Here is a 56,223-nt window from a genome sequence, read left to right on the forward strand (position 1 = left end):
ACCATCGAGGCACCCCTGACGGTCGACCACGTTTCCCAAGGGCACAAGTCGAGATTCATGCGCAGCACGTCTAAACGGCAGCGGAATCTGCACCGTGCCGCAGCGTGGGCGTCGGAGTGGCGAATTGAGGGCCGAGGGTACCGTCAACAATCTGGGTCGCGTTGCGCACACCGGCTAGCTTGCCGAAGCCGAGAACATACGGCAGAAGCCGCCGCTGCATGGCCGCCAACTCGCTACGGCACTCGGCGTCGAGCGGCCACTCTCGTTCGCCCTGGTCGGGATGAGTACTCTCCCAATCGCGCAGGATCGGATGCCACCGAGACAGGAATGGACGGAGTTCGACGTTCAGCATGGCGATGGCCAGGTGCTCTACGGTCGGATCGCTTCCGGTCTGCCGGGAGGGCTCGCTCTCCTTGAGCACATCACGGGTGATGGCGAACAGGCCGTAGAGCGAGGTCAGTGCTTCCCTGAGTAGTCCGGTTCCCATGTCCAGCGGTTGTGTCGAGATGCGCGTGACCGCTTCTATGAACAGCTTCCATGCAACCTGCTGACTGTCCCTCGTCACGGCAAAGTGCAGGTCACTAAACTGAGGAACGCTGATGGTCACGTCCGTGAGCCGTACGTTACGGCTGTATCCGTGGACGACAATGGCGGCCACCCCGCCAGCCGTCGCGCCGCAGAGAATGAAGAGGTTACGGCCGGTGAGCCGACTGCCCTGGTAGATCGCCATGCCGACAGCGGCCCCGACGACCAGCCCGAGCAAGACCTTCGCCCATCGGCTGCGCGTCCACCTGAGAAGCATGCGGTTCTCCTCCTACACAGTCCTAGCCGGACTGCACGAAGGGCCCGCTGGCGCGGGCCCTAAGGCGGGCGCGGGAGCCCCGAGGGGCATCCTGCGAGGTCCAGGCTAGCACCGGCCCCTGCGGCAATTTGGAACCGTGGCTGCAAAGATCTTCCGCCACGGGCAGTAGGCCTGCTTCCTGAAGCCTGCTGACGCCCAGCACCCGGCAGGTCACCGCGAAGGGGATCCCATCCGCGGCCAGGTCACCGACCAGCGGGTACATATTCTTGGGGTGATCTCCTGGCGAAGAACGCCGCCGCCCTGCGCAGGACTTCGTTCTTCTACTCCAAGGGGCTTGTTGCGCTTGCGCAACTCCCGCAACTCCCGCAACTCCCGCAACTCCGCAGCTCGGCAGGCTCACGGCTGAGTGCCAGGACAACGGGGTCCTCGGCGTCGGCGATCTTCAAACCAGCGGCGCAGACCCGACTCCGAGATCCCGAAGTCCCTTCGCAATCTGCACCATAGGCGCTTCGCCCTTACGGGCAACCGCGACGCCACGGCGGAACTCCGGCGGGAACGCGTTCGGCATGGAACATCCTTCGAGCCAGGACCACATCCTCAGTGGCCAGGAGTCGACCGAGCAAAGGCCAGTCCCACGGCGGGCTTAAGGGCGTATCTCAGTTGGTGAGTCTGCGCCAGCAGACCAGGATGGCGGCGATGACGGCGAAGGCGTCGAAGTGGTCGGCGTACCGGTCGTAGCGGCGCACGATCTGACGGTTGCGCATCAGCCAGGACAGGCAGGATGCGAGGGTGTCGGCCGGCTGGTCATCGTGGGCGACGCCTGTAGCGGCAAGCCGCCGTTGGCCGCTGCTGCCCCCGATGCTCAAACTTGCCGAAGCCGAGCGCAACTGCCCGTGCCGGTCTTGCTATCCACGGCAGCCCGCAGTCCCAGCCTCCGTTACCGCGTCACGTTCACAGGGGGCGAATTGCGGCTTGGTCCTCCGTCGGGTGCCGGGTGCGCGTGGCCAAACGCGGGTGACCACATGCCGACATGGGGCTTGTCGCCCTCGATGCGACCCGATTTCGTAGGGTCGTGATCCTGTACACCGAGAGTTTGGGTGTGGTGTGACGACAATGCTCGGGCCGCCGCCGGCGACGCACCCCGTCCCGCCGCCGTTCGCCTATCACGCCTTTATCTCCTACAGCCACGCGCAGGACCGTCTCATCGCGGACGCCCTTCAGCGTGAGGTGCGCCGGTTCGGTGTTCCCTGGTACGGCCACCGGACCGCGCCGCTGGTCGGGCCGCCCGGCTCTCGAGGCCCGTTGCGGATCTTCCGGGACGTGACGGACCTGTCGGCAACGCCGGCCCTATGGCCCGGAGTCCTGGCCGCGCTCAGCGCGTCACAGTGGTTGATCCTGATGGCGTCCCCCGCGGCGGCACAGTCCGGTTGGGTGCGGCAGGAGGTCACCTGGTGGTTGGCGAATCGTCCAGCCGACCGCATCCTGATCGCCCTGACCGATGGCCAGCTTGCCTGGCGCGACGGCGATTTCGACTGGGACGCCACCGACGCCATCCCCCAGGAGTTGGCCGGCACCTTCACCCACGAACCCCGCTGGATCGACCTGCGTCCCCTTCGGCCAGGTACGCCCGAGTCGGTGTCGCCGCCCGACGCCGCCCGTCCCGGGGACGTACCGCGCCGGGCCCCGCTACGGCTCGGTGACATCGTCGCCGACTTCGCCGCGCCGATCCGTGGTCTAGACAAGGACAGCCTGGTCGGCGAGCACGTCCGGCAGCGCCGCCGGGTGCGTCGTACGGTCCGTGCCGTGGTCGGCGCGCTCACCGTGCTGGCGCTCGCGGCTACGTCGGCCGCCGTGGTCGCCTTTCGCCAGCGGGCGATCGCCATCGAGCAGCGGGACACCGCCCTGGCCAACCAGCTGGTCGCCGAGGCGGACACGGTCCGGGACAGCCAGCCCGGGCTGGCCCGCCAGCTGATCGCCGCCGCCCGGGACATCAAGCTCACCCCGCTGGTCGCCGGAGCGCTCGTCGGCGGCGCCGAGATCGCCCAGGAGTTGCACGTCGACGCGGACTTGCTGGCCTACCGCTCCGACGGGCAGGCGCTGGCGGTGGTCCGCAGCGGCAACATCGAGAACAAGTCCGCCTTCAAGACCGTGCCGGCCCGGGACGGACACTTGGCCCTGTACGACACGCAGAACCTCGCCGTCCTGGCCGAGCAGAAGCTCGGCCAGCTACCGATCGGCGCGCTCGCCTTCGGGCCGGCCCCCGGGCACCTGTTCGGCCTCGGCTACGGACGCGACGTGCGGCTGTGGGACGTCAGCGACCCGCGGTCGCCCGCCGAACGGGGCACACTGGTCGGCCACTCGGCAACCGTGCTGTCCGTGGTGTTCAGCCCGGACGGCCGTACCGTGGCCACCGCCGACCGGGCGGGGGAGATCCGGCTGTGGGACGTGACCAATGCCGACCAGCCGATCCTGCTCAGCCGCATCCCGCTCGACCTTCGGATCGCCCGCTACACCATGGCGTTTCACCCAGGCGGCCGCACCCTCGCGGTCGCACCGATCCCGCTACGGCAGACGAACCCCCCGGTCCCAGAGGCGGTCGCCGTCGCGATTTCCGACGGCCCGACCCTGATGATGCTCTTCGACGTGACCGATCCCCGCCGCTGGGATCTGAAGCTCGGCACGGTCGGCAAGATACGGAGCTTCGTGTTCTCGCCGGACGGTGCTCAGCTGCTGACCATCGGTCCGGACGGCCCTCGAACCTGGGCGGTCGACGGTGCGGGGAAGGCCAGCGGCGCCCAGCCCCTGCCGGTGTCCGATCCGGACGCCACGCTGGCCGTTGCTGCCTCCGGTGCGGGCGGCCGGACCGCCGCCGTCGCTGAGGACGGCGCCGTGCTGCTGTGGGAGGCCGGCGGTCGCAGTCCGGCGCTCACCGCCCGGCTGGGGATACCGCGCTGGGATTCCCGGAACCCGCAGGGGCTGACGTTCAGCCCCGACGGCCGCCGGGTCGCCCTGCTCACCCCGGGCAGCAACGCCGGTGCCACCGGCGCCGGCGTGGGCTCCGGCACCCTGCGTATCTGGACCATCCCCGATGGCCGGCAGCGCGGTGCCGTCGGGGCGGTGCCCGGCCGGCCCACCCTCAGCCCGGACGGTAGCCTGCTCGCCGCCGCCGACGGCAAGACGATCCGGCTCTGGGACGTCACCGACCTGGCGCAGCCCCGTCAGGTCGGTACGGTCACCGGCCCGGACCGACCTGACGGCCTGCTGTTCAGCCCCGACGGGCGGATGCTGGCGGCGCACCAGGACAGTGCGGTGTGGGCGATGGACGTCAGCGACCCACGCACGCCACGAGTCTCCGGGCGCTGGACGGTGCCGGACAACCGGAACCTGTGCGGCCAGCTCTACCCTGAACTGCCGTGCGACATCGGCACCACCGCCCTGGCGTTCCCCGACGACCGGACGCTGGCGGTCGGGGACGTGGCGGGTCAGGTGTCGCTGTTCGACCTGACCCGGGGCGGGTCCGACCCGGTCGCGGTGCTGAAGACCTACGGTTTTGTGGCTGACCTGGCCATGCTGCCGGCCAGCGACCGGCCGCTGCTGGTCGTCGGCATGTTGGCCGGTGTCACCGAGATCTGGGATCTGTCCGACGTCAACAACGCCGAGAACCTCGGCCGGCTGCCCGGCGGCAGATACCAGGTGCAGGACCTGTCGGTGAGCCGGGACGGCGCGGTCCTCGCCATCGCCCGCCGGGACGGCACGGCGTGGCTGTGGCGGGTTCGCGAGCACGGTCGCGCGCTGCGCCGGATCGCCACCCTGACCGATACCGGCGACGTGAACGCCGTCGCGGTCAGCCCCGACGGCGGTCGGCTGGCCACCCTGGGCCGGGACCGCACCCTGCGCGTCTACCGCCTAAAGGCCGACTCAGCTGAGCTGGCCATGGTGCGGCACCTCGGCGTGACCGCCGACACCGACCTGGCCTTCGCCGACCACCACACCCTGGCCGTCGGCACCGAGTACGGGCAGACGACGTTCTGGGAACTCGACCCCGACACCGGCACCCGCGCGATCTGCGTGGGCATCGGCACACCCATCACCGAAGACCAGTGGAAACGCGACGTACCGGGACTGCCGTACCGGCCGCCGTGTCGATGACTCCGGGAGGCCTCCCATGCGTTCCATCCTCGGGCGTGCCGTCGTCGCTTTCGCAGCCGTCGCCCTCACCGCGATACCGGCCTGCCGCGGCGCCAACGACGATGACATCGCCATCGGCGTCAGCACCGCCGCCCCGTCGTCCCCGACACCGACACCGACCGCTGTCGCCTCGCCGTCAGACTTCACCCCTACCATCGCAGCCGACCAACTCAGGCGTGGGCTGCCCACAGCCGTAGCCCTCGGCGCACAGTGGCACGGCCCAACCGACCAGGGCACCGGCTTTCCGGACCTCGGCAAGTTCGTCCAGGGCTGCCCCCAGCCCGGCCGGCTGCGCACCGGCCATGAGGAAACCAAGCCGATCCGAGGTGCGCTCGGATCATACCTCAACGCAGACAAGAGCGTCGTCTTGAACACGGTGCAGGTCGGCCTGGGCGTCGACACCATCTCCCGCTCCATGGCTTACCTAGCGTTCCTGCGGACCGTGCCGGGCGGCTGCACCAGCGGACTGCTTCAGGGCAAGTATCCAATGCGGATGAGCCTGGCGCCGCCGCGCTCGCTCGGGGACGAGGAGGTCAACCTGCGCATCGCCGTGGACCTGCCCGACCGTGGAACACCGCTGGAACTTGAGAACGCGTTCGTCCGCGTGGGCGGCCTGGTCGTGGTCTTCTACGGCGTGCCAGCCCAGGTGGACGAGTACCTGTCCACGGCCCTCACCTCCGCACGGCAGGCGTTGACGGGCGGGGTGCCCGGCCTGTGACAGCCGCGGGCGGGGCAACGAATAGTGCTTTGTTTGGTCGGTGGCGTTTGTTGCTGTGTGACGGTTCTACCGGTTGATGGCAGGTGAGGCAAGGCGCCGGTCCAGGTCGGGTCTGTACACGAACGGTGCGTGTGGACATGGCATCCAACGGTCAGCACAATTACAGATCGGCAGCGATTCTGATCATGTAGTTAGGGTTCAACTCGGGCCTCCGACACGAACCCCCATCCGCCGGGTGTGGAACGTCTCCGCATTGCTGCCACGCCCGGCGGTGGGACGTCTTGCCTATCCTGGCTTATCCCTACGGGAGTCCTGTCATTACCCCAGCGCGACGCCGAACCGGCGCGACAGCGACCGCAGGCCCGTGAGCTGCTGGAATGCGGTTCGGATTCTGCCAAGTATGGTCCACCGGGGTTCGAGCCCAGAGTGGTCCACTGTAAATATTCGCAGATGCTCTCGCGTTGTTGCCCATTAAATTGGGAGCAAACTGGGAGCAGGCTCAGTCCTCTCGCGCCCCGCACCTCTGGGAAGCGCACGCTTCGGTGGCGGCCGCAACGAGCCGTCGATCCCAACCAGAGCCGTCGGCGAAAGCACGGCGGATCCGGGGCCGCACGCTGCTTGATCACCGGTCGGGCGTCTGGCGGTGTCGATCAACGTGGAACGGATCCTGCCAGTCCGCGGCCTGCCGGGGCGGGCCGGCGAGAGCCTCGTCTTCTACCTCGGCGCGCTGGTCGGTTGCGCGTACGTGCTCATCCCGCATCAACCGGTACGCGCCCTCGGCGTGGAACCGGCCGTCAGCGGCTTGCTGGTTTGGGGCATCCTGCTCATGATCGTTATCCCCGGCGTGGTCCGGCCCAGCCGTCAGCCCCTTAGCTGGCGGCTCACCCGAGTCCTCGTCGTACACCTGGTCAGCGTCCGATGGTGCTGGCCGGCGTCGCACTGCTGGGCTGGCTGCCGGGTGGGCTGTACTGGCTGGCCGCGTCGGTGCTCTGCGCGCTGGTCGCCGCCACCGCGAACGCCTGGGTGCTCCTTATGGAGGTGGTCCGGGACGCGCGCTACCGGCCCACTCACGGTAGCCCCGGCCTGCCGTCCGGGCCCAGGGTCCGGAGCCGGCGTGCCCCCCGGCCGGCACCACCCGGCCTGCCCCATTTCGCACGGCGCCGCGGCGGTCTCCAACGGCTCGCTTGACGCGCGCACCCGGGAGTTCCAACCACCCTCGTGATGCGCCAACGGTCGGCGCTGGCCGCGTACGGGTTGCTGGGCGCTGAAGCTCGATGGGCGTCGAGGCCGGCCTGGGCTCGTTGTGATCTTCGGTGCCACCCCCGCCGCCAGGCCGCCAGGCAGTCGCTTTGTCATTTCGGAAAATCTCGTTATGATCGGTCCATGGCAACGATCGACGTCCTGAAGGTGCTGGCCAGCGAGCCGCGGCTGCGCATCCTGCAGTGGCTCAAGGAGCCCAACCGGCACTTTTCGCCGCACGATGGCGTCGACATGATCGAGATTGGGGTGTGCGTGAGCCAGGTCGCCCAGAAGCTCGACATGACGCAGTCGACCGCCTCGCAGTACCTCACGATGCTGCTCCGGGCCGGGCTGCTGACCACGGAGCGGATCGGAAAGTACACCTACTACAAGCGGAATGAGGTGGCGATCGCCCGGTTCGCCGAGGCGATGGCGAAGGAGCTCTAGCTACACCGCACCCACCTGATCACGCCCGGAGCCAGGGCGCAATCCGGGCAAACATTTCGACGAAGTCCGAAACGTCCAACCATGAAAGGCCCAAACAGTGCCAAGCCGAACATCGAGCAGCAGTACCTGGCAGGTCTACCTACTCGCGATCACGACCTTCCTCGTCGGAACCTCGGAGTACGTGATCGCGGGCATCCTCGACCTGGTCGCCGCAGATCTGGATGTTGACGTATCCGGGGCGGGGCAACTGATCACCCTGTTCTCCCTCGTGTACGCCATCGGCACGCCACTCGTGGTAGCGCTGACGTCCAAGATCGACCGTCGCCTGTTCATCGTCGCGGCGCTCGGCGTCTTCGTGGCCAGCAACGTCGCCGCCTTCCTGGCACCCGGCTACTGGACCTTCGTCGGGACGCGAGTCGGCATGGCCTTGGCGGCCGGGGCGGTGGTGGTGGCCGCGCTGAATCTCGCGGTGAAGATCTCCCCAGAACGCCATCACGGACGTGCGATCGCCACGGTCGTCACGGGCTTCACCGCCTCCCTGATCCTCGGCGTTCCCGCCGGGCGTCTGGTCGCGGACAGCCTGGGCTGGCAAGCCGTCTTCCTCTTCATCGCCGCGGCAGCCCTGCTGGCCGGCGCCGTACTCTGGCGGGCCCTGCCTAGCGTCGCCGGCGACAAGCCGACGCCGCTGGCGCAGCAATTGACACTCTTCCGGAACCCGAAGGTTGTTCGAGGACTTCTGATCACGTTCTTCTGGCTTGGCGGTTACTCGGTCGCCTACACCTACCTCTCGCCGTATCTTATCGAAGCGTCGGGGCTGGCCATCGGGCTGATCAGCGCAGCGCTGCTCGCCTTCGGAATCGCCAGTCTCATCGGGTCGAAGGCGGGCGGGTACCTCACCGACCGGTGGGGAGTGCTGCCCACCCTGCTCGGCGGAATGGGTCTGCACGTCCTGGCCCTGCTGGCATTGTCCCTCGTCACCGGGTCGCCGTTGCTGATCATCGGGGTGCTCGTCGTGTGGTCGCTGTCCGCCTGGAGTACGGGTCCCACCCAGCAATACCACCTCGCCACGATCGAGCCGGGCTCCTCCGGAGTCCTGCTCGGCCTCAACCAGTCCATGATGCAGCTGGCCATGGCAGCTGGCGCGGGACTCGGCGGGCTCGCCGTCACCGGCCTGTCGATCCGCTCCGTCAGCTGGATCGCCGCCGCGGGAGTGCTCGTCGCGATCGCCATCACCGCGTCGACTGCCCGACAGCGGCCGTCAACAACGGCCGCTGCGACGCACGCTGGATCCGGGGTCGGATCGGACCATGCGCCACTGGAGCAATGGCACGTGCCAGCCTCGTCACCGGCAGGGGCTGACCACCAACCAGCCAGGGTCAGTCCGTAACTCACCGGGCTTGACGCTCGTACCGACCGGAAGGCCTCGCCCGGGTCAAATCGGGTCCATCACGGACCACACCCAGGGCGGGGTCTTCCGATCTGTCCTGCCGTACGTCTGCCGCCTCCTTGATCCCCCGGATCACCGAACGACTCGCGCCGTCGTTGACTGGATCGACGGCGGGCCGGGCGTGGCGCCGCTGCCCGCCCTGCTGGAACTGTCGGTGGTCACCCCGACGAATCCCGGTGTGGGGCGGGCCACCTGACGCGAGACGTCCTCTTCAGGCCTTGGTCCTGGAGAAACCTGTTGGTGGGGCAGTGGTGCTGGTCGCGATGATGGCTTCATTCGCCGCGCGACGGTATCGACCCACTTCGGAGCGGGCAAGCCGTCCGGCAAGCACCAGGCCCATGGTTGGGTGGCCGGCGGCCCTCTGACGACGGCTGCCCTCACGGCGGTCACGTCGGCCGACCCCGTCGGGCCGTCCGCCTACGTGCCGGTGAAACCGCCACGATCGGGCCCCGAGCTGCGGGAATGTGGTTCGGATTCTGCCAAGTATGGTCCACGTATAGCCCTTGAGCTGGGCAAAGGTGAGCCTGTTGTTGGCAGTGCGCGAACCGCCTCGGTCAGATGTGCGGTGAGCTGGGAAAACGCGTTTATGCGCATCTGCGGTGAAGGTTCGCGCGTGGCAGCCGAGAGACTCGGCCGTGCCGGCGGCTGGCACCGCGCTTCATCGCCTGCAGATCAGTGGCCCGCGTCGTTCGGATCCACACGTCGTCGCTCCATACCGAGAGCCCGACACTGCGGGTGGCGGGTGCTACCGGCAGAGCCAGAGTCCGTCCCTGTCGTGGCGGATCACGTCTCCGCCCGGCTGCCGGGACGGTGGTCAACGCATGTGTTCGGGGCGTACGCCGATGCCTGCCAGCCGGGCGGGGAGGGCTTGTAGCGCCGGGAACCGCTGCAGCAGGCGGATCGGTGCCGGGGCGTCGATCCGGCCGGTGGCGTGTAGCAGCGGGTCGACGATCCGCCGCTGCGCGGCGCGCTGGATGTTCTGTGTCACCACCGTCGCGAAGCGCCGGCGCTGCTGTACTGCGGCGAGATCCGCTTCGGTGACCGGCCGCCCGGCGGCGAGGTTCGGGCCGAGCATCCGGGCGGTGGCCGCGGCGTCCTGCACCGCCAGGTTGATGCCGACGCCGCCGATCGGGGACATGGCGTGTGCGGCGTCGCCGATGAGCAGCGCGCCGGGCGCGTGCCACCGCTCCAGCCGGTTGACCTTCACTGTCAGCAGCTTGACGTCGTCCCAGGTGGCGAGCTCACCGACCCGGTCGGCCAGGACCGGGTGCCGGCGCGTCACCTGGTCCCGCAGCGCGTCCAGCCCGGCCGCGCGGATCTCGTCGTAGCCGCCCTTGGCGATGACGTACGCGCACTGGTAGTAGTCGCCGCGGTCGATGGCGAGCATCAGCCCGCCGGCACCGACCCGCATCGCCAGGCCGTCGCCGTCGCCGGCGCGGCGCGAGATCCGGAACCACAGCACGTCCATGGGCGCGCCGTAGTCGACCGGCCGCAGGCCGAGCTCCCGGCGTACCACTGAATCGCGGCCGTCGCAGGCGACCGTGAGCGATGCCTCGATCTCCAGCTCGCCCTCAGGGCCCACGGCCCGCACGCCGGTGACGGCGCCGGACGCGTCGCGGAGCAGGCCTGTCACCGTGGTGGAGCGCAGCAGCGTGAAGGTCGGGAACTTCGCTGCCTCGGTCGCGAGCATTTCCAGGAAGTCCCACTGGGGGACGAAGTACAGGTAGTTGTGCGGTGCCGGTAGGCGCGTGAAGTCCGCAACGGTGTAGGTGCCGTCGTCGAAGGTGGCGCGCAACGCGCCTGCCTTGCGCCCGGGTAGCGCCGCCATCGGTTCGCCGAGCCCGATCTCGTCGAGCATGTTCAGTGTGGAGGGGTGCACGGTGTCGCCGCGGAAGTCCCGGAGGAAGTCGGCGTGCTTCTCCAGCACGGTGACCTCCACTCCCTGCCTGGCGAGCAGCAGCCCCAGGACGAGCCCTGCGGGCCCGCCGCCGACGACGCAGACGCTGGTCTTCATGGATCCTCCCCCTAGTAGCAACTCGTGTTGCGTTTTGAGTCTGTCATGATGGGATGGTGTAACGCAACAGTTGGTGCGTTAAAGGAGGTGTTCGATGTCTGCCGCCCAGCGACCGGGCGGGCGCAGCGCCCGCGTCCGGGCCGCGGTCCTCGCGGCCGCCCGCGGTCTCCTCGTCGACGGGTACGCCGAGCTGACCGTCGAACGGATCGCCCAGGCGGCCGGCGTCAACAAGACGTCGGTCTACCGCCGGTGGACCGACCTGGAAGGCGTCCTCGGCGACCTGCTCAGCGAGTACGCCAGTGAGGTCGTCCCGATCCCGGACACCGGCGACCTCGACACCGACCTCGAGGAACTGGCGTTGCTGATCCGGCGCGGCATGACCGGCGAACCTGGCGAGCTGATCACCGCACTGGCCGCGGCCGCGCCGCGCAACCCGCGCGCCGCGCACGTCGTCCGCGGCTTCTTCGCCGAACGGTTCGGCCTGGCCGAGGCCGTCGTCGACCACGCCGTCGCCCGCGGCGAACTGCCTCAGGGCACCGATGCCCGGGCCGCGATCGAGGTCCTGGGCGCGCCCTTCTTCCTGCGGCTGCTCGTCGTCGACGAACCCATTGACGAGGAGTTCGCCCGACGTACCGCCGCCGCGGCCGCCGTAGCCCTGCGCTCCGGCGTCTTCAATCCGGCGCGAGAGCCTCGTCCCGCCACGGGCACCAATGCAGTGCCTCCCGCCAGCCGTCCCGGCCGGCAGCCCGAAGTCCCAGTCGATGATGACCTCGATATGCACGCCGAACCGCGGCGCGCCCAGTGACGCCCCAAAGCGGGCACGGTCAGACGTTCGGAGCGGCCCGCAGGGCGCGCCACCTTCGCCAGTACTGCGCTCACGCCTGTCCGACGGCCTTCCAGGCCAGGAGAAGCGGTTGCGGGACGCCGGGGTCGAGATCACCACGCCGCTGCGTGAGGAACCATGGGGCGAACGCCTGTTCCAGATCACCGATCCTAACGGCCTGATCATCCAGCTTGTCGAGTGGACCACCCCCGCCGACTACGTCTGAGCGAAGCATCCGGTGGTGCACTCGCGGGAGGTGACCGCACCACCGGATGCCCATGACGCGCCGACCCTGCAGGGGCTGCGCATCGCGGGCCTTGTCGTCGACGGGTTGTCGAGCAGGCAAATCGCTCCGGCTCTTCCTCAGCCCGCCCACGGTCGAGCACTCCTGGCCTATCCTCGGGTATGTCGCATGGACTCCCGTCATCGGTGCCGGCCAGCGCGACGCCGAATCGGCGGGACGGTCACCGCAGGGCGGTGAGCTGCGGGAATGCGGTTCGGATTCTGCCAAGCCTGGTCCACCGGGGTTCGAGCCCAGAGTGGTCCACCGGGGTTCGAGCCCAGAGTGGCCCACGCAGGTAGAAGGCCATTCCCATTCATCGGGGGTGGCCTTTTTGCTGCCCGTACAGCAGTTAAGTGCAGCAACGGTCATCTGCCGAGGGAATCGCTGAGGCGCTTGAGGGCGTCTCGGGTCGCTTTCGACGAGACCTGTCGTAGCTTGAGCGCGGTCAGGCAGATGTCGGGCAGGGGCAGGGTGGCGTCGGACGCCTGGGTCTTGGTGTCGCGATGCAGGGGCTGCCCCCGCACGCGTTGCAGTTGGCGGCCGATGGTCAGCTCTCCGGCGTGGACGGCCGGAAGGCCGTGCTGGGCCGTTAAGCGGATCCATGGGACCGGCACAGCGGCCGGTGCGATCGAGAGCCGGCGGAACGTGGGCCCGTATCAGCGGCAGGGAGGCCGCTCGGCATCTCCAGAGTCGAGTCCAGCGATCCGGCAGGAAGACCGCGCTGGCGTGCCCGACGAGCGGCGGAGTAGCACCGGGTGCCGACACGTCGACCGCCGTGATCCCGCCGAGGGAGGCGGACCGGCCGGCTGCCAACTTGTCGGGTCTCGTGACCTGCGTGGCAGAACAGTCTCAAGACATGGGCGACGCTTCCGGCTAGCCGGGTGGTGACGGCGGCTCGGGCGGGCGTCCGTGGGCGCGGGCTGCGTCGGATATGGCGATCCCGGTCAGGACGATGGCAGCGGCGGCGGCGACCACGAGTGGTGGAAGGGGGAGCATCGCCGGTGTCAGGGCGGCCAGCGCAAGGACGCCGATCGGTCGGGACCGGGACACGCGGCCGAATACCGAGTGCTCGAAGCGGGCGCGCCCGGCCAGGTACAGCGCGGGTCCGCCGAGGATGACGGCGATCCAGGCCGGTGGGGTGTGCCCGAGTGGATGGGCGATGACAAGTTCGGCGCCGACGGCTGTAGCGACCACGCCGGCCACCATGGTCAGGTGGGCGTATGACGTCGATCGGGCGAGGCGGACCGGGTCGGCGGAGACGGCAATTGCTTCCGCCAGGACTTGCCCAGCGCGGTAGATGTAGATCCGCCACAGCAGCACGGTGGTCGCGATCGACACTGCGAACGCTGCGGTTTCATCAGGCGCGAAGCCGCTGCTGCTCAGGGCCAGTCCGGTAACCAGGATCAGCTCGCCGAGCGCGATGATGAAGAGCTGCCGGTGGCGCTCGGCAATGTGCTCGCCCGAGATCACAAGGTCTTGACCGGGCGTTCGGCCCGCCCCCGGGGTGGGGAAGCCGATTCTGCCTGCCGTGTGGTCAAGGACCACCGCGAGTGCCCACAACGCGCCGCGCGCCGTACCGTGCACGAGCGCCCCCGCGATCCACGGCAGCGCCGACAGGCCGTACCAGAACAGCCCGCGCACGCCGATGCGCTGCAGCTCGTGGCCACGCAGAAAGGCCACGAGGACGAGCCCGCGGCTGAGCTGGATGGCGACGTAGGCGCCCGCGAAGATCAGACCCCTGTCGCCGAAGGCCTCGGGCACCGCGGCCGCCATCACCAGGGTGCCGACCATGGTCGCGATGACCAGTGCCTGGATTACCAGCCGTTGCGGGTCCGTCCGGTCGGTTAGCCACGCGGTGCTGGACCAGACCCACCACATGGCCCCCAACAGCACCAGCGTCCGGAAGGCACCGCTCCACCCGAGATCCTCGGCCAGACCGCGCGAGAGCTGAGCGAGCGCGACGACAAGCACCAGGTCGGAGAAGAGTTCCAGGAACGTAGCCCGCTGTGGATCCTCGGCTCTCCGCAGCAGCCCGGCCGCTCTGCTCGTCGTCATCGGCTCGCCCGTTCTGCCAGCTCTGCTCCACGTTTGGGGGCATTCTGACATGCGGCAGCGGCGGTGACCGTGGACGTCCTGTCGTGGACTGGATTGAGCGACCCGCGTTACACGGACGGGGGACGGTCGAGGCCGGTGAGGTCCTTCCATCCGTCGCGCGGGTTCGGATTAGCTCGTCGACCTTGACCAGGCAAGACGCCCGGTCAGCGACAGAGCGGACACCGCTGGCGTGCGCCGACCAGCCGAGGATCCCGTGGAACTCTCTCTCGGGGTGGCGTCGGATCCGGCCGAGTCGTTCGTAGAACGGGCGAGGGCGGAGACGTCTGCCCGACCCGTGATGCTCAGCGGGCGAGGGTGACATCCCAATCGGTCCTACGTGCACCGGGAGGTAGCGGCATGGCCAAGCTGATCTACGTGACTAATGTGTCGCTTGACGGCTATATCGAGGACGAAAGCGGAGCCTTCGACTGGTTCCCGCCCGACGACGAGGTATTCACGTTCACCACCAACCTCCTGCGGTCGGTCGGTACTTTCCTTTACGGGCGGCGCCTGTACGAGAAGATGGCTGTCTGGGAAACCGACGCTGCTCTAGCCGCGCAGTCCGGCCTCATGGCTGACTTCGCGAGCGCCTGGCAAGCGGCGAACAAGGTCGTCTACTCCACGACTCTCACCGCGGTGTCAACGGCCGCCACCAGCTTGGAGCGCCGTTTCGACCCCGCCGTCGTACACCAGCTCAAGGCCACGGCCGGCAGCGATATCACCGTTGGAGGCGCCAACCTGGCGGCGCAAGCCATGCGGGCTGGACTGGTTGACGAGTGCCAGTTATTCGTCTGGCCCACGGCCGTCGGAGGCGGCAAGCCGGGGCTGCCTACTGGCGTACGCGCCGACTTCGCGCTCCTCGACGAGCGCCGATTCCAAAACGGCGTCGTTCACCTCCGTTACCGCCCTCTCGGCCACTAACCAGGGTTACCACCCTGATCTGAGCGCTGCGGCCTGTGTGACGAACGCCCGCCCACCCATCCGCCGCATGTGAGACCCATGAGCGTTCGCGGGCTGTTTCCCAAGCATCGGAGGTGCATCGCATGACCGAGTGAACCCTTCTCGGCAGAGCGGATGACTCGCACACCAGCGTTGCGGACCAGGGGCGTCACCCGTCCGTATCCGGCATGCTCAACCCAGGTGCGGAAGGTGGTCACCCGGCGGGCGCGAGCGGTGGTCTGGGTGAGCCATCCTGCCGCCGGCATGGTGGGGTCCATGCCGGAGACGAAGCAGGCTTGCCGGTGCAGCAGCACGTTCCGATCCCGTCCGGCCGCGGCGGCGAGCACGTGAAGGTGAGCGAAGAACGCGCGTTGCTCGTTGACGGGCAAGGTCAGCCCGGACGCGAGCGGATCCCGCCGGGGATGGGCGACGGGTAGCCCTCTGGCGAAGGTCGGTGTTCGCCCGAGGACGGCCCAGAGGACATCGGCTCCATCACCGCGAGCGGAGTGGAGTGGTGGGCGCGCTGTCCAAGGCCGGCGAGGCGGGCGGTCAGGAGACTGGTGGCCAGGGCCAGGGCCAGGGTCAGCCGCAGCAGGGCCCCGGCCAGCAGGGGCAGGCTCAGCCGAGCCAGGCTGAGACGGCCGCCCAGCCTGCCGAGGCGTTGCGCCAGGCCGGTCGCAACCTCTGGGATGTCTTTGCGACGGTGATAGCGCACCAGGGGCAGGGCCCGCAGCAGCAAAAGCAGTAGGAGCCCGGGCGGGGGCCCCGCCACAGGCCACTCGTCAAGCAGCCCGCGCGGCTACAGCAAGATCCCCTTCGCGAGCTCCCAGCCCCGTCACGCCTTGGTCTTCGGGTTCTGTCTGAGGTTGCGGGCCTGGTCGGTAACGACGGCTAGGAAGGCCGCGAGCGCGGGAGCTGGGGGGCCGTCTCGGAGGACGACGACCAGTCGACGTCCGAGTTTCTCCTCGGCGACGTCACGGATCGCAAGGGCTGGGTCTGCTGCGGGCAGGGTCAGCGCGGGCAGTAGCGCGATGGCTCCGGTGGTGCGTACGAGTTCGAGCTGGACGTCCGCGTCGCTGGACCGGTGCCGTACGTCGGGCTCGTAGCCGCCGATGGACCGGCAGCTTCCCACGACCATGTCGTGATGGCCGGTGCCGGCGTCGGAGGCCACCCAGACCTCGTCCCGCAGCATGGACAGTGCGACGGGTCCTCCACGTTTGGCCAGCGGATGTCCGGGCGACAGGACCAGTTTCAGTGGCTCCTCGTGCAGCAGCGTGAACCGCAGTCCTGCCGGCCGGGGGCGTGGGTGGCCGTCGTACTCGTCGCTGATCACCAGGTCGACCGCCCCGAGCCGTAGTCCCGGCAGCGCTTGTTCGAGTTCGAGCTCGGAGACCTCGGTGCGTACCTGCGGGTGCTCGACCATCATGCGTGCCACTGCGGGGACCAGGAGGCGACGGGCCGCTGACTGCAGGCCGCCGGCGCGCACGGTGCCGCGCACCTCGCCGGCCAGCGCCGCCAGATCGGCTGACGCCGCCTCGGCTGCTGTCAGCAGGACCCGGGCGTGCTGTGCGAGCAGACGCCCGGCGTCGGTGAGCCGCACACCACGGCCGGCCTTCTCGAGCAGGCGCGCGCCGACCTCCTTCTCCAGAACGCTCAACTGCTGGGACACCGAGGACGGGCTGTAGCCGAGAGCCGAGGCCACTGCGCCCAGGGTCCCTCGTTCCTCGAGCTCGCGGAGCAGACGGAGCCGACGAAGATCCAGCGTGACCATGCGGAGAGACTAACGATTCAGGTCCACAAATCATCACTGGACCTGCAGCATGGTGGCGTCGATGCTCTAGGACATGGGTCCCGCACTGTGCCTTCTGTCAGCCGCGTGCTTCGGCGCCATGGCGATCTTCGGGAAGCTCGCGTACGCCGCGGACGTCTCGCCTGGAGCGCTCCTCCTGGTGCGCTTCGGCCTTGCCGCCGCCCTACTGGCGATGCTGCTGCTCCTGCGACCGGGTCTGCGAAGCGATCCTGCGAGCCCCGACCCAAGGACGAGTCCCGCGCGCGTGACCCTGGGCCTGCTGGTGACGGCCCTCGGTCTGGGCGCCATCGGGTACGCCACCCAGGCGTCCCTGTACTTCGCGGCCTTGGAACTGATGGACGCCTCGCTGCTGTCCCTGGTCTTCTACACCTACCCGCTGCTGGTCACCCTCACGGCCGTCCTGCTGGGCCGGGACCGCCTGACACCCGACCGCTGCGCCGCACTGGTGGCCGCCTCCTGCGGGACGCTGCTCGTCCTTCTCGGGACCGGCGGTGTGGACTTCCACCCGCTCGGGGCGGCCCTCGCGTTCGGTGCCGCTGTCACCTACCCCATGTACATCCTCGTCGCCGACACCGTCGTGCACCGGCTGCCACCGGTGATGCTGTCCGCGCTGGTGATGGCCGGTGCCGCCCTCACCCTGGCCGCACGCGCCCTCGTGACGGGCGGGGTCGACCTCAACTTCGGGCCAGAGGGCTGGTTCTGGCTCACGTGCATCGCGGTCGTGTCCACCGTCCTGGCGATGCTGACCTTCTTCGCCGGCCTGCGGCGGACGGGCCCTTCGACCGCAGCCATCCTGTCGACGTTCGAACCGGTCGTCACCACCGCGCTGGCGGCGATCACGCTCGACGAGATCCTCACCCCCGTACAGGTAGCGGGTGGCCTGCTCGTCCTGTCGTCCGTGGCTGCCCTACAGGTGCACAGGGCACGCCCCGGGCACCGCGGCCCAGCGCCACGCCGGCTGCCGACCCGACCTCGACGCGAGGCAGCCGGTCTCGATCAGCAAGAAGCAGTGCCCGCAGGCATGCCCGGGCGCTCACCACGCCCCTGACCCGAGCCGGCACCGCCTCAGGTGCTCGATCAGCGGCAGATCACTGCACTTGATCATGAGGATGCCGATTGCGGTGAGTTCGGAGGCTTGGCCTTCTGCGGGTAGATCGTCTCGTGACGGGCCAGCATGGCGACGAACTCGCCGATCTTCCGCTCGCGGGTCTGCGCCCGTTTGACGGCGTTGAGGCGGTAAATGAGGGCGAACCGGTTGGTCTTGGTGAGTACGTCGAACATGGCCTGCGCGGCGGGGTCGGCGGCGATGGCGGCGAGCAGGTCGGCCGGTACCTCGGCTTCCGACGGCGGGGCGTAGGCGCTCGCCCACCGCCCGTCCGCCTTCGCGGCTTCCACCGCGGCGCGGCCCGGGGGCATCATCCGCCCCTGCGCCTCCAGCCGGGCCACGTGGGCGACATTGCGTTGTGACCAGGAACTGCGGGGCCGGCGAGGGGTGAACCGGATCCAGGAGGTCTCCTGATCCCGTTTACGGGCCTGCCCGTCGATCCAGCCGAAGCACAGTGCCTCGTCGACCGCCTGCTGCCAGGTCAGCGTGGTGGCTGTGCCGCCTTTCCTGGTCAGAGCGAGCCAGACGCCGGGCGACGTAGCATGGTTGGCCGACAACCACGCCCGCAGCGCCTCGGCGTCCCCGACGACCAACTCATCCAGTTCGGCGCTCCCCATGACCGCAGGCTAACCCGACTCGCCGGGCTGCCGGCGCGCCGGTCGCTCGGCGGACCGTCGGGGCGAACGATCGCGGGCCCGCCGTCGAGACCTGGGACGTCCTGCGGGACCGGGTCCGCCGCCACGCCGACACCAGATCGCGGAGATCGAGCGGCCGACGGCGGACCCGTGACCGGGGCTACCGCTCGTCGAGCAGGTCGCGCAGCTCACGCAACGCTTCGCGGAGCCGGTCGGCGAACGCGTACATCATGCCGGCGACCGGGCGCGGGGTGCTGAGGTACAGGTTGAACCGGTCCGGCAGCAGCACGTACGCGATCCCGATGCAGCGGCTGCTGGTGGCCCCGAACCCGAAGTAGCGGATGCTGGTCGACGGCGCCGAGCTGGTGCTCAGGTAGTCGTCGCGCATCGTGAGCCACCCCGGCGTCTCGTACAGCCGGGACGCCTCGGGCACGCCGAGCGCCGCCCCACGCCGCTTCTGGATCAGCTGCAGCTCCCACAGGTGCTGCTCCGGTGCCGCACCGGCTTGGCACTGCTTCGCCCGTTCGACATGCTTGTCGGCCGCGGCCCGGAACGCCACCCGCCGCTCGTCGGGTGACGCGGCGGGATCGTCCATCGTGGACGCGAACCGCAGCACCTCGGGCGTGACGACGCGCATCGCCTCGGTCCGCCCCCGCAGGTACTGGCGGGTGGCGATGGACTCGTACGTGGTGCCGATGAAGCCCTTGGCCCGCTTGTGCGCGAGCTGGTATGCCATCTGCACGAACGCGTCCGGCGACATCCGCAGCCGCTTGACCTCGTCCACCCCGAACTCGTCGAAGGACAGGGTCACGGTGGCGGTGTCCGCGCCGTATTGGGCGAACGACCGTGCCGCGGCGGCGATGTCGGCCCGCAGCGCGTCGTCGAGCACGAACGTGACCGGCTCGATCGTCGGCACCCCCTGCGCCGTCGCACCCGACTGCGCGGCGTGCTCCTCCGGCGAGGCGGCGAGCATGGTGTCGACGAAGCTGAGAATGGTGGTGCCGTCCAGCCCGCAGTGCTCGACGTTGATGCCGGCCGTGCCGTCGGCGAACACGATGAGGGACACCGCCTTGTCGAACCACCGGTTGCCGCTGTCGCCGTGCAGCAACTGGTCGCAGGCCGCCAGGTCGTCGTCCGGCGTCAGGTCCTCCAGGCACACGCAGAACAGCGCCGTCTCGATGGTGTCCAGCGCCGCGGCGTTGCCGGGATCCAGTGCCGCCAGCCGGTCCCTGGCCGCCGCCCACTCGGCCCGGGCCATGGTGGTGAGATGACCGGCCGCGGTGGCCGTCGCGGCCCGCGCGGCACCGGCCTTCTGCACCTCACGCAGGCCGGCCGCCAGGTCGTCGAGGGAGTACGGGCGCCCGCCCGGGCCGACCACGTGCATCCGGAACGCGTTGCCGCGCTGGAACACCACGATGTGCCGCGCCGTCGACGGGCCCGGCATCTCGTCGCTGTACGGCGCTCGGACGGTGTCCTGCACCGGCCCTGGGATGCGGGTGGTCGAGAACAGGAACTTGTTCTGCTCCATCGACAACGGCTGCCCGCGCGTCACGATCGGCGGGATGCGCTCGTCGTCGAGCTGGATCTTGTAGTTCACGGCGGCGGCGATGAGCCTCGCCGCGCGCTCCACCTGCGGCTCGGCGAACCCGCGCAACGGCGTGTCGCGGAACAGGAAGATGAAGTTGGCGTTCAACGCGATCCGGTCCCGGCGACCGAGATAGCGCGCCGGCCAGAACGTGTCCAGCCAGCTGTGCGTGGCCGGATCCGCGTTGTACCGCACCAGATCGGCGTGCAGCTTCGGCCCCGGACCGTCGGCCCGCCCGAACTCCCGCACGGCGGCCTCGGTGTCGGCGAACTCTTCCTGCGTCAGCAGCGGCGCACACCACTCGAGGAACCGGGCGCAGGTGTCCTCCAGCGCGGGCAACGGCACCCGCGGCAGCGTGTCCTCGTTGTGGAACGTGCTCGCTCGGTCTCCCTGGAATTCGCTGCTCATCGGGCGGCCTTCTGAGTCAGTGACTGGTCATCGTCAAAGGTCAAGGGGTCGGGGGTGCCGATGGGCCGGGAGACGTAGAGCTGAGCGTACAACCACCCGTCGTTCTCCAGGCCCTCCGGATCGACGCCGGCGGCGGACATCGTCTCCAGCACCTGCCGCTGTTCCCGGTCGGACGCGAAACGGCGCTGCCGGAACGTCCGGTTCACCCGCATCGTGTCGTAACCGAGGGCCGCGAGGCTGTCGGCGATCGGTTCGAACGGGAACATCCGCAGCGCGAAATGCGCCATCCACGGCAGCCGGTCCCGGCGGGAGCCGACCACGCGCACGAGCGTCCTGCCGGTGACGTAGCCGAGGCATCCGGTGGAGATCACGATGTCGGCGCCGGCGAGCAGGGCGCGCTGCCGCGCCGTGGGTTCGCGCGCCTCCAGGTCGGCCTGCACGGCGTCGTCGAGGAAGCCGGCGGCCGATGCGTACCCCAGCGCCGGCCGGGACACGTCCAGCCCCACGAACCGGGCCGGGAACCGGTGCGCCCGGACCAGCTCACGATCGCGCTCCAGCAGCGCTTGGCGGGTGCACTCGGCGCCGGCGTAGCGGTCGTACAGGTCGTCCATGGTGGCGTCGCAGCGCAGCAGGGCCGCGTTGACGCCGTAGGAGCAGCCGATGTCGACGACGGTCGGGACGGCCACCTGCCGCGATTGGCGGTACTGCCCGATGATCTGCTGGAAATAGGGCTTGGCGAGTTGGGGAATGTAATAGTCGAGCTCACGCAGGGTGGTGAAATAGGCGCGGGGATCGGGTTGCGTGTAGATGCCGTCGAGGGAAACTTTTCCGGTCCGGTCGAAACGCACGGGGGCGGCTCCTCGCGATTACTAGTCCAGCAACTGGTCGACTCGCACGGCATTGCGCTCGGCGTCGTGGTGCGCGGGCAGGACCCGGCCGAACAGCTGCCGCGTACGGGCGACGCTGCCCATCACGCCGGGGCGTTCGGAGTAGGCGAAGATCGCTGAGTGCCGGGCGGTGGCGCCGCGCACCGCGCTAACCCGGTGCAGCGCGTACCGGCCCTTGAACAGCTGGAGGTCACCGGGGCGCAGGGTCAGGGCCCGCACCGGCGAGCGGTCGGCCCCGGTGAGCACCGAACGGACGGCGTCGAAGTTCTCCGCGTCCGCTGAACGGATGTTCGGGCAGTACTCGAAGACGCCGCCCTCCTCCGGCTCCTGGGTCAACATGCTGACGGTGAACTCGTTGGTGTCGAAGTGCCACGGGTGCTCCATGCCGGGCCGCACGACGTTGAGCACCAGGCCGGACAGCGGGTCGGCGAGCTCGTACAGCTTCGGGAGTTCGAAGCAGGCGGCGACGAAGCGCACGAACGACGGGTCGGTGTAGAGCCGGTGGATGACACTGTCGGTGGGGATCCGGTCGCGCGGGACGAACGCGTTGCCGCGCTGCATGACGATGCGGCCCGGGTGCTCGGCCGGCAGGTCGTCGTCGAACGCGATGTTGTAGACGTTGGTCTCCTCAACGTCGTAGTACGCCAGCGGGGCGACCCCGGCGCCTTCCTGCCGCAGCGCCTCCCAGCTGCTCGGCAGAATGAACTCCGGCAGCACGCTGCACCCGAGTTCGCGCAGTTCGGTGCGCGTTTGGGAAACGACGCGTTCCCATGCGTCGCTTCCCGGGTCGGCCAGTGGATAGCGCGCGGTGTCCACGATTTTCATTTGGACGGACCCCTTCTTCAATGGTCGCGGCATGAAGAAATGTGGAATCCTAACAAGATTGACCGGCGTCTAGTCCATGTTGGTTACATTGTTCACATCGCCGCGGCCGGAGCGCGGTCCGCTGTCAAGTCCACCTACTGGCCAGGTCGCGTCGGAGTTGCCGCGTGTCAGCCAGCGATGGGCAGCCATCGGGGGAGCCAGTACAACTGCCGGCGGGTTCAGCTCCGCACGGAATCGGGGCGCACACCGCGACAGCCACCTCAGCCTCCCGTGCATCACGTGCGAGACGCAGCCTACGACGGGAGCCGAGATCGCCGGTCCTGCCCCGCCTGGCGGGGGCACCGGGAGAGGATGGGGCGGAGCGGAGCCCATCGGGAGGACGGTGCCGCACGGACCTCGCAGCGAGGGGAGCTGTCGTGCAAGCGATCACTGTGCGGGATCGAGAGGCCGGACCGGCCGGACTGACCCTGACCGAGTTGCCGTACCCGCACCTGGCGGAGAACGAGGTCATGGTGCGCGTGCACGCGGCAGGGTTCACTCCCGGGGAGTTGACCTGGCCGGGGACCTGGACCGACCGCGCCGGGCGGGACCGCACCCCCTCCGTTCCCGGGCACGAGGTGTCCGGCGTCGTGACCGAGCTGGGCTACGGCACCACCGGGCTCAGCGTCGGGCAGCGGGTGTTCGGTCTGACCGACTGGACGCGCAACGGCTCGCTGGCCGAGTACGTGGCCGTGGAGGCCCGCAACCTCGCCCCGCTGCCCGCGGACGTGGACCACACCGTGGCTACCGCCGCGGTGATCTCCGGACTGACCGCGTGGCAGGCACTCTTCGTCCACGCCCGCATCGAACCGGGGCAGACTGTCCTGATCCACGGTGCCGCGGGTGGTGTCGGCTCCCTCGCGGTCCAGCTCGCCCGCGAGGCGGGAGCACGAGTGATCGGCACCGGCCGCGCACGGGACCGGGACACCGCGCTGAAGCTGGGCGTCGACGCGTTCGTCGACCTCCAGAACGAGAATCTGGAGGACGTCGGACCGGTCGACGTGGTCTTCGACGTGATCGGCGGCGACATCCGCGACCGCTCCACCGCACTTGTGCGGCCCGGCGGCACGCTCGTCACCATCGCCGGCCCACCGGAGGTCCAGCCGCAGAACGGTCGCGCGATGTTCTTCGTCGTCGAAGCCGACCGCGCCCAACTCACCGAACTGGCCACGCGACTGCGCGACGGGCGACTCACCCCGAACGTCGGAGCCGTCCGGCCCCTGTCGGAGGCGGTGGCCGCATTCGGACCCGACGCTCCCCGAGCGCCCGGGAAGATCATCATCCGCGTCAGAAACGACGACTGACCACGGAGACGCCGTCGCGCCTCGCCCCGTCGTCGGAGATACACCCCGATTGTCGTACCCCCACCGATGCCGCCGTCCGTATCATCTCGGCATGGTGCTGGACCTGGACGGACGGTTCAGCCGGCGGGCGGTGCTCCTGGCCGCCGGAGGGCTGCTCGTCGGTTGCTCCCGGCAGCCCGAGGTCGACGAGGTCCACCTGCGACTGGCGACCGGGCCGGCGGGGGCGGTGTACCGGCGGATCGGCGGCGCGCTGGCCGAACACATCTCCGAGCAGGTGCCGGGTGCCACGGTGACCACCGTGCCGAGCGGGGCGTCCACCGACAACATCCGGATGCTGCGGGCCGGCGAGGTGCACCTCGGGCTGACGAGCCTGGACGCGCTGATCACCACCGACGGCAGCGTGCCCGGGGGGCTCTCGGCGATCTGCCGGCTCTACGACAGTCACCTGCACCTCGTGGTCATGGCCGGTTCGGCGATCGACGAGTTCCGGGACCTTCAGGGCAGGCGCGTATCCCTCGGTGCCCGCGACTCCGGCACGGAGTTCACGTCGCTGCGGGTTCTGAAGCTCGGCCGGGTGAACGTCGATGGTCGGTACCTCAGCCAGGCCGAGTCGGCGGCGGCACTGCGCGCCGGTGAGATCGACGCGATGTTTTCGCTGACCGGCGTCCCGACGCCCGCCGTCACGGAGTTGGCGCAGCGGCACCCGATCCGGCTGATCCCGTTGGACGCGCAGGCGGAACCGCTCTTCACCGCGTACCCCGGTCCCTACACTCCGGCCATGATCCCGGCGACCGCCTACACCGGCGTCCCGGCCACCCGCACCGTCGCTGTGCCGAACGTGCTCCTCGTGCGCAACGACCTGCCCGACGACCTGGTCTACGCCATCACCGACACGATCTTCCGGAACACGGGCACGATCACCTCCGCCAGCCGGGGCGACGCCGAAGCCGTACCCGGGTGGCAGATCAACGTGCGTACCGCGATCTCCACCGCGGCGATCCCGCTCCATCCGGGCGCGGCCGCCTGGTTCCGCGACCGCAAGCGCTGACCCGAGGCAGCGGCACGCCAGCGACGGGGTTCCTCAGACCGGCGACGGAACCGCGTCGCCGGACGACGACACCACCCGCGGAACGGCGGGCAACGCGACCACCGCGGCGAAGCCGTGCCCGGCCCCGTCCGGACGCGGCAGGCCGTCCTCCAGCCGCAGCTCGCCCCCGGCGGCCCCGACCAGGTCGGCGCAGATCGCCAGGCCCAGGCCGGTCCCGGACACGTTCTGGTGCCGGGGCGACCGCCAGAACCGCCGGAGCGCCTGGGGCCGCTCGGACACGTCGATCCCCTGGCCGTCGTCCCGGACAGCGATCGTGACCACGCCTCCGGCCGCGGACGCGCCGCCGTGCCCGGCGCCCGCATCGTCGGGGACGACCCGGGCGGTCACCTCCACCAGCCGCGCCTCCGACAGCCGCAACGCGTTGCTGATCAGCTCGTCCAGGACGCTGCCCAGTCCGCCCGGCGGCTCCAGCAGCCGCAGCCCCGGCGGCACGTCGACCGCCAGTGTCTGCCCCGCCGTCGCCGTCAACGCCCGCCACCGCTCCACCCGGGTCGCCAGCACCGCGTCGAGATCCACCGGCGACGCCGTCCGCATGCTCTCCATCCGCGCACTGGCCTGGAGCGAGTTCAACATCCGCTGCATCGCCTTCAGCTCGTCGACGGCGATGTCGTACACCTGTCGCCCGTCACTCTCCGGCCGCAGATGCGGTTCCAGGCTCTCCACCGCGAGCCGGAGGCTGGTCAGCGGGTTGCGCAACTGGTGCGACGCGTCGGACACGAACGCCCGCTGCCGCTGCACGGCGTTCTCGACGGCGTCCATCATGGTGTTGAACGACTCCGCCAGCCGCCGCAGCTCGACCGGTCCGGCCTCCGCGTCCGCCCGGATCGTCAGGTCGCCCGCGGAGATCCGCGAGGTCGCCGCGTCCAGCTTCCGCACCGGCCGCAGCACCCACGCCGACACCGGCCACGCGACGGCCGCGAGCGCGAGCAGCGGCAGCAGCCCGAGCCCGGCGAGCCGGGCCCAGCGTACGAGGATGCGTTCGCGCGTCTTCGACAGGTCGGAGATCGTCACGACGGCACCGACGACCTCACTGTCCCGGCCCACCGGCTCGGCCACCACGAGGGCGGAGTCGTTCCACGGCGCCCACTCCCAGGACGGCTCGGATCTCGCCCCGGCCAGCGCCGCGGTCACGATCCGGGGCAACGCCGGCTCGGCGCGCGCCGCCTCCTGGTACGCGCCGGCCGGTCCGAGCAGCACCGTGCCCGACGTGTCGATGACCGCGACCGGGATGCCGTAGAGCTCGTGGTAGCGCGTCAGTTCCAGTTGCAGCGCCTCGGTCCGCCCGGTCGACAGCGCGGTGTCGGCCAGCGACGCGAACCGGCCGACGTCGTTGAGCTGGTCGACGTACGTCTCCTGCATCTCCCGCTCGGCAACGGTGACGCTGAGCGGTACCCCGAGCGCCGCGACGAGCAGCACCGCGAGGGGTACCAGGACGACGAGCAGACGGCGGTGCACGGCGCTCAGCCGATCAGCTCCGGCTGGTCGGCCAGGAGCCGATAGCCGACCCCGTGGATCGTGCGGATGACCACGTCCGGCCCCAGCTTGTGCCGCAACGCCGCGATGTGGGTGTCCAGGGTGCGACTCGACGACTCCCACGTCGCGCCCCAGATCTGGTCGAGGATGACGTCGCGGCTCACCACGTTGGGCGCCCGCCGGGCCAGCAGCAGGAGCAGCTCGTACTCCTTGCGGGTCAACGGCACGGGCGTGCCGGCGACGGTGACCTCGCGGGTGCCGACGACGATCCGTATCGGGCCGAGGAGGAGCGGCTCGTCCGGGTGGCTCAGGGCACGGGCGGCCCGGGTGCGCCGCAGGACGGCGTCGATCCGGGCCAGCAGCTCCGGGACGCCGAACGGCTTCACGATGTAGTCGTCGGCGCCGGCCCGCAGGCCACGGACCCGCTCGTGCTCCTCCGATCGCGCGGTCACCGCGATGACGGCGGTCTCCGGGCGGTCACGCAGCTTGCGGATCACGTCGAGGCCGTCGCCGTCGGGCAGACCCAGGTCGACGAGGACGACATCGGACGGCGCGGCACGCACGGCCTCCGCGGCGGTGGCGATGCGGTGGACCTCGAAGCCCGCCTGGGCCAGGACGGTCACCAGACCCCGCGCCACGCGGTCGTCATCCTCGATGACGGTGATCCGCATACCGGCGGATTGTACGGCTCGGATCGACGCTCGTGGTAGCCCTTGAGTTCTTGGGATTCCTCTGACATCCGGCGCATTCCTTGGGATTCCTCTGACACCATCCGCGTCCCGGTCGGCCGAGACTGAGGCCGCGCATCCCACGGACGAATGCGCGTGCGCTGACGAGGAGGCCCCGACATGACAACGACCAGGCACCGGGCCGTCGCTCGGATGATCGCCGTGATCGGCGCCGTTTCGCTCCTGGCCGCCTGCTCCGGCAACGGCGGCGGTGGCACCGGAGGCGACGCCGGGAACTACCCGGACCAGAACATCACGTTCGTCGTACCCTTCAGCGCCGGCGGCCCGACGGACACCGTCACCCGGATGATCGCCGAGCCGATGGCCGCGAAGCTGGGCGCCAAGATAGTCGTACAGAACGTCGAGGGCGCGGGTGGCACGGTCGGCGCCGGCGAGGTCGCGCGGGCCGAGGCCGACGGCTACACCGTGCTCATGCACCACATCGGCATGTCCACGGCGCCCGCCCTCTACAAGAACCTGGGCTACAAGCCGCTCGAGGACTTCGAGATGGTCGGGCTCGTCACCGAGGTGCCGATGACGATCGTCGCCCGCAAGGACTTCCCGCCCGCGACGCTCCAGGACCTCGTGACCCACGTGAAGGCGAACGCCAACAAGGTCACCCTCGCCAACGCCGGCATCGGCGCCGCGTCCCACCTGTGCGGCCTGCTGTTCCAGAGCGCCGCCGGTGTCAAGCTCCAGGAGGTCCCGTACGAGGGGACCGGCCCCGCGCTGACCGACCTGGTCGGCGGCCAGGTCGACTTCATGTGCGACCAGACGACCAACACCAGCGGCCAGATCTCCGGGGGCAAGGTCAAGGCGTACGCGGTCACCACCCCGGAACGGGTGAAGAGCCTGCCCGACCTGCCCACCACGGCCGAAGCGGGGCTGCCCCAGCTCCAGGTCAGCGTCTGGCACGGCCTCTACGCCCCGAAGGGCACGCCGCAGGACGTCGTCCAGAAGCTGTCCGAGGCGCTGAAGGCGGCGCTGGCCGACCAGGCGGTGATCGACCAGATGGCCAAGCTGGGCACCGCGCCGGTCCCGGCGGAGGACGCCACTCCGCAGGCACACCGCACCAAGCTCGAGGAACAGCTCGGCACCTGGGCGAAGATCATCGCCGACGCCGGGGTCGAGGCCTCCTGAGGTGGAACGCCGACGGTCCTTCCCGGACGTCCTCGCCGGAGGAATCTTCATCCTCATCGGTGGCGCATTCGTGGTGGGGTCGCTCAGCTACGAGCTGGGCACCCCGCTGCGGATGGGCCCCGGCGCCTTTCCGCTGCTGGTCGGCGCGACCGTGGCCGCCCTGGGCCTGGCGATCGTCGTCAAGGGGCTCATCGCCGGCGAGGTGGTCGAGTTCGGGCCGGTCCCCTGGCGTGCGGTCGGCGTCATCGTGGTCGCGCTCGTGTTCTTCGGATACAGCTTCCGGGGCCTCGGCTTCGTGCCGACGGCGGCGGTGACCGCCCTCCTCACCACCCTGGCCAGCCGGCAGGTGCGGTTGCCCACGGCCCTGGCCGTGGCCGCCGCGCTCACCGTGGCCAGCACGCTCATCTTCGTCGTCGGACTCCAGCTGCGGATCCCGCTGTGGGGCCCCTGGCTTTCGTTCTGACGCGGCGGCCATCCGGATTGGGGCATGGAACTTCTCGACAACCTCGTACTGGGCTTCTCGACCGCTCTCCTGGTCCAGAACGTCCTCTACTGCTTCGTGGGCGTGCTGCTCGGGACGGCGGTCGGCGTGCTGCCCGGCATCGGACCGACGGCGACGGTGGCGATGCTGCTGCCGATCACGTTCAACTTCGAGCCGGTGACGGCGCTGATCATGCTGGCCGGCATCTACTACGGCGCGCAGTACGGCGGCTCGACGACGGCCATCCTGATCAACCTGCCCGGTGAGTCGTCGGCGGCGGTCACCGCGCTCGACGGTCACGAGATGGCCCGGCAGGGCCGGGCCGGCCCGGCGCTGGCCGCCGCGGCGATCGGGTCCTTCGTCGCGGGCACCCTGGCCACCGTCGCGCTGGCGGTCGCGGCCCCGCCGCTGGCCAGCGTCGCGTTGAAGTTCGGCCCGGCCGACTACTTCTCGCTGGTGCTGTTCGGCCTGATCGTGTCGATCGCGCTGGCCCGTGGCTCGGCGCTCAAGGCGCTGGCGATGATCGCGCTCGGCATCCTGTTCGGCACGGTCGGCCAGGACATCTACACCGGCACGCCCCGGTTCGTGTTCGACCAGCGCGAACTGTACGGCGGCATCGACTTCGTGTCGGTGGCCGTCGGCATGTTCGGGGTGGCGGAGATCCTGCGCAACCTGGAGAACGAGCAGGCCCGCACGGCCATCGTGGGCAAGGTGAAGAACCTCTGGCCGACCCGGGAGGACCGGCGCCGGATCGTCGCCCCGATCCTGCGCGGCACCGGTCTCGGCGCGGCGCTCGGAGTGCTGCCCGGCGGTGGCCACGTGCTGGCCTCGTTCACCTCGTACGCGGTCGAGAAGCGGATCTCGAAGCGGCAGCAGGAGTTCGGGCACGGCGCGATCGAGGGCGTCGCCGGCCCCGAGTCGGCGAACAACGCCGCCGCGCAGACGTCGTTCATCCCGCTGCTCACCCTGGGTCTGCCCGCCCACCCGGTGATGGCGCTGATGGTCGGCGCGTTCATCGTCCACGGCATCACGCCGGGCCCGAACGTGATCGAGGACGAGCCGGCCCTGTTCTGGGGCCTGATCGCGTCGATGTGGATCGGCAACCTGCTGCTCGTGCTGCTGAACCTGCCGCTGATCGGCGTGTGGGTGCGCATGCTGCGCATCCCGTACCAGGTGCTGTTTCCGATGATCATTCTATTCGCCGCGATCGGCACGTACTCGCTGAGCTTCAACCCGTACGACGTCTACGCGATCGTGTTCTTCGGGCTGTTGGGTTACGTCCTGATCAAGTGCGGCTGCGAGCCGGCGCCCCTGCTGCTCGGCTTCGTCCTCGGCCCGCTGCTCGAGGAGAACCTGCGGCGCGCGCTCATCATCTCCCGCGGCGACGCGTCGGTCTTCCTGACCCGACCGATCTCCGCGGTGCTCCTCGCCGTGGCCGTGGCAGCGCTCGTCGTCGCCGTCCTCCCGACGATTCGCAAGCGCCGCGAGGTCGTGTTCGCCGAGGAGGAGTAGTTGTCGTAGCGGGGCAACGGGCGTAGGGAAGCGCCCCTTCAGATCGGGTCCCCACTGCGACGATGGTGGGTCGTTGGCCGATCAGTTTCCCGGCAACGTGTCCGACGCTCCGGGCCTCGGCTCCAGGACCACCACCGCGGTCTCGGACGACCGCAACGCCGCGTAGCCGTCGAGGTTCGTGTCGATCTCGCCCCAGCGGGCCCACAGCCGCGACCGCTCGTCGCCGGTCGCGGCACGCCCACGTACCGGCCGCTGCCCGTCGACCAGATCGACGGTCGCGTCCGGATGCGTCTGCAGGTTGAGCCACCAGGCGGGCTCACCCGCACCCCACCCGTTCATCGCCAGCGTGACCAGGTTCGGCCCGTCCTCGAAATACCCGAGGATGACGCTTCGCTGCTGGCCGCTGCGGCGCCCGGTGGTGGTCAGCCGGAGAGCGCCCCAGCCGTTGGCGCGTGGCCGCCACAGGCCAACCCGACCGCGAAAGACCCGGTACAGGCCCCGGTGCACCGACCAGGCCAGACGGATGAACCAGCGTGGCGGAAGCCACGGCCTTGTCGCCCGCTTCCCAACTGACATGACGACCTCCCACACCTAGGGCGCCATGGTACGAACAGGACGCCAACGCAGCCTCGGGCGTACCAACCGGGTTGTGTCGCAGCTCGGGGCGGCCGAGGGACTCGTCGAGCCACTCGGCCGCCCCGCCCAGCTGGAACGTGTTCAGACCGTCGGGCGCGGTGTCTAGCGGAGCGACCGGAGGCCGGCACGCACCTCTTCCACGAGCAGCCGCGGCTGCTCCCATGCCGCGAAGTGGCCGCCCTTGTCGAGCCGGTTGTAGTGGATCAGGTTGGGGTACGCCTTCTCGGCCCAGCTCTTCGGAGCCTGGTAGAGCTCGTCGGGGAAGACGCTCACGGCGACCGGGATCGTGGTGCCCTTGACGCCGAAGAACGAGTACGGGTTCTCCGCGTAGAGTCGCGCCGCGGAGACCCCCGAGTTCGTCAGCCAGAAGTGGGTGATGTTGTCGAGGACGTCGTCCCGCGTCAGGCCCTCGGGCACACCGGCGAACGTCCGGGAGATCAGCGCCAGGCTCGCCGCGTCATGGTCGCACATCCACGCCGCCAGGAAGACCGGCGAATCCGCCAACCCGGTCAGCGTCTGCGGGCGAGCCGCCATCTGCAGGGCGTAGGTGACGTGCTTCCACACGAAGTCGAGCTGCTCGCACGCCTGCCGCTCCTCGGGTGAGAGACCGGCCGGCAGCGACTCGAGTGCGTTGGCCGCCCCGATGATGTTCTTGTGGAACAGGTTGTCGATCTCGGCCGGGACCACGCCGGCCATGTTGGTGTGGATGCCGAGCAGCCCCTCGGGTGCCTCGGCGGCCATGAGGTCCACGACGATCGCGCCCCAGTCGCCGCCCTGCGCCACGAACCGGTCGTAGCCGAGCCGCTTCATCAGCTTCACCCAGGCGCGACCGATACGGTCCGGGCCCCAGCCGGTCGTCGTCGGCTTGCCCGAGTACCCGTAGCCGGGCATCGACGGGATCACCACATGGAAGGCGTCCTCCGCGCTGCCACCGTGTGCGGTGGGATCGGTCAGCGGCTCGATGATCTTCAGCTGTTCGATGATCGAGCCCGGCCAGCCGTGCGCGACGATGAGCGGCAGGGCGTTCTCGTGCTTCGAACGAACGTGGACGAAGTGGATGTCCAGTCCGTCGATCTCGGTGATGAACTGCGGGAACGAGTTCAGCCGCGCCTCGACCTTGCGCCAGTCGTACTCCTCGGCCCAGTAGCGCGCGAGTTCCTGCATCGTGGCGAGCTGCGGGCCCTGCGACTGGTCGTCGACGGTCTCCTTCTCGGGCCAGCGCGTGGCCAGGATGCGCTCTCGCAGCTCCTTGAGCTCCGCATCAGGGACCTCGACCGTGAACGGCCGGATCGCTGGCGTTCCCCGTGTGGCAGACATGCGGGTTCCTTCCCGTGTGATTGAAGATCGAGATGGGCCTTGTGCCCTCTACCGCGGCGAATGGCACGTCGGCCACTTTTCGCCGGGCGCATCTCGGGTGCCCGTCCACGATCGCCAAGGCGGGGGTGTGTCGCCCCAGGGAAACCCACGGGTTCGGTCCCGTGGCCGGACCCCGGGGTCGCGCCGTTCGCGCCGGAGCCGGCGACCTTCGGTCGCGTCAGGTGTGGTCTGGGGCAATTCCGCGCCGGGAATGTGAAACAAGGGGCGGTTACGACCCGGCCGGCCCTGCGGGGTGGGGTCGCCCGTTGTGGTTTGCACGCGGCGCGGCCGACCCCGATTTGATTAAAATGACCGTATTGGTCGCACCGGCTGCCACGCAACGACCAGGAAGATCGACTCATGGGGGTGCCCGCCATCGACACGCGGGTCGAACTGCGGGGCCGGGGCCCGGAGCTGGCCGCGCTGGATCGGCTGCTGGCCACAGCGCGGGCCGGTAGCAGCGCCGTCCTGGTCCTCCGCGGGGAGGCGGGGATCGGCAAGACCGCGTTGCTGAACTACGCAGTCGGCCGGGCGGCCGGGTTCCGTACGGTCGCCATCGCGGGCACCGAGTCGGAGATGGAGCTTCCGTTCGCGGTCCTCCATCAGCTCTGCGCGCCGATGCTGGGTCGGCTCCATGAGCTGCCCGGACCGCAGCGCGACGCGTTGTCCGTCGCGTTCGGGCTGCGGGAGGGCGAGGCGCCCAACCGTTTCCTCGTGGGCCTGGCGGTGCTCGGTCTGCTGGCCGGCGCCGCCGAGGACCGGCCGTTGGCCTGCCTCGTCGACGACGCGCAGTGGCTCGACGACGAGTCCATGCAGGTGCTGGCGTTTGTCGCCCGGCGGTTGATGGCCGAACCGGTCGCTTTGATCTTCGCCCTGCGGGAGCGCGCTCGCGAGCTGGCCGGTCTGCCGGAACTGCTCGTCGAGGGGCTCAGCGAGCCGGACGCGCGTGCCCTCCTGGCGTCGGCCTGCCCCGCGCCGCTCGACCCGCTGGTGCGGGACCGGATCGTCGCCGAGGCTCACGGCAACCCGATGGCCCTGCTGCAGCTGCCGCACGCCCTCGCGCCCGCTGAGCTGGCGGGCGGGTTCTGGCTTCCCGGCAGGCACCCCGTGGCGAACCACCTCGAGAATGCCTTCTACCAGCAGTTCCTCGCGCTGCCGCCAGACAGTCAGCGGCTGATGGTGACCGCCGCGGCCGAGCCGACCGGAGACGGTGGCCTGCTGTGGCGCGCAGCCGGTCTCCAGGCCATCCCGATGGATGCCGCACTCCCGGCCGAGAGCAGTGGACTGGTCGAGTTCGGCGCCAGGGTACGCTTCCGCCACCCGCTGGTGCGCTCCGCCGTCTACCAACGGACGCCCCCGCCGGATCGCCGGGCGGCGCACCGAGCGTTGGCGCAGGCCACCGATCCCCAGCTCGATCCTGACCGCAGGGCGTGGCATCTCGCTCAGGCCGCCACCGGACCGGACGAGGGCGTCGCCGCCGACCTGGAACGCTCTGCTGACCGGGCTCAGGGCAGGGGTGGAGCCGCCGCCGCCTCGTTCCTGCGGCGGGCGGCGGAGCTGACGCCCGATCCCGCGCGACGCGTCACCCGGGCACTGGCCGCCGCTCAGCTCGACATCGACGCCGGCGGGGCGGAACAGGCCGAGAACCTGCTGGCGGTCGCGGAGGCGGGCCCACTCGACGACCTGCGGCGGGCCCGACTCGAGCGGCTGCGAGCCCGGCTGGTGTTCTCCCGGCTACGCTGCCGCGACGCACCGCGGCTTCTGCTCGACGCCGCACACCGGCTCGCACCCCTCGACGGTGCCCTTGCCCGTGACACGCTGCTGGAAGCGTTCGGCGCGGCGATCTTCGCCGGCCGGCTCAGCGACGGGCCCGGGCAGCGGGAGGTCGCCGAGGCAGCCCGCGCCGGACCCCCGCCGCCGACCCCGCCACGGGCGGTCGACGTCCTTCTGGACAGCATGGCCGGCCTCGTCATCGATGGCCACGCCGCCGGCGTCGACGCTCTCCAGCGTGCGCTGCACGTCGTCCGTCGGGAGCAGGAGAGCGGCGCGCCGGATGCGGACAGCCGGTGGCTGTGGCTGGCGTTCCGGGTGATACCCGAGCCGCTGGTGCCGGAACTGTGGGACGACGACGCGTGGCACGAGATGGCGAGCGCCGCCGTCCGTATCGCCCGCGACACCGGTGCGCTCTCCGTCCTCCCCGTGGCACTGACCTACAAGGCGGGCTACCACGTTTTCGCGGGAGAGTTCCGTACCGCGTCGGCGCTGATCGACGAAGCGACAGCGATCTCGGAGGCGACGGGCGGCGCACCCATGATGTACACGTCACTGGTCCTCAGTGCCTGGCGGGCAGAGGAATCCGAGGCGATGGCCCTCATCGAGAGGACCATCGACGAGGTGGGTGCCTGGGGTGAGGGGCGAACGGTCAGCCTCGCCCACTACGCAACCGCGGCGCTGTACAACGGCCTCGGCCGCTATGAAACAGCGCTGGCAGCCGCGACCCGCGCATGCCAGTACGAGGATCTGGGCTTCTTCGGGTGGGCACTGGTCGAACTGATCGAGGCGGCCGCCCGCAGCGGTCAGCCGGAGGCCGCCGGGGCGGCGCTGGACAAGCTCACCGTACGCACCCGCGCGAGCGGAACCGAGTGGGCCCTGGGCGTGGAGGCCTGCTCACGGGCGCTCCTGAGCGACGACCAGGTTGCCGATGCGCTGTACCGGGAGGCGATCGAGCGCCTCGGACGCTGTCGAGTCGCCGTCCACCTGGCCCGGGCGCATCTGCTGTACGGCGAGTGGCTGCGTCGCCAGAACCGCCGGCAGGAGAGCCGTACGCAGCTGCGCTGCGCCTACGAGGCGTTCAGCCGGATGGGAGCCGACGGTCTCGCCGAGCGCGCCCGCAGGGAGCTTCTGGCGACCGGGGAAACCGTGCGCAAGCGGACGGCCGGAACGGCCACCGAACTCACCAGCCAGGAGGCCCAGATCGCCAGGCTGGCCAGGGACGGACACACCAACTCCGAGATCGCCGCCCAGATGTTCATCAGCCCCCGCACCGTGGAGTGGCACCTCGGCAACGTGTTCGCCAAGCTGGGAGTCAGCTCACGCAGGCAGCTCCGCAGCGTGCTCTCCTCTCCCAAGGCTCCGCCGACGGTGTGACGGCAACGGACGACGCCCCGGGTCGATGAGGGACGCCCCGGGGGCGCACCCCCTATGGCCCCTATCGCCGGCAGGATCGACCCGGGGGCCGCGGGACCTGTCCCCGGTGGACGGATCCCCGTCCTCCCTAACGTCGCGAGCGGTGCAGGCCCTGATCGGGTCGGCAGTGTTGCGGGCGCATCCCCGATGTGCCGTCCCCGCGTCGGCCATAGCGTCGCTGTCAACGCTCGATGGCCGTTCCCGGAGGAGTACCCGCACATGGACTCGTACCAGACCCTGCACGCGGATTCGCACCAGAGTGTGCAGGCGGATACGCAGCAGGCCCCGCACGTGGACGCGCACCAGACGGTGCACGTGGACGCGCACCAGACGGTGCACGCGGAGGGGCACCAGACCCTGCACGACTTCGTGCTCAACCTGCTCACCGAGCCCGCCGCCCGGACGGCCTTCGAGCTCGACCCGCAGGGCGAGCTCCTGGCGGCGGGGCTCACCGACATCACCGCCGCGGACGTGCAGGAGGTCGTCCCGCTGGTGGTCGACCACGTCCCGGCGTACGGCGTCTCCACGGTCACCTCGGCGACCGGTCAGCTCGGCTTCGGGCCGCTGGTGAGCGACGCCACCGACGTGGTCAGCCAGTTGCAGAACGTCACGCAGCAGATCAGTGTCAGCAGCTCGGACAGCGGGGTGGGTGTCGCGGCCGGCACCCTGGGCGCGATCGCCGTGGACCCGAGCGCCGTGGCGGCAGGGGCGTACGTGCTGCCGGGGATCGGCGTGGGCGTCGGGCCGGACGGCCTCGCCACCGACCTGACCGGGGTGCACGACGTGGCGTACACGCTCGACGCGGACGTGGTGGGCGCGGTGGAGACCGCCTCCGCCCCGGCGGTCGGGGATGTCACCACCACGGTCGCCAACCCGGACTCGCTGCTGGGTGCCACCGACTCCGGTCTGCTCGGCGCCCCCGACGGCCTGCTCGGCGGCCCCCTCGCTGGTACTCACGGCCAGGTGGAGGGCGTCGTCGCCTCGCTCGGTGTCGACAGCACCCTGGGCGGGCTCGGCCTCGACGACGGCACCGGCGGCCTGGTCCCTCCGGTCGACGTGCCGTCCACCGTGGGCGGCGTCACGGGCCAGGTGGACGGAGTCATCTCCGGCGTCACCGGCGGCGTCGACGCGGGCGTGAGCGGCCACGTCTACGGTGACACCGGCGTCCACGGCGAGGCGTCCGCCTCGACCGGCGGGGCGCTGGGCATCACCGACGGCCTTCTCTGACCGTACGCGCGACGGGAGAGGGCCGGGCCGCCACGCGGACCCGGCCCTCTCCCGTCGGGACACGGAACAACGGGCACGGCGACCGCCGGGAACCGCGCGGGCACCGGCGGTCAGCGCGTACGGGCCAGCAGGGCGCGCGTCGCCTCGACGATGGCGGTCACGCCGATGCCTGCCTGGTCCATCAGCTCGGTCGGCGTCCCGGACGTGGGCAGTCCGCGTACCGCCAGCCGGGTCACCTGCGCGGGCACGGCGAGGTCGGCCAGCGACTCGAGAACGGCGGAGCCGAGGCCGCCCTGCGGGTAGTGGTCCTCGACGACCACCAGCCGGCCGCCGGTGTCCCGGACGGCGTCCAGCAACCGGTCCGAGTCCAGGGGCTTGACCGAGTACAGGTCGATGACCCGGGCGTTGATGCCCTCGCCCGCCAGTTCGTCGGCGGCGGCGAGGCAGTTGTGCACCGTCACCCCGGCGCCGATGAGCGCGACGTGGTCGTCGTCGCCGCCGCGCACCTGCTTGCTACCGCCGATCGGGAAGGACTCGTCGTTGTCGTAGAGCACGGGGTGCGCGCCCCGGGTGGTGCGCACGTAGGTGATGCCCTTGCAGTCGACCATCTGGGCGACCAGCGCGACGCAGGACACGGCGTCACTGGGATAGAGGACGGTGGAGCCGTGGATGGCGCGCATCGCCGCCAGGTCCTCCAGCCCCATCTGCGACGGGCCGTCCGCCCCGATCTCCACGCCGGCGTGGGACCCGGACAGGGCGATGTCGGCGCGGGAGATGGCGGCCATCCGGATGAAGTCGTACGCGCGGGAGAGGAACGCCGCGAAGGTCGAGGCGAAGGGCCGGTAGCCGCGCACCTGCAGCCCGACCGCCGCGGCGACCATCTGCTGTTCAGAAATGAACATCTCGAAGAACCGGTCGGGGTACGCCTCGGCGAACCGGTCGGCGCGGGTGGAGTCGCTGACCTCGCCGTCCAGCGCGACCACGTCCGGCCGCGAGCCCAGCGCGCGCAGCGCGTCGCCGTACGCGTTCCGGGTGGCCACCTTCGCGCCTCGGTCGTAGCGCGGCAGCTCCGGCGGCCCGCCGGTGGTGGTGGCGGGCGGGACCAGCTCGGGCCGCGGCCCGGTGACACGAATCTGGCGTACCCCGCCGAGGGCCTCGACGGCCTGCTCGGCCGCCTCGGGTTTCATCGGCTTGCCGTGCCAGCCCGGCTGGTTCTCGATGTCGGGCACCCCCTTGCCCTTGAGGGTCCGCGCGAGCACCACGGTGGGGCCGGTTGCCTGCCGGGCCCGGCCCAGCGCGTCGTCGATGGCCGCCAGGTCGTGGCCGTCGACGACGATCGCCTGGCAGCCGAACGCCTCGACCCGTCGCCGGTAGGTGTCCAGGTCCCAGGCCAGCTCGGTCTCACCGCGTTGCCCGAACCGGTTCACGTCGACGATCGCGGTGAGGTTGCGCAGTCCGTAGTGGCCGGCCTTGTCCAGGGCTTCCCAGACGGAACCCTCGGCCGTCTCGCTGTCCCCGCAGAGCACCCACACGTGGAACGGCAGCTGGTCGAGGTACTGGCCGGCCAGCGCGATCCCGACGCCGACGGGCAGTCCCTGCCCGAGCGAACCGGTGGCGACGTCGACCCAGGGCAGCGCCGGCGTGGGGTGTCCCTGCAGGCGTGACCCGAACTGGCGGTACGTGTCGACCAGCTCCTGGTCGGTGATCGCACCGACGGCCTTGAAGACCGCGTACAGCAGCGGGGAGGCGTGGCCCTTGGAGAAGATCAGGTGGTCGTTGGCGCGACCATCCGGGTCCGCCCAGTCGTACCGCAGGTGCCGGGAGATCAGTACGGCGAGCAGGTCGGCGGCCGACAGGCTCGAGGTCGGATGACCGGACCCGGCCTTCGTGCTGCACCGGATCGCGTCCACCCGCAACTGGGCGGCGACCTCCGCCAGGTGGCTGACGTCCTCCGCGCGCAGCGTGCGCTCCGCTTCCATCGTCACCGGCATCGCCTCCAGCCATCGGTGGTCACCGCCAGCCCCTGCGCACCCGGGCCGTCCGGCCACACGGCTGGAGCAGCTCTCCGCTGACCGGCTCCGCACCCACGCTAGTCAAGAAAGTTCGGCGTCGTCCGGTAACACCGATTTGTTCGACCGGCACCTGGGGTTGCCCGACTCAGGGCCGGCACCCGTCGCGTTCTACTGCTCCCCGAAGTAGCCTTCCTCCTCCCCGAGCAGCAGCGGCACGTCGTGGACCGCCACGTCCGGGCGGGCGCGGGCGTACCTCACGCGGTGTCGCCACCGCTGGTGCTCGAAGGCGACGTCCGCGTCGATCTCCACCACCACGGTCGGGTCCACCTGGACGTACGGCAGCGGCTCCGGGCGTTCCAGCTGGCCCGACCACGAGGCCGGCAGCGGTTCCGGCCACGGGTGGGCGACGGCACCGCGTCGTGGGGGCCGCACCGGGGACAGCATCTCCGCGAGCTCGGTTCGCTGGGCGTCGGTCAGCGGGTGGGTCCGGCCGGTGTACCTGAGGTGGCCGTGTCGGTCGAACCGGGCCAGCAGGGCGCTGTCCGGGTCGTGGATGCTGCCGGTGACGCCGCCGACGATCGCCTCCGTGGTGATGTGGGTGCGGTACTTCCACCAGCCACGGCGGCCCGGCTCGTACCGCCCGTCGCGTCGCTTGCTCACCACCCCCTCGATTCCCGCCGCGACGGTCCACTGGACCAGCCAGTCCGCCACCTGCCTCATGTCGGTGGTCCGCGGTGTGAGCGTGAGTGGGGCCGGCGCGCCGGCGAGCAGCCGCTCGAGGCGGGCCCGCCGCTCGGACAGCGGCAGGTCCAGGACCACCTGCCCGTCGGCGTCCGCCAGCAGGTCGAACAGCACGTAGTGCGCCGGGCACTCGCGGGTCAGGCGCAGGAGGCCGCGCCCGGCACTGACGCGCCGCTGCAGCTGCGCGAAGTTCGTCCGCCCGCGGTCCCACACGATCAGCTCGCCGTCGAGGACCACGCCCGGCGGGAGGGCGGCCCGAACGACCCGGGTGATGTCCGGGAAGTAGGTGGTCAGGTTCCGGCCGGCTCGCGACTGGACGTACACCCCGTCGTGCTCGCGGAAGACGATGGCGCGCCACCCGTCCCATTTCGGCTCATGGATCAGGCTCGGGCCGTCGGGCACGGCATCGACCGGCACGGCGAGCATGGGCGCGACCGGCCGGCGCAGCCCCGGCTCCGCTGTCGCGGCAGCCCGGCGCCGGTCCGGACTCACCGCCCGCACGGGCGGTGGAGATTCCTCATTTCGCCCCCTCAGGTCATGGTGGGGGAGAGGGCACCGGGCCGGGGCGGAGATCAGCGACTACGGATCGGGGTAGGTCGGCATGGCGTGGCTGGTCAGCGCGACGGTGGCGAGGCCGCCTCGCCCGGGTGTCTCCTCTCGTGCGTCGCGCCCCACACCGCCACCCCGGCCAGGACGACGGCCTGGGCGCCGGCGGCGATCATCAGTGCGTGGGAGACGCCGGTCGCGAGAATGCCGGTCACCATGACCAGGTGGGTGTAGATCGCTGCCCGACCGAGGCGGGCCGGGTCGGGAATGGCCTCGATGGCCGCGGGAAACACCGCCCCGGCCCGGCGGAGGTAGATCCGCCACATCGGCACCGTGGTCGCGAAGGACACCACGGTCGGTAGCACCCGATGAAGGCACGGAGATTGGGTGCCGCCGACGTCGGACCGATCGAGTGGTGAAAATCTCGTATGACGTCGCGCCGGATGGCGGTGATCCAATTCGCCGCAGCTCACGAGTGTTTTCGCGTCGCGCGTCAGGGTCTCCGGCGCGAGACGGACCCGTATCGCGTCCAGGACCGGTGGAATCGGCGAAAAGGCGTGACCTCTGCTTTTGTCCGCCGCAGTCGCTCTGCGGGTCGAGAAAGGAAATCACCGTACGGATATGGTGGCCCACGCGCCGGCCGCGCTTGCCTGCTCGGTTCTGACGAGGTGGGGGAAATGGAGAAGGAAACGCAGGACCAGGATCGGGTGCCGCGACGGCGGGGACGACGGCCGACACGTCCCGATTCCGGTTCCGGCGCGGTGGGCGCCTTCGCCGACCGACTGTGGCGGTTGAAGCAGGAGGCGGGCGATCCCTCGTACGAGGAGATGTCGGTGCGGCTCGGCGCCGCGGCCTCGAAGTCGTCGCTGGCCGCCGCGGCGCAGGGCCGGAATCTTCCCAGTTGGGAGACGACCTGGGAGTTCGTACGAGTTCTCGCCGTCGACCGGCTGGGCCACGACCCGCAGGCCACTGAGAAGGAGTGGCGGGAACGCTGGATGCGGGCCAAGGCTGGCGAGCACTCGGCGGACACCGCGCCGGGGGCCGACACGGTGCCGGAACCGCCCCGGGCGGCGGAGACGTCCACGGCTTCCGAGGGGACGCCACCGTCCGGGACCAGCGAGATCGAGAAGCCCGGCCCGATGCGCCGTCGACGCATCGGCATCGCCGGCGTCGCCGCGGCCACGGCTGTCCTCACCGGTGCCGGTCTCGGGCTCGTCATGCTCGATCGGCGGGCGGGTGAGCGGGATGCGGGTGTGGCACCGACGGTCGCCGCCTCGCCCGACCATGACGACTCCCGGTTCGAAGGCGACATCACCTATCCCGACGGGTCTCTGGTGCCGCCCGACTCCTCGTTCACGAAGGTCTGGAGGATCCGCAACACGGGCACCGTGCCCTGGGCCAACCGCTTCCTGGCGCGGGTGAACGACGATCCCTGCCAGGCGCCGAAGGCCGTCGCCATCCCGCAGACGAGGCCGGGAGAGGCCGTGGACATCGCGGTGACCGTCCGGACGCCCCGCACACCGGGTCGCTGCAAGATCTACTGGAAGATGGCCGACGAGCAGGGACGCACGCTCTTCCCGCTCAAGCGTCCGGTCTTCCTGGACGTACGGGTCGGTCGCCCGTGACCGCCGCGCCGGCCGGTATCTCCCCCACAGCGGTCCGAGGGCTCCGATCCGCACGGTGAGGCGGCGAAGCCCTGCCGGGTCCCGCCGGCAGGGCTTCGTCCCCTCGCGCTACTCCTCGCCCACGGACACCATGTCGGTCGTCCGGTGGCCGGGAAGCGATCTACCTGGCCATCGGCGGGTCAGCCGCAGTTGGTGCCGCGCTTGCCGCCCTCGGTGCCGCTGATGCGGCCCATCCAGTCCACACACCTGTCCGCCGCGGACAGGTAGATCGGACCGGCGTAGGACCGGTAGTAGCCGCCGTCGTAGGCCGTCCAGTGGTTTCCGACCGGGTGAACCGCCAGGCCCGCCTCGACGAGCACCGCCGAGCCGGCCGTGTTCCGCTTGGCGACCACGCAGTTCTTGCCCGTGGCCGCGTTGTAGGTGAGGAACACGGTCCCCTTGGAGCCGATCGCGGCGGAGTTCACGACGCCGTAGCCGGACCCGCACTCGCCGCCGTAGGTGGCCGCGTACGCCGGGGTCGCCGCGGCCAACGCTCCGGCCGTCACGGCGGCGGTGACGGCGACGGTCGCGGCCGTGGTCCTGACGAGCTTCATGTGCATCTCCCTGCTGTCAGTCGGGTCTGTCGGTCGGGTCAGCCGCAGTTGGTGCCGTAGCGGGTCCTGGAGGCGGTGCCGATGGTGCCGCCCCAGTCGACGCACGAGCCCGCCGCCGACACGTACACCGGCCCCGCGTAGGTCGTGAAGTTGCCGCTGTCCTTGGTCCAGGACGAGGTGCCGGAACGGCGCAGGTAGGCCTCCATGAGCGTGGCGGTGCCGGGCCTCTCCCGTACGGTGACGACGCAGTTCCGGCCGGAGGACGAGTTGTAGGTCAGGTACACCGTGCCCCGGTTGTCGGGAAGGTCGATCAGGTTGACGACGCCGTAACCGGAGCCGCACTGCCCGCCGTAGAGCGCGGCCTGCGCCGGTGCGGCATGGACCATGGTCCCCGCCGTCACGGCCGCGGCCGTGAGTCCGAGCGCGGCGAGTCTCTGCGAAATGCGCACGACGATGCTCCCTCTCTGCTGTGGGTCGTTGCGCACATGACGCTGGCATTCGGCGCCGGGCGGCACCAAGCCATCTGCGTCCAGGGATCGTCCACTGGAGAATTCGGAGAAACAAACGCCAGGTCAGCGGCTCGGCCGGGGGAGATGGCGCACGGCCGGGGGGTCGCTCGACCTACCGATCGCTCTGCTCGGATCGGGGTTCGCCGGGCCGGCGCCGTCGTCGAGGCCACCGACGAGCGAGTCCGGGGCACGCATGCGCCATGCGTCGGTGACGAGCTCCGTCAGGCGATCGACGCCGACCCGCGCCAGCCGCAGCATGACCAGCGGCAGCCCGTCGTATGCCGGCGTGGTGAAGAAGAGGTCGGGCTCGCCGAGGAGCAGCGCCTGCTTCTCCGCCTCGTCACCGACGTACAGCACGGCGATGTCGGTGCGGATGACCCGGGACGTCCCGGGCCTGCGTTCGGGGTAGGACCAGACGAACCCTTTGTCGGCGACCCGGAAGTCGAAGCCCTCACTGTCGATCTCGACCACGTGCGGCAGTGCCAGCGCCAACCGGCGGACATCGTCGGCGTCAGCCATCGGGGCCCCTCCAGGACACCGGCTCCAGCATGCCGACAGCCTAACCACCGGGCCCACACGTCGACGTGCGCCGTGATCAGCAGCCAGCCTTAGCTGACCGTTAAGTAACGGTCCAACTGGTGCACCGGTGGTCCGTCGTCGGCAGACTGGGGCGATGCCCGACCTCGATCAGCCCGCTCCACCCGCCCGACGCCGTCGTGCCCAGGCGACCGTCGCGGCGGTCGTCGCGCTCGCCGTGGCGGTCGCGGTCGGCGCCTGGTCGCTGCGGGACCGGGTTGACGGCGACGGCGGTGCACCGGACGGCGCGGCGGCCTTCGACGCCGGCCCGGTGGGCGGCGCCCCCGTGTGCGCCGGCCGGGCGGCCCGGGCTCCCCGCGAGTTGCGGGGTATGTGGATCACGACGGTGAACAACATCGACTGGCCGAGCCGGCGCGGGCTCCCGGCGGAGACGGTGCGGGCGGAGTTGCGGAGCTGGCTGGACCTGGCCGTGCGGCACAACCACAACGCGGTCTTCGTGCACGTGCGACCCAGCGGGGACGCGCTCTGGCCGTCGAGGTACGCGCCGTGGTCGGAATGGCTGACCGGGCACCGGGACGGCCGCGACCCCGGCTGGGACCCGATGGAGTTCATGGTCGCCGAGGCCCACGCCCGCAACCTGGAGTTCCACGCCTGGTTCAACCCGTACCGGGGCGGGCAGCCGGCGACGGTGGGCGGGCCCGGCCCCAGGCTCGACCGGCTCGCACCGACCCACCCGCTGCGGCGGCATCCCGACTGGGCGGTGACCTATCCCAGTGCCGACCAGCCCGGAAGCCGCCTGTACTTCAACCCGGGCATCCCGGAGGCGCGCACGTTCGTCGAGGACTCGATGCTGGAGGCGGTCGAGCGGTACGACGTCGACGGGGTGCACTTCGACGACTTCTTCTACCCGTACCCGGAGGCCGGGCAGGACTTCGCGGACGACGCGGCGTTCGCCCGGTACGGCCGTGGGTTCACCGACAAGCACGCCTGGCGCCGGGACAACGTGAACACGCTGGTCCGCGAGATGAGCGAGCGGATCAAGGCGACAAAGCCGTGGGTGAAGTTCGGCATCAGCCCGTTCGGCATCTGGCGCAACAAGCGCACCGACCCCGCCGGCTCCGCGACGGCCGGTTTGCAGAGCTACGACGACATCTACGCGGACACGCGGCTGTGGGTACGGAAGCAGTGGCTGGACTACGTCGTGCCGCAGCTCTACTGGCACATCGGGTTCGGCAAGGCCGACTACGCCAGGCTGCTGCCGTGGTGGACGGCCACGGTGCGGGGTACCCGGGTGCAGCTCTACATCGGCCAGGCCGACTACCGGGTGGGCGAGCGCGGCGCCTGGCGCGACCCGGGTGAGCTGGACCGGCAGCTCGTCCTCAACCGCCGGCACGGCGTGAGCGGGAGTGTGCACTTCAGCGCCCGGCAGGTGCGCGCTGACAAGCTCGGGGCGGTCAGCCGCTACAGCGCGGCCCACTACGCCGGCCCGGCGCTGGTGCCCACGATGGCGCAGCTACCGGCGGCACCGCCGGCCGCGCCCACGCCCATCCCCCCGCGGCGTGAGGATGGCGGCGGGGTGGTGCTGGGCTGGCGCGGGCACGATGCGGCGAGCTTCGCCGTCTACCGGGTGGACGGCGACACGGCCCGGCTTGTCGGCACCACCCGGGGCACCCGTTGGGTCGACCGCACCGCCCCGGCCGACCGCCCTGTCTCGTACTGCGTGTCGGGGCTCGATCGCAGCGGGAACGAAGGTCGACTCAGCCCGCCGGTCCAGCTCGACGCGTAGTGGGAGCGGGCCGCTGGGGCGGACGAGCAGTTGTGCTCCGCTGGTCCGCCCTCGACCGGCGCAGGACGCTGACGGTTCGCCGGTAGGCGCCACCCGTCGTCGCTGGTCGGTCGTCAGCTCTTTCTCATCAGGCCGGGGCCGGCGACGATCTCGATGTTCGCCGCGTCGACGTCGTGGCCCTGGGCGCACCGCAGTGCCACCTGTACGGGGTGACCGCAACCGCGATGGGTGGCGAGTACGGGCGGGCCGGCGTCGTCGGCGGCCCAGGTGTCGCCCCAGTGGCGCAGGGCGGTGAGGACGGGGAGCAGTTCGCGGCCCTTGCGGGTGAGCTGGTACTCGTGGCGGGTGCGCTGCCCGGGCTCCCGATAGGGGATCCGTTCGAGCAGGCCGGCGGCGACCAGGTCCTTGAGTCGGGCCGCCATGGCGGGCTCGCCGATGCCGACCCGACGGACGAAGTCGTCGAAGCGGCGCGTGCCGAGCAGGGCGTCGCGCATGATCAGCATTGCCGACCTGCTGCCGACGACATTCATCGCTCGGGCGATCGAGCAGTTCGCCGTCGACCAGGCGGCCAGGTCCTCCCGCAGATCAGTCATGCCGACCAGCGTACGGGCTGGCTTGCGTCAACGCTAGCCAGGTGGTTCACTGGGCGCTGCCTGACTTGCCTCCGCGAAAGCCAGAGGCGGGTTTTCCACCCACAGACAGGGACGACATGGACATCTCGGCCGCAACTGCCCTCGTCACCGGCGCCAACCGTGGCTTCGGGCGGGCCATCGCCAGCGAGCTCCTCACCCGCGGCGCTACCGTCTGGGCCGCCGCGCGTGACAGCGGGCAGATCGACCTTCCGGGCGCTCGCCCGCTCCAACTGGACATCACCGACCCCGCGTCGGTGGCGGCCGCCGCCGCCGAAGCCGGCGACGTCACCCTGCTGATCAACAACGCCGGCTCGGCCACCGGAGCGGACCTGCTCACCGGTGATCTGGAGCAGATCCGGCTGGACATGGAGACCCACTACTTCGGCACGCTCTCCGTCGTCCGGGCATTCGCCCCGGTCATCGAGGGCAACGGGGGCGGCACGATCCTCAACGTGCTCTCCGTGCTCTCCTGGCTGGCCCTGCCCGGCCGTGGGTCTTACAGCGGCGCGTACAGCGGGGCGAAGAGTGCCCAGTGGGGGCTGACCAACAGCCTGCGGCTCACCCTCGCCCCGGCGGGAATCCGGGTCGCCGGCCTGCACGTCGGCTACATGGACACCGACATGACCCGGGCGGTCACCGCCGCCAAGCACGCCCCGGCCGACATCGCCCGGTACGCGGTCGACCAGCTCGCGGCCGGCGCGTACGAGATCGTCGCCGACGACGTCAGCCGTGACGTGCGCGGCGGGCTCTCCGGCGGCGTGGCCGCGCTCTACCCGCAGCTGCCGTGACCTCCCCCGCCCACCCGTCGCCGCGTGGCGCCGGCCCGGCCGGCGCCACCGCCAACCGACCCCTCCAGGAGCCCTCGTGACCGACCAGCGAACCCTGGCCCCGACCGGGCCGGCTGTGACGCCGCAGGGGCGGCCGCCGCAGTCACCCACCCGCCGTTCCCAGGTGGTGACCCTCGTCGCGATGTGCCTGGGCGCGGCGATCACCTTCCTGCAGATCACCGCGACCGTCTCCGCGCTGACCACCATCCAGCGGGACCTGCGCGTCGAGCCGACCACCCTGATCTGGATCCCCAGCGCCTACACCCTGGCGGTGGCGAGCCTGGTCCTGTCCGCCGCGACGCTGGGCAACCGCTACGGACGCAAGCGGCTCTTCACCGCCGGCGTCGTCGCGATGATCCTCGGCGGCACCGTGACGGCGCAGGCCGGAACCCCGGCCTGGGTGATCGCCGGGCAGTTCGTGGCCGGCGTCGGCGGCGCGCTGATCCTGCCGAACAGCCTGGCCATCCTCGGTGTGACCTTCACCGACCCGCACCGGCGCACCGAGGTCATCACCGCCTGGTCGGCCGCCTCCGGCATCGGCCTGGCGGTGGGCCCGCTCATCGCCGGAGCGCTGCTGCGGCAGCACCACTGGCACACCGTCTACCTCTCGACCATCGTGCTGGGCGTCGTCACGCTCGTCGTCGCGGCGGTCGGGGTCGCCGAGTCCCGGCAGGGCACCGGCCGGCTGGACCTGCCCGGACTGCTGCTGGGCACGATCACCGTCGCCGCGTTCGTCTACGCCGTGATCCGGGGCGGACGCGACGGCTGGACCAGTCCACCGGTGGTCGCCGCGTGGCTCGGCTCCGCCGCCGCACTGGTCGGGTTCGTCCTGGTCGAGCTGCGCGCCGCCGCGCCGATGCTCGACGTACGACTGTTCCGGTCGCCGTCGTTCAGCGCGGTCATGGTCGTCGCCGCGGTGTCGCTGTTCGGCTTCACCGGCGTGGCGATCCTGCTCGTCCTGTTCCACGAACGCGCCCAGGGCCTCGACCCGCTGGACACCGGCTGGCGGATGTTGGTGCTGTTCGGCGTCTACGCGCTCGCCGCGTTCGGCGCCGGACGCACCATCCGCCGCACCGGCTTCAAGGCACCGCTCACCGCCGGTCTCCTCCTCGGCGGCCTGGCCAGCCTCGGCCTGGCCGCGCAGGGCCCGGCGACCACCTTCGACCACCGCTGGCCGCTGCTGGCGCTCTTCGGTGTCGCGAGCGGTCTGGTGGTGGCCCCCGCGACCGCCGCCGCGCTCGCCAGCGTCGCGCCCGCTCAGGCCGGCATGGCCTCCGGTGCGGTCAACGCGGCCCGCCAGGTGGGTTCGGTACTCGGCGCGTCCCTGCTGGGCACCCTGCTCACCACCCGGCTGCTCGCCGAGCTGCCGGAGCGGCTCGCCGCGCACCAGGTCGCGGAGCCGGCCCGCAGCGCGGTGCAGTCGTCGGTGGCGGCCGGCAGCGCCGGTAACGAGGTCCTGCCCGATCCGGTCCGAGTGGCGCTCGCGGAGGCGCTGACGGCGGGCGTGCAGGCGGGGTTGCGGGTCAACGCCGTCGTCTTCCTCGCCGCCGCCGTGGTCGCCCTCGTCCTGGTGCGCAACCGGCCGCACCAGCACTAGGGCCTGCGCCGACGTCCCGGCGCGCGCCGGGACGTCGGCACACCCCCGTTCGCCGGCAACGGTGGCTGCCGGAATCCGGGCCCGGCGGCGTGCCGGTGGGGGAGGATTTCTGCGTGACGGGCGAGGCTCCGCGCGGCAGATGGTCCGGCCGGACCGACTGGGTCGGCCGGCTCAACGCGCCGTTGCGCTCGTTCGTGCACACCGAGACCGGCAGCGCGCGGGTGGTGCTGGTCGCGGCGGTGGTCGCGCTCGCCTGGGCCAACGTCGACGTGTCGTCGTACGAGTCGGTGTGGGGCACGTCGTTCTCGGTGCAGTTGGGCGACTGGCGGGTGACGCACGATCTGCGTACCTGGGTCAACAGCGGCCTGATGACCTTCTTCTTCCTGGTGATCGGGTTGGAGGTGCGCAGAGACTTCGACCTCGGGGAGCTGCGGGAGCGGCGTCGGGTCACGTTGCCGCTGGTGGCCGGGATCGGCGGCATCCTGGTGCCGGTCGCGATCTATCTGGTGGTCAACGCCGGGGAAACCACTGCCGCGGGCTGGGGCGTCGTGATGGCGACCGACACCGCGCTCGCACTGGGCATGCTCGCCGTCCTCGGGCCGCGCTTCTCGGACCGGCTGCGGGGCTTCCTGCTGACGGTCTCCGTCGTCGACGACCTGATCGTGATCGCGGTGCTGGCAATCGCCTACCCGGAACATCCGTCGCCCACGGCGTTGCTCGTCGCGGCGGCCATCTTCGGCGTCGTCCTGATCGTCCGGGCGGCGGGCGTGCGGTGGGGACCGGTGTACGCGCTGCTGGGCCTGGCCGCCTGGCTCGCGGTCTCGGAATCCGGTGTCGACCCGGTGGTGGTGGGTCTGGTGATGGGTCTGCTCACCTACGCCTACGCTCCGGCTCGGGAGGAGCTGCAACGAGCGAGCGAGATGTTCCGCCTCTTCCGGGAACAGCCCACCCCGCAGCTCGCCCGTTCGGCCCGGACCGGGCTCGCCTCGGCGCTGTCGCCGAACGAGCGGTTGCAGCACATCTACCACCCGTGGGCGAGCTACCTGGTCGTGCCGCTGTTCGCGCTGGCGAACGTCGGGATCGTGGTCGACGGCGAGCTGCTGACCCGCGCGGTCACCTCCCCGGTCGCGCTGGGTGTCGTCGTGGCGTACGTCGTCGGCAAGCCGGCCGGGATCGTCGCCACCTCGTACCTGGTGGCCCGGTTCAGCCGCAACCGCTTCCGGCCGCCCGTCGGCTGGGCCGCGGTCATCGGTGTGGGCACGGTCTCCGGCATCGGGTTCACCATCGCCCTGCTGATCGCCACCCACGCGCTGGACGGCCCCGAGCTCGAGGAGGCGAAGCTCGGCATCCTCGTCGCGACGATCGGTGCGTCCGGCCTCACCTGGCTGGTGTTCCGCCTCGCCGCCCGGCTCTCTCCGGCGCGGCGTGCCCGCGCGCTGCTGGGCGCTGCCGAGGGGCTCGTCGACCTGATGACACCGGTCGACTCGGAACGCGACCACGTGCGGGGGCCGGGCGAGGCGCCGGTGACCGTCGTGGAGTACGGCGACTTCGAGTGCCCGTACTGCGGGCAGGCCGAGCCGGTGGTCCGGGAACTGCTGGCCGACTTCCGCAACGTCCGGTACGTCTGGCGGCACCTGCCCCTCACCGACGTTCACCCGCATGCCCAACTCGCCGCCGAGGCCGCCGAGGCGGCGGGGGAGCAGGGCATGTTCTGGGAGATGCACGACCTGCTCCTGGCGCACCAGGACGCGCTCGATCCCGCCGACATGCTCCGGTACGCCGAACAGCTCGGCCTGGACACCGACCGGTTCCGGGAACACCTCGCCGAGCGGAGAGGCATGGACCGGATCGCCGAGGACATCGACTCCGCGGACCTCAGCAGCGTCTCCGGAACGCCGACCTTCTTCATCAACGGCCGCCGGCACCACGGCGCGTACGACATCGAGGCGCTCTCGGCAGCGGTGAAGTCCGCGTTCGCCAGGGCGAAGCTCCGCCCCGAGTACCACCGGCACCGCGACCACCGGCACGAGGAGACACCGGAGGCCTAGACACACCGGGCGCGGGCTCGACACGAGCCCGCGCCCTGGGCGGTCAGCGGACGGTGGCGCCGCCGCACGGCGGTGTGATCACTTGCCGCGCAGGGGTGCGAGGGCCCGACTCCAGGCCACGACCTGGTCGAGGGTGGCGTTCAGCGCGTCCCGCTGGTGATCGTTCGGCGTGAAGACGCTGAAGTTCTCGAAGTCGGTGAAGAGGGACAGCGCGACCTGGGACCGGACGTCGGCCATCTGCAGCTCGCCGGCGATCAGCCGCAGGTGCTCCACCGCGCGGGCGCCGCCGACGGAGCCGTAGCTGACGAAGCCGACCGCCTTGTTGTTCCACTCGTTGTAGAGGAAGTCGATGGCGTTCTTCAGCGCGCCCGAGGTCGAGTGGTTGTACTCCGGCGTCACCATCACGAACCCGTCGAACGACGCGATCTTGTTGGCCCACTCCAGCGTGTGCGGCTGCTGGTACTGGCCCATCGACGGCGGGTAGATCTCGTCCAAGTGCGGCAGCTTGTAGTCGAGAAGGTCGACGAGCTCGAACTCGACGTCCGAGCGCTCCCGGGCGATGTCGTAGACCCACTGGGCCACGGCTGCGCCGTTCCGTCCCGGTCGGGTGCTGCCGATGATGATTCCGATCCTGGTCATACCGGTTCCTCCCCTGATGGCAGGACACCCGGAGGGGCATCCTTGCTTGACGAAGCAACTATACGGGCGGCGGTTCCTTCGTCAAGCAAGTAACGTGGGGGGCATGTCCACCGTCACACCCGAACCGACACCGGGAGGGCTGCGCCCGCTCAATCCGGACGAAGAGGCCGTCGCCCGGTGCCTCAATCGCATGATCTACGCCCTGCCCCGCGCCATCGACGCCGACATGGTGCGCGAGCAGGGGCTTCCCCTCGTCGAGTACCTGGCCCTGATGAACCTCTCCGAGGCGCCCGGCCGGCAGCTGCGGATGAACGAGCTCGCCACCGCCTGCGAGATGTCCCTCAGCGGCATGAGCCGCGTCGTGCAGAAGCTGGAACGGCAGGGGTTCATCCAGCGGGTCCGGTGTGAAGAGGATGCGCGCGGCTGGAACGCGCTACTCACCGACGCCGGCCTCGCCCGCCTGCGGCAGGCGTGGCCCGCTCACCTGGCCGCGGTGCGCCGGCACTTCTTCGACCACCTCGTCGGCCTGGACATGAAGAAGCTCGCCGCGGCCATGCAGCAGATCGCGACCTGAGGTGTCGGTCCCAGGCCCGCTCAGGATGGGCCGGGGGACCGTCGCCCGTCGATGCGGGTGATGTTACGGATCTTGTTGGACGCGTCCAGGGCGGCGACCTTGTAGGCCTCGGCCAGCGTCGGGTAGTTGAACACCGCGTCGACCAGGTAGTCGACCGTGCCGCCGCAGCCCATCACCGCCTGTCCCACGTGGACGATCTCGGTGGCGCCGGTCCCGAAGACGTGTACGCCGAGCAGCCGGCCGTCGTCCGGCGAGACGAGCAGCTTCAGCATGCCGTACGAGTCGCCCACGATCTGACCGCGGGCCAGCTCGCGGTACCTCGCGATGCCGACCTCGAACGGCGTCGAGCTGTCGGTCAACTCCTCCTCGGTCTTCCCGACGAAGCTGATCTCCGGGATCGTGTAGATGCCGATCGGCTGCAACTCGTGCATCGCGCGGACCGGCTCGCCGCAGGCGTGCTGCGCCGCCAGCCGGCCCTGCTCCATCGACGTGGACGCCAACGCCGGGAAGCCGATCACGTCACCGACCGCGTAGATGTTCTCGACCGCGGTGCGGTAGTTCGCGTCGACCTGGATCCGGCCGCGCCGGTCCGCCTCCAGCCCGGCCGCGTCGAGCGCCAGGTCGTCGGTCTGGCCCTGGCGGCCGGCCGAGTACATGACCGTGTCCGCGACGATCTTCTTGCCGCTCTTCAGGACGCACAACGCCGCGGTCTGGTGCTTCTCGACCGCGGCGACCTCCTCGCCGAACCGGAACGTGACGGACAGGTCGCGCAGGTGGTATTTGAGCGACTCGACGACCTCCTCGTCGCAGAAGTCGAGCATCCGGTCCCGGCGTTCCACCACGGTCACCTTGGTGCCGAGGGCGGCGAACATGGACGCGTACTCCATGCCGATCACGCCGGCGCCGACCACCACCATGCTGCGGGGCACGGCGTGGAGATTGAGGACGCCGTCCGAGTCGACGATAGTCCGGTCGTCGAAGTCGACACTGTCCGGGCGGGCCGGGCGCGTACCCGCGGCGATGACGACCTTGTCGAAGGTGACCCTGACCTCCCGGCCGGAGCCACCGTCGACCCAGACCGCGTGCGGGTCGGCGAACCGTCCGGTGCCGGTGATCATCGCGACGCGGTTGCGGCCCAACTGGTTGCGGATGACGTCCGTCTGTCGGCTGATCACGTGCTGGGTCCGGGCGGCCAGGTCGCTGACCGTGATCTCCTCCTTGACCCGGTAGCTGCTGCCGTAGAGGTCCCGCTGGCTCAGGCCGGTCAGGTAGAGGACGGCCTCGCGCAGCGTCTTGGAGGGGACCGTGCCGGTGTTGATGCACACCCCGCCGATCATGTCGCGCCGGTCCACGATGGCGACCCGCCTGCCGAGCTTGGCGGCGGCGATCGCGGCCTTCTGCCCGCTGGGTCCGGAGCCCAGCACCAGCATGTCGTAGTCATACACAACCGTCAGCGTGGCAAGGTGTCGCCGCCCGCGCCAGGCGTGCTCGGCGAGCGGTGGGCCGGCCACGCCGGTACCGGCGCCGTCCCCCTGCGGAGAATCCCGCAATCGATTGACAATCGATAGTTAGTAAGCGATAGTCGATACATGATCGCAGAGCATCGGGCGGTAGCACCGCTCAGAGTCTTCCTCGTGCTGTTGTTCGGGATCCTGGTCCTGTTCCAGACCATGTCGTTGCCCGGACAGTTCGCGCACATGGCCGAGGAGTCCCCGGGCTTCGCCTACCTGAGGTGGCCCGCGACCGCGGTGTCGGTGTTCTGGGTGCTGTGCGTCCAGGTGGTGATCGTGTGCACCTGGAAGCTGCTCACCCTGGTCAAGAACGACCGCATCTTCACCGAGGCCTCGCTGAGGTGGGTGGATGCGATCGTGTGGGCCGTCGCCGCCGCGTGGGTGGTGCTCCTGGGTGTCTTCCTGTACGTCGGCTTCAACGCGAACGACCCCGGACTGCCGCTGCTGCTGTTCCTGCTGTTGACCGGCGTCACCGTGCTGGGGCTGCTGATGGTGGTGATGCGCGCGCTGTTGCGGCAGGCCACGACGCTGCGCACCGACATGGAAGCGGTGATCTGATGCCCATCGTCGTGCGCATCGACGTCGAGCTGGCCAAACGGAAGATGAGCGTGGGGGAGTTCGCCGAGCGGGTGGGGCTCACGCCGGCGAACGTGGCCGTCCTGAAGAACGGCCGTGCCAAGGCCGTCCGCTTCAGCACCCTGGAAGCCATGTGCCGGGTGCTCAACTGTCAACCCGGTGACCTGCTCGAGTGGGTGGACGAGTGATCGAGGTCCGCGGGCTCACCAAGCGCTACGGCGACGTCCTGGCCGTCGACGACCTCAGCTTCGACGTCGAGCCGGGGAAGGTCACCGGTTTCCTCGGGCCGAACGGGGCGGGCAAGTCGACGACGATGCGGATGATGCTCGGCCTCGACCGGCCCACCCCCGGGACGGTCCTCGTGAACGGCCGGGCCTTCGCGACGCTCACCGAACCGCTACGCGAGGTCGGCGCGCTCCTCGATGCCGGCGCCGTGCACCCCGGCCGTACCGGACGCAATCACCTCCGGGTGGCCGCCCGGACCAACGGCATCCCGGAGCGACGGGTCGACGAGGTGATCGACCAGGTCGGGCTCGGCAGTGCGGCCCGCCGCCAGATCAAGAGCTACTCGCTGGGGATGCGCCAGCGGCTGGGGATCGCGGCGGCGCTCCTCGCCGATCCCCGCGTGCTGTTGTTCGTCGAGCCGATGAACGGGCTGGACCTGGACGGCATCCGCTGGATCCGCGGGCTCGCGGTCGGGCTCGGCTTCCTGATGCGCAACACCGCCGGTGCCCTGGTCACGGTGTTCCTCCTGATGCTGGTGCTGCCGTTGCTGCTACCGCAGTTCGGCTACGACTGGATGTCCGCGCTGGCCGACGTCCTGCCCGGGACCGGCGCGGCGTTCCTCCTGCTGGGGAGGTGCCAGGGATGACGACGACGTCGTCGGTGGTGGTCCTGCTCGGCTGGGCCGCCGGCGTTCTCCTTCTCGGCTGGTTGCGGCTGTCGCGCGACGACGCGAACCGGTAGCCGGCGGCGACGCACCCTCAATTGCGGGCGAGGGTGAGTGCGAGCCTCGGGTTGGTGGTCAGTGTGTCGGCGCGAAGGTAGACCAGCTCGATAGCTGGTTCGGTGAACGTGACCGGGCCCGGTGCGGAGTCGGGGATCCCGACCGGGAGAGGCAGGTCGGGACCGAGCGTGATCGTGGTACCGGACAGTCGGCCGACGAAGCGGGTGGCGTAGACGGCGACGTTGCCGCGCAACGCCATCTGGTCGGCGGTGAAACGCATGGTGTGGCCCGGCGGGCCGGGCGAGCGCAGGAGTACGTCGTCCACGACGGCGTCGTCCATGCTGACCTTCAACGCCGTGCGGGAGCCGTCGGCGGTCGGAAGCTGGACGACCCCTTCGATCCGGAGGCGGGTCATGGTCACCCTGGAACCAGTGAGTGTCGAGGCGGTCGCTGCCACCGGGGGCTGGTCGGGATCGGCGGCGATCGAGGGCGGCCGGCGGTTGCGCTGACCGTCACCGGGCCTGCGGGGAGGCGTGCTGGCGCAGCCGCTTCCGGGAGGCGCGGGCAGCGGGCTGGGGCCGACCCACGTCTGCTCGGCCAGCATCGGGGTGGCCGGGGCGCAGGCGGTGGCGGGGCCGGGAGCAGTCAGTAGACCGGCGGAGCCGAGCAGTCCGAACAGGGCGGCGAGGAGCCGCTGTCGATGCAGGCCGGGCAGCCGCATCGCCTCCCGCCGCGCAGCACGTGGGACAGTGTCGGACCTGGTCACCGGCGGTCCGGCCCCGCCCCCGCCGCACATCAGTTCGTCGACCAGGGCTGCCTGCTCGCCGAGGGCGCCTCGTGGGAGATGTCGGTGGCAGGTTGATCAGGTGTACTCGCGGACGGCGTGGCTTGCGCCGGGTGGTCGTCCGCGGAGTTCTCGGGCCCGGCGGCCGTGTCCTCCGTCGCCGACTCGGCGCCGGCCGCCTCGTTCCGGGGAGTGACCGGTCGCCCCGGCACCCACCCGCCGGCCAGGGCACTGCCGAGCAGACCGGTCACGGTGCCGATCAGGAAGCCGCCCAGATTCACCCCGATCAGCGCGAAGAGCGCGGTGACGGCGGCGACCACGGCGTAGAACACGCGGTGCTGGGGGGTGAACCACATCAGCAGGCCCGCGGTCACCAGGATGGCGGGTACCAACCAGGAGAGGAAGCCGGTCGGTCCCAGCTGGAAGGTCAGGCCGGACAGTGACATCTGGGTGGTGCCGAAGATCGCCAGCCCGGCGAGCGCGGTGAGCAGTCCGCCCCAGAACGGGCGCGTCCACCGCCACCGGCGGAAGCTGCCCCACCCCGCGCGGAGTGAATTCGGGCGGGCGTCGTGTCGCGGTTCGGCCCTTCTCATACCGTGGCTCCTGCCGGGTGAGTCCGGGCCGGGGATGGGCGTGCGACTCCGGCCCCCGGCGGCGGTGGTCGAGTCAGAAGCATTCCTTGGCGGCGGCGCCGACGTTGACCTTCAGCCTGAGACCGGTCAGGTTGAACCGGCCGGCCTGGGTGGATCGGGCCACCTGGCGGAGGTTCGTGATCGTCACGGCGTCGGCCTGCTGGCCGAACGCACCCGGGGCGCCCCTGGCTCCCTCCGGTCCGCGGTCGAGGGTCGACGCGTCCTGTCCGGTGTTGATGTTCGTGAACTCGGTGTCGCCTTCCAGCGAGACCAGGTCGATCAACAGATCCTCTGCGGTGGCGGGCCTGCCGCCCCCACCCGCGGTGATGGTGAGCACGACCGGCGCGCCCGGCACCTTGACCGACTGGCAGAGGTCGAAGAGTTGGGCCCTGCGGATGCCGGTGACGGCGACCGGATGCCTCGTCCCGTCGATCTCCTCGGCGACCCCGGGATACTGGACGAATCCCTCGCCTCGCAACTGCGAGGCGGAGACCTTGAAAGTCTGCCCGGAGACGGCGAACGAGGCGGCGAGGGCGCCGTTGGCCATGCCGACGATGATCGCGCCGGCGAGGGCGATCGCAGGCAGCAGCAGGGCGGCGAAGCGCGACCAGCGGACATGACCCCGGTTGGCGGACTCTTCCTGCACGGTTCCCCCTCCGCCTCCGGCCG

49 protein-coding genes and 5 pseudogenes (1 of these 54 only partly in view) are annotated in these 56,223 nt (G+C 70.6%); 26 read left to right on the forward strand and 28 right to left on the reverse strand.

From position 1 onward, the window contains the following. Positions 1-70 precede the first annotated feature (70 nt). Positions 71-802, reverse strand: a complete 732-nt coding sequence (locus HCJ94_RS20340; protein ID WP_168002627.1) for a hypothetical protein — start codon at positions 800-802, stop codon at positions 71-73. A 187-nt stretch (positions 803-989) separates the two neighbouring features. Then, positions 990-1,370, reverse strand: a pseudogene (locus tag HCJ94_RS30360) (transposase); the annotation flags it as partial. A gap of 545 nt (positions 1,371-1,915) precedes the next feature. On the opposite strand from HCJ94_RS30360, the gene HCJ94_RS20345 reads away from it, so the two are divergent. Both HCJ94_RS20345 and HCJ94_RS20350 read left to right on the forward strand, forming a co-directional pair. After that, the gene (locus HCJ94_RS20345; protein WP_240944374.1) at positions 1,916-4,951 is read left to right on the forward strand and encodes a TIR domain-containing protein; all 3,036 of its coding nucleotides are present in this window, start codon (positions 1,916-1,918) and stop codon (positions 4,949-4,951) included. A 16-nt stretch (positions 4,952-4,967) separates the two neighbouring features. Continuing rightward, a complete protein-coding gene (locus tag HCJ94_RS20350; protein ID WP_168002629.1) occupies positions 4,968-5,708 on the forward strand; it encodes a hypothetical protein in 741 nt (246 codons plus the stop codon). 622 nt (positions 5,709-6,330) lie between these two features. On the opposite strand, the gene HCJ94_RS20355 is transcribed toward HCJ94_RS20350, so the two are convergent. After that, on the reverse strand, positions 6,331-6,612 hold the full coding sequence (locus tag HCJ94_RS20355; RefSeq protein ID WP_168002630.1) for a hypothetical protein: 282 nt from the start codon (positions 6,610-6,612) through the stop codon (positions 6,331-6,333). Positions 6,613-6,629: 17 nt separating this feature from the next. On the opposite strand from HCJ94_RS20355, the gene HCJ94_RS20360 reads away from it, so the two are divergent. The 3 genes from HCJ94_RS20360 to HCJ94_RS20370 all read left to right on the forward strand — a co-directional run bounded on the left by HCJ94_RS20360 (position 6,630) and on the right by HCJ94_RS20370 (position 8,781). Continuing rightward, positions 6,630-6,896, forward strand: a complete 267-nt coding sequence (locus HCJ94_RS20360; protein WP_168002631.1) for a hypothetical protein — start codon at positions 6,630-6,632, stop codon at positions 6,894-6,896. A gap of 195 nt (positions 6,897-7,091) precedes the next feature. Further along, positions 7,092-7,394, forward strand: coding sequence for an ArsR/SmtB family transcription factor (locus HCJ94_RS20365; RefSeq protein WP_168002632.1), 303 nt, complete (start codon positions 7,092-7,094; stop codon positions 7,392-7,394). 97 nt (positions 7,395-7,491) lie between these two features. Further along, a complete protein-coding gene (locus HCJ94_RS20370; protein ID WP_168002633.1) occupies positions 7,492-8,781 on the forward strand; it encodes an MFS transporter in 1,290 nt (429 codons plus the stop codon). Between the two features lie 874 nt (positions 8,782-9,655). On the opposite strand, the gene HCJ94_RS20375 is transcribed toward HCJ94_RS20370, so the two are convergent. Next, entirely contained in the window at positions 9,656-10,855 is a 1,200-nt protein-coding gene (locus HCJ94_RS20375; protein WP_168002634.1) for an FAD-dependent oxidoreductase, read from the reverse strand. A 94-nt stretch (positions 10,856-10,949) separates the two neighbouring features. Here HCJ94_RS20375 and HCJ94_RS20380 point away from each other — a divergent pair, with 94 nt between their 5' ends. Both HCJ94_RS20380 and HCJ94_RS30810 read left to right on the forward strand, forming a co-directional pair. Continuing rightward, complete coding sequence (locus tag HCJ94_RS20380) at positions 10,950-11,660, forward strand: TetR/AcrR family transcriptional regulator (protein ID WP_240944370.1); 711 nt, start codon at positions 10,950-10,952, stop codon at positions 11,658-11,660. Positions 11,661-11,769: 109 nt separating this feature from the next. Beyond that, on the forward strand, positions 11,770-11,904 hold the full coding sequence (locus HCJ94_RS30810) for a VOC family protein (protein ID WP_255481110.1): 135 nt from the start codon (positions 11,770-11,772) through the stop codon (positions 11,902-11,904). Positions 11,905-12,326: 422 nt separating this feature from the next. On the opposite strand, the pseudogene HCJ94_RS31225 reads toward HCJ94_RS30810, so the two are convergent. Both HCJ94_RS31225 and HCJ94_RS20395 read right to left on the reverse strand, forming a co-directional pair. Further along, positions 12,327-12,521: pseudogene (locus tag HCJ94_RS31225) on the reverse strand (hypothetical protein); the annotation flags it as partial. Between the two features lie 313 nt (positions 12,522-12,834). Next, a complete protein-coding gene (locus tag HCJ94_RS20395) occupies positions 12,835-14,016 on the reverse strand; it encodes a low temperature requirement protein A (protein WP_168002635.1) in 1,182 nt (393 codons plus the stop codon). A gap of 396 nt (positions 14,017-14,412) precedes the next feature. Between HCJ94_RS20395 and HCJ94_RS20400 the strand changes: the two genes are divergently transcribed. Continuing rightward, complete coding sequence (locus tag HCJ94_RS20400) at positions 14,413-14,976, forward strand: dihydrofolate reductase family protein (RefSeq protein ID WP_168002636.1); 564 nt, start codon at positions 14,413-14,415, stop codon at positions 14,974-14,976. Between the two features lie 215 nt (positions 14,977-15,191). Here HCJ94_RS20400 and HCJ94_RS31230 read toward each other — a convergent pair. After that, positions 15,192-15,476 (reverse strand): annotated as a pseudogene (locus tag HCJ94_RS31230) (transcriptional regulator); the annotation flags it as partial. Between the two features lie 32 nt (positions 15,477-15,508). Between HCJ94_RS31230 and HCJ94_RS20410 the strand changes: the two are divergent. After that, on the forward strand, positions 15,509-15,742 hold the full coding sequence (locus HCJ94_RS20410; protein WP_168002625.1) for a hypothetical protein: 234 nt from the start codon (positions 15,509-15,511) through the stop codon (positions 15,740-15,742). 87 nt (positions 15,743-15,829) lie between these two features. On the opposite strand, the gene HCJ94_RS20415 is transcribed toward HCJ94_RS20410, so the two are convergent. Beyond that, positions 15,830-16,765, reverse strand: a complete 936-nt coding sequence (locus HCJ94_RS20415) for a LysR substrate-binding domain-containing protein (protein WP_168002637.1) — start codon at positions 16,763-16,765, stop codon at positions 15,830-15,832. Between the two features lie 73 nt (positions 16,766-16,838). On the opposite strand from HCJ94_RS20415, the gene HCJ94_RS20420 reads away from it, so the two are divergent. Next, positions 16,839-17,852 (forward strand): DMT family transporter, encoded by a 1,014-nt coding sequence (locus HCJ94_RS20420; RefSeq protein WP_168002638.1) that lies wholly within the window; start codon positions 16,839-16,841, stop codon positions 17,850-17,852. Positions 17,853-17,905: 53 nt separating this feature from the next. On the opposite strand, the gene HCJ94_RS20425 is transcribed toward HCJ94_RS20420, so the two are convergent. From HCJ94_RS20425 to HCJ94_RS20440, 4 genes are all read right to left on the reverse strand, one after another. After that, entirely contained in the window at positions 17,906-18,526 is a 621-nt protein-coding gene (locus HCJ94_RS20425) for a YdeI/OmpD-associated family protein (protein WP_168002639.1), read from the reverse strand. 178 nt (positions 18,527-18,704) lie between these two features. After that, on the reverse strand, positions 18,705-20,537 hold the full coding sequence (locus HCJ94_RS20430) for a choline/carnitine O-acyltransferase (RefSeq protein ID WP_168002640.1): 1,833 nt from the start codon (positions 20,535-20,537) through the stop codon (positions 18,705-18,707). Next, positions 20,534-21,385: a class I SAM-dependent methyltransferase gene (locus tag HCJ94_RS20435; protein WP_168002641.1), complete on the reverse strand. Its 852-nt coding sequence runs from the start codon at positions 21,383-21,385 to the stop codon at positions 20,534-20,536. The genes HCJ94_RS20430 and HCJ94_RS20435 overlap by 4 nt, the downstream gene beginning before the upstream one ends. Before the next feature lie 21 nt (positions 21,386-21,406). Continuing rightward, positions 21,407-22,249 (reverse strand): HalD/BesD family halogenase, encoded by an 843-nt coding sequence (locus HCJ94_RS20440; protein ID WP_168002642.1) that lies wholly within the window; start codon positions 22,247-22,249, stop codon positions 21,407-21,409. A gap of 416 nt (positions 22,250-22,665) precedes the next feature. On the opposite strand from HCJ94_RS20440, the gene HCJ94_RS20445 reads away from it, so the two are divergent. Both HCJ94_RS20445 and HCJ94_RS20450 read left to right on the forward strand, forming a co-directional pair. Then, complete coding sequence (locus HCJ94_RS20445) at positions 22,666-23,592, forward strand: NADP-dependent oxidoreductase (RefSeq protein ID WP_168002643.1); 927 nt, start codon at positions 22,666-22,668, stop codon at positions 23,590-23,592. Between the two features lie 91 nt (positions 23,593-23,683). After that, positions 23,684-24,640 carry a TAXI family TRAP transporter solute-binding subunit gene (locus tag HCJ94_RS20450; RefSeq protein WP_168002644.1) on the forward strand — a complete coding sequence of 319 codons (957 nt, stop codon included), beginning with the start codon at positions 23,684-23,686 and terminating at the stop codon, positions 24,638-24,640. A gap of 33 nt (positions 24,641-24,673) precedes the next feature. On the opposite strand, the gene HCJ94_RS20455 is transcribed toward HCJ94_RS20450, so the two are convergent. Together HCJ94_RS20455 and HCJ94_RS20460 are read right to left on the reverse strand one after the other, a co-directional pair. After that, a complete protein-coding gene (locus HCJ94_RS20455) occupies positions 24,674-26,155 on the reverse strand; it encodes a sensor histidine kinase (protein WP_168002645.1) in 1,482 nt (493 codons plus the stop codon). Positions 26,156-26,160: 5 nt separating this feature from the next. Further along, a complete protein-coding gene (locus tag HCJ94_RS20460; RefSeq protein ID WP_168002646.1) occupies positions 26,161-26,844 on the reverse strand; it encodes a response regulator transcription factor in 684 nt (227 codons plus the stop codon). 177 nt (positions 26,845-27,021) lie between these two features. Here HCJ94_RS20460 and HCJ94_RS20465 point away from each other — a divergent pair, with 177 nt between their 5' ends. From HCJ94_RS20465 to HCJ94_RS20475, 3 genes are read left to right on the forward strand one after another with little or no spacing between them, the layout of a single operon-like run. After that, a complete protein-coding gene (locus HCJ94_RS20465; RefSeq protein ID WP_205801610.1) occupies positions 27,022-28,041 on the forward strand; it encodes a tripartite tricarboxylate transporter substrate-binding protein in 1,020 nt (339 codons plus the stop codon). Position 28,042: 1 nt separating this feature from the next. Beyond that, complete coding sequence (locus HCJ94_RS20470; RefSeq protein WP_168002647.1) at positions 28,043-28,504, forward strand: tripartite tricarboxylate transporter TctB family protein; 462 nt, start codon at positions 28,043-28,045, stop codon at positions 28,502-28,504. Positions 28,505-28,528: 24 nt separating this feature from the next. Beyond that, positions 28,529-30,034 carry a tripartite tricarboxylate transporter permease gene (locus tag HCJ94_RS20475; RefSeq protein WP_168002648.1) on the forward strand — a complete coding sequence of 502 codons (1,506 nt, stop codon included), beginning with the start codon at positions 28,529-28,531 and terminating at the stop codon, positions 30,032-30,034. A gap of 81 nt (positions 30,035-30,115) precedes the next feature. Here the strand turns inward: HCJ94_RS20475 and HCJ94_RS20480 are convergent, their stop codons facing one another. Both HCJ94_RS20480 and HCJ94_RS20485 read right to left on the reverse strand, forming a co-directional pair. After that, positions 30,116-30,610, reverse strand: coding sequence for a nitroreductase/quinone reductase family protein (locus HCJ94_RS20480; RefSeq protein ID WP_168002649.1), 495 nt, complete (start codon positions 30,608-30,610; stop codon positions 30,116-30,118). 162 nt (positions 30,611-30,772) lie between these two features. After that, on the reverse strand, positions 30,773-31,987 hold the full coding sequence (locus HCJ94_RS20485) for an epoxide hydrolase family protein (protein WP_168002650.1): 1,215 nt from the start codon (positions 31,985-31,987) through the stop codon (positions 30,773-30,775). A gap of 399 nt (positions 31,988-32,386) precedes the next feature. Between HCJ94_RS20485 and HCJ94_RS20490 the strand changes: the two genes are divergently transcribed. Next, entirely contained in the window at positions 32,387-35,173 is a 2,787-nt protein-coding gene (locus tag HCJ94_RS20490; protein WP_168002651.1) for a helix-turn-helix transcriptional regulator, read from the forward strand. 258 nt (positions 35,174-35,431) lie between these two features. Further along, positions 35,432-36,439, forward strand: a complete 1,008-nt coding sequence (locus HCJ94_RS20495) for an IniB N-terminal domain-containing protein (protein ID WP_168002652.1) — start codon at positions 35,432-35,434, stop codon at positions 36,437-36,439. A gap of 110 nt (positions 36,440-36,549) precedes the next feature. On the opposite strand, the gene HCJ94_RS20500 is transcribed toward HCJ94_RS20495, so the two are convergent. The 3 genes from HCJ94_RS20500 to HCJ94_RS20510 all read right to left on the reverse strand — a co-directional run bounded on the left by HCJ94_RS20500 (position 36,550) and on the right by HCJ94_RS20510 (position 40,091). Further along, positions 36,550-38,418, reverse strand: coding sequence for a transketolase (locus tag HCJ94_RS20500; protein WP_168002708.1), 1,869 nt, complete (start codon positions 38,416-38,418; stop codon positions 36,550-36,552). A gap of 201 nt (positions 38,419-38,619) precedes the next feature. Beyond that, positions 38,620-39,684: an ATP-dependent DNA ligase gene (locus HCJ94_RS20505; protein WP_309227355.1), complete on the reverse strand. Its 1,065-nt coding sequence runs from the start codon at positions 39,682-39,684 to the stop codon at positions 38,620-38,622. 122 nt (positions 39,685-39,806) lie between these two features. Beyond that, positions 39,807-40,091 (reverse strand): hypothetical protein, encoded by a 285-nt coding sequence (locus HCJ94_RS20510; protein ID WP_168002653.1) that lies wholly within the window; start codon positions 40,089-40,091, stop codon positions 39,807-39,809. 324 nt (positions 40,092-40,415) lie between these two features. On the opposite strand from HCJ94_RS20510, the gene HCJ94_RS20515 reads away from it, so the two are divergent. Then, the gene (locus HCJ94_RS20515; RefSeq protein WP_168002654.1) at positions 40,416-41,363 is read left to right on the forward strand and encodes an NBR1-Ig-like domain-containing protein; all 948 of its coding nucleotides are present in this window, start codon (positions 40,416-40,418) and stop codon (positions 41,361-41,363) included. A 179-nt stretch (positions 41,364-41,542) separates the two neighbouring features. Here HCJ94_RS20515 and HCJ94_RS20520 read toward each other — a convergent pair whose 3' ends face one another. The 3 genes and pseudogenes from HCJ94_RS20520 to HCJ94_RS20530 form a co-directional block, all read right to left on the reverse strand. Further along, positions 41,543-41,956, reverse strand: a complete 414-nt coding sequence (locus HCJ94_RS20520) for a spore-associated protein A (protein ID WP_168002655.1) — start codon at positions 41,954-41,956, stop codon at positions 41,543-41,545. 38 nt (positions 41,957-41,994) lie between these two features. Continuing rightward, positions 41,995-42,405 (reverse strand): spore-associated protein A, encoded by a 411-nt coding sequence (locus HCJ94_RS20525; RefSeq protein WP_205801613.1) that lies wholly within the window; start codon positions 42,403-42,405, stop codon positions 41,995-41,997. Between the two features lie 222 nt (positions 42,406-42,627). Further along, positions 42,628-42,984: pseudogene (locus tag HCJ94_RS20530) on the reverse strand (MmcQ/YjbR family DNA-binding protein); the annotation flags it as partial. Positions 42,985-43,138: 154 nt separating this feature from the next. Here HCJ94_RS20530 and HCJ94_RS20535 point away from each other — a divergent pair. After that, a complete protein-coding gene (locus HCJ94_RS20535; protein WP_168002656.1) occupies positions 43,139-44,788 on the forward strand; it encodes a glycoside hydrolase family 10-like protein in 1,650 nt (549 codons plus the stop codon). Between the two features lie 113 nt (positions 44,789-44,901). Here the strand turns inward: HCJ94_RS20535 and HCJ94_RS20540 are convergent, their stop codons facing one another. Further along, positions 44,902-45,381: a winged helix-turn-helix transcriptional regulator gene (locus tag HCJ94_RS20540; RefSeq protein WP_168002657.1), complete on the reverse strand. Its 480-nt coding sequence runs from the start codon at positions 45,379-45,381 to the stop codon at positions 44,902-44,904. Between the two features lie 116 nt (positions 45,382-45,497). Here HCJ94_RS20540 and HCJ94_RS20545 point away from each other — a divergent pair, with 116 nt between their 5' ends. The 3 genes from HCJ94_RS20545 (at position 45,498) to nhaA (ending at position 49,892) form a co-directional block, all read left to right on the forward strand. After that, positions 45,498-46,208, forward strand: coding sequence for an SDR family oxidoreductase (locus tag HCJ94_RS20545; protein WP_168002658.1), 711 nt, complete (start codon positions 45,498-45,500; stop codon positions 46,206-46,208). A gap of 76 nt (positions 46,209-46,284) precedes the next feature. Further along, positions 46,285-47,844, forward strand: coding sequence for an MFS transporter (locus HCJ94_RS20550; RefSeq protein ID WP_205801614.1), 1,560 nt, complete (start codon positions 46,285-46,287; stop codon positions 47,842-47,844). 113 nt (positions 47,845-47,957) lie between these two features. After that, positions 47,958-49,892, forward strand: coding sequence for a Na+/H+ antiporter NhaA (nhaA, locus tag HCJ94_RS20555; protein WP_168002659.1), 1,935 nt, complete (start codon positions 47,958-47,960; stop codon positions 49,890-49,892). Positions 49,893-49,970: 78 nt separating this feature from the next. On the opposite strand, the gene HCJ94_RS20560 is transcribed toward nhaA, so the two are convergent. Beyond that, positions 49,971-50,531, reverse strand: coding sequence for an NADPH-dependent FMN reductase (locus tag HCJ94_RS20560; RefSeq protein ID WP_168002660.1), 561 nt, complete (start codon positions 50,529-50,531; stop codon positions 49,971-49,973). A 103-nt stretch (positions 50,532-50,634) separates the two neighbouring features. Between HCJ94_RS20560 and HCJ94_RS20565 the strand changes: the two genes are divergently transcribed. Further along, the gene (locus HCJ94_RS20565) at positions 50,635-51,105 is read left to right on the forward strand and encodes a MarR family winged helix-turn-helix transcriptional regulator (RefSeq protein ID WP_168002661.1); all 471 of its coding nucleotides are present in this window, start codon (positions 50,635-50,637) and stop codon (positions 51,103-51,105) included. 20 nt (positions 51,106-51,125) lie between these two features. Here HCJ94_RS20565 and sthA read toward each other — a convergent pair whose 3' ends face one another. Further along, positions 51,126-52,550, reverse strand: a complete 1,425-nt coding sequence (gene sthA / locus HCJ94_RS20570; protein ID WP_168002662.1) for a Si-specific NAD(P)(+) transhydrogenase — start codon at positions 52,548-52,550, stop codon at positions 51,126-51,128. A 144-nt stretch (positions 52,551-52,694) separates the two neighbouring features. Between sthA and HCJ94_RS20575 the strand changes: the two genes are divergently transcribed. The 3 genes and pseudogenes from HCJ94_RS20575 to HCJ94_RS20585 form a co-directional block, all read left to right on the forward strand. Beyond that, positions 52,695-53,174, forward strand: coding sequence for a DUF2975 domain-containing protein (locus HCJ94_RS20575; protein ID WP_168002663.1), 480 nt, complete (start codon positions 52,695-52,697; stop codon positions 53,172-53,174). Then, on the forward strand, positions 53,174-53,380 hold the full coding sequence (locus HCJ94_RS20580) for a helix-turn-helix domain-containing protein (protein WP_168002664.1): 207 nt from the start codon (positions 53,174-53,176) through the stop codon (positions 53,378-53,380). Before HCJ94_RS20575 ends, HCJ94_RS20580 begins: the two co-directional genes overlap by 1 nt. After that, positions 53,377-53,943 (forward strand): annotated as a pseudogene (locus HCJ94_RS20585) (ATP-binding cassette domain-containing protein); the annotation flags it as partial. The gene HCJ94_RS20580 and the pseudogene HCJ94_RS20585, both read left to right, overlap by 4 nt. A gap of 232 nt (positions 53,944-54,175) precedes the next feature. Here HCJ94_RS20585 and HCJ94_RS20590 read toward each other — a convergent pair. The 3 genes from HCJ94_RS20590 to HCJ94_RS20600 all read right to left on the reverse strand — a co-directional run. Next, the gene (locus HCJ94_RS20590) at positions 54,176-54,904 is read right to left on the reverse strand and encodes a hypothetical protein (RefSeq protein ID WP_168002665.1); all 729 of its coding nucleotides are present in this window, start codon (positions 54,902-54,904) and stop codon (positions 54,176-54,178) included. A 29-nt stretch (positions 54,905-54,933) separates the two neighbouring features. Continuing rightward, positions 54,934-55,515 carry a DUF6114 domain-containing protein gene (locus tag HCJ94_RS31540; protein ID WP_240944371.1) on the reverse strand — a complete coding sequence of 194 codons (582 nt, stop codon included), beginning with the start codon at positions 55,513-55,515 and terminating at the stop codon, positions 54,934-54,936. 73 nt (positions 55,516-55,588) lie between these two features. Beyond that, positions 55,589-56,223, reverse strand: the 3' portion of a protein-coding gene (locus HCJ94_RS20600) for a DUF6230 family protein (RefSeq protein WP_373684373.1). Its footprint extends 13 nt past the window's final position; the window shows 635 of its 648 coding nt (coding positions 14-648); its start codon lies off the right edge, out of view — the gene reads right to left on this strand; it ends in the stop codon at positions 55,589-55,591.

The organism is Micromonospora thermarum (assembly GCF_012034245.1).
GTDB classification, from domain to species: domain Bacteria; phylum Actinomycetota; class Actinomycetes; order Mycobacteriales; family Micromonosporaceae; genus Micromonospora; species Micromonospora thermarum.

Coding starts and splice junctions, on each gene's coding strand:
- HCJ94_RS20490 (WP_168002651.1), top strand. CDS start 32,387: ATGGGGGTGCCCGCCATCGACACGCGGGTCGAACTGCGGGGCCGGGGC.
- HCJ94_RS20545 (WP_168002658.1), top strand. CDS start 45,498: ATGGACATCTCGGCCGCAACTGCCCTCGTCACCGGCGCCAACCGTGGC.
- HCJ94_RS20580 (WP_168002664.1), top strand. CDS start 53,174: ATGCCCATCGTCGTGCGCATCGACGTCGAGCTGGCCAAACGGAAGATG.
- HCJ94_RS20340 (WP_168002627.1), bottom strand. CDS start 802: ATGCTTCTCAGGTGGACGCGCAGCCGATGGGCGAAGGTCTTGCTCGGG.
- HCJ94_RS20495 (WP_168002652.1), top strand. CDS start 35,432: ATGGACTCGTACCAGACCCTGCACGCGGATTCGCACCAGAGTGTGCAG.
- HCJ94_RS20345 (WP_240944374.1), top strand. CDS start 1,916: ATGCTCGGGCCGCCGCCGGCGACGCACCCCGTCCCGCCGCCGTTCGCC.
- HCJ94_RS20540 (WP_168002657.1), bottom strand. CDS start 45,381: ATGACTGATCTGCGGGAGGACCTGGCCGCCTGGTCGACGGCGAACTGC.
- HCJ94_RS20460 (WP_168002646.1), bottom strand. CDS start 26,844: ATGCGGATCACCGTCATCGAGGATGACGACCGCGTGGCGCGGGGTCTG.
- HCJ94_RS20575 (WP_168002663.1), top strand. CDS start 52,695: ATGATCGCAGAGCATCGGGCGGTAGCACCGCTCAGAGTCTTCCTCGTG.
- HCJ94_RS20425 (WP_168002639.1), bottom strand. CDS start 18,526: ATGGGGAGCGCCGAACTGGATGAGTTGGTCGTCGGGGACGCCGAGGCG.
- HCJ94_RS20500 (WP_168002708.1), bottom strand. CDS start 38,418: ATGGAAGCGGAGCGCACGCTGCGCGCGGAGGACGTCAGCCACCTGGCG.
- HCJ94_RS31540 (WP_240944371.1), bottom strand. CDS start 55,515: ATGAGAAGGGCCGAACCGCGACACGACGCCCGCCCGAATTCACTCCGC.
- HCJ94_RS20535 (WP_168002656.1), top strand. CDS start 43,139: ATGCCCGACCTCGATCAGCCCGCTCCACCCGCCCGACGCCGTCGTGCC.
- HCJ94_RS20520 (WP_168002655.1), bottom strand. CDS start 41,956: ATGAAGCTCGTCAGGACCACGGCCGCGACCGTCGCCGTCACCGCCGCC.
- HCJ94_RS20485 (WP_168002650.1), bottom strand. CDS start 31,987: ATGTCTGCCACACGGGGAACGCCAGCGATCCGGCCGTTCACGGTCGAG.
- HCJ94_RS20450 (WP_168002644.1), top strand. CDS start 23,684: ATGGTGCTGGACCTGGACGGACGGTTCAGCCGGCGGGCGGTGCTCCTG.
- HCJ94_RS20465 (WP_205801610.1), top strand. CDS start 27,022: ATGACAACGACCAGGCACCGGGCCGTCGCTCGGATGATCGCCGTGATC.
- HCJ94_RS20440 (WP_168002642.1), bottom strand. CDS start 22,249: ATGAAAATCGTGGACACCGCGCGCTATCCACTGGCCGACCCGGGAAGC.
- HCJ94_RS20380 (WP_240944370.1), top strand. CDS start 10,950: ATGTCTGCCGCCCAGCGACCGGGCGGGCGCAGCGCCCGCGTCCGGGCC.
- HCJ94_RS20430 (WP_168002640.1), bottom strand. CDS start 20,537: ATGAGCAGCGAATTCCAGGGAGACCGAGCGAGCACGTTCCACAACGAG.
- HCJ94_RS20415 (WP_168002637.1), bottom strand. CDS start 16,765: ATGGTCACGCTGGATCTTCGTCGGCTCCGTCTGCTCCGCGAGCTCGAG.
- HCJ94_RS20400 (WP_168002636.1), top strand. CDS start 14,413: ATGGCCAAGCTGATCTACGTGACTAATGTGTCGCTTGACGGCTATATC.
- HCJ94_RS20480 (WP_168002649.1), bottom strand. CDS start 30,610: ATGTCAGTTGGGAAGCGGGCGACAAGGCCGTGGCTTCCGCCACGCTGG.
- HCJ94_RS20515 (WP_168002654.1), top strand. CDS start 40,416: ATGGAGAAGGAAACGCAGGACCAGGATCGGGTGCCGCGACGGCGGGGA.
- HCJ94_RS20375 (WP_168002634.1), bottom strand. CDS start 10,855: ATGAAGACCAGCGTCTGCGTCGTCGGCGGCGGGCCCGCAGGGCTCGTC.
- HCJ94_RS20565 (WP_168002661.1), top strand. CDS start 50,635: ATGTCCACCGTCACACCCGAACCGACACCGGGAGGGCTGCGCCCGCTC.
- HCJ94_RS20560 (WP_168002660.1), bottom strand. CDS start 50,531: ATGACCAGGATCGGAATCATCATCGGCAGCACCCGACCGGGACGGAAC.
- HCJ94_RS20395 (WP_168002635.1), bottom strand. CDS start 14,016: ATGACGACGAGCAGAGCGGCCGGGCTGCTGCGGAGAGCCGAGGATCCA.
- HCJ94_RS20365 (WP_168002632.1), top strand. CDS start 7,092: ATGGCAACGATCGACGTCCTGAAGGTGCTGGCCAGCGAGCCGCGGCTG.
- HCJ94_RS20350 (WP_168002629.1), top strand. CDS start 4,968: ATGCGTTCCATCCTCGGGCGTGCCGTCGTCGCTTTCGCAGCCGTCGCC.
- HCJ94_RS20475 (WP_168002648.1), top strand. CDS start 28,529: ATGGAACTTCTCGACAACCTCGTACTGGGCTTCTCGACCGCTCTCCTG.
- HCJ94_RS20420 (WP_168002638.1), top strand. CDS start 16,839: ATGGGTCCCGCACTGTGCCTTCTGTCAGCCGCGTGCTTCGGCGCCATG.